Source organism: Allobosea sp. (genome assembly GCF_017308075.1).
Lineage (GTDB): Bacteria > Pseudomonadota > Alphaproteobacteria > Rhizobiales > Beijerinckiaceae > Allobosea.
In genome coordinates, this window is the sequence record NZ_JAFKFX010000027.1 from 1 (window position 1) to 56,707 (window position 56,707).

Consider the following 56,707-nt stretch of genomic DNA (forward strand, 5'->3'; position numbering starts at 1 on the left):
CCAGATTGAACGGTGCCTCGCGATGAAAGCGAACCTCATATCGCTTCCCTCGCGAAGTAGGCTGCGGCCTTTTTTAGGATGTCGCGCTCCGCCTTGAGCTTGGCTACCTCCCGCCGCAGCTTCTCGATCTCAAGCTGCTCCGGCTTCATAGGGGGCTGATCGGCTGGCGCGATCGCGGTGAGATCGGTGCGGCAGCGCATTCGGAAGAGGCTCGACCGCCGTCCAAGGCCGCGCGAAGCCTTGCATGGCACAGCCCGCCGCCGTGGCCAGCCGGGCGCCGTCGGCCCCGCGCCTTCCGATGCCCCCGAGGCAGGCTCCAGAACGCGTGATCACGGCCGAACCGAGACGCGCCGCACCGCCACACATTGCTTGACAAGGCGAGGTTTGAACAAATATGCATTTAAAAATAAAAATGTTCACGGGAGGAGTCACGATGAAATTGAATCGCCGACAGTTTGCGGGCGGCCTGCTGGGCGCGTCGCTCATGCCTTCCTTGCCCGCACAGGCGCAGGCCAAGAAGCTGACGGCCTATATGGGCCCGCCGGAGCCGACTTGCGCCGCGCTGGTGAAGGATTTCGAGCAGAAGTCCGGGGTCGCGACGACGTTCCTGCGCCTCTCCGCCGGCGAGGCGGTGAACCGGATCCGGGCCGAGCGCGCCCGCCCCCAGGCCAGCGTGCTCTACGGCATCGGCCTGCCCTCGATGATGACGCTGAAGAGCGAAGGGCTGCTGCAGCCCTACAAGCCCAAGGGCGTCGAGGACATCCCGGCCAAATATGTCGATCCCGAGGGCTACTGGACCGGCATCGACGTCGATTTCATCGGCATCGCCTCGAACAAGACCTTCCTCAAGGAGAAGGGGCTGAAGGCGCCGACGAGCTGGGAGGACCTGACCAAGCCGGAATTCGCCGGCCAGATCTGCATCGGCAGCCCCGCCACCTCCGGAACCGGCTATGTCTTCCTCGCCACCATCCTGCAGGTGATGGGCGAGGAGAAGGGCTGGGACTGGCTCAAGCGCTTCAACGCCAATGTCTCGCAATACACCCGCTCCGGCATCGGTCCGACGCAGCTCGTCGGGCGCGGCGAAGTCGGCGTCGGCATCCTCTTCGCCCATGACATCCTCGGCAGCATGCACAAGGGCTTCCCGCTCGAAATGACGCTGCCTTCCGAGGGCACGGGCTACGACCTGTTTTGCGCGGTGATGCTCAAGGACGCACCGGAGCCGGAAGCCGCCAAGGCCTTCCTCGACTGGGCGGTGACTCCGGCCTCGCAGGAGACCCTCGCCGCATCGGACTATTTCGACGTGCCGACCAACAAGAACGCCAAGGTCCACGACCTCGTGAAGCCGTTCGCGAACGCGAAGCTGATCGATTTCGACTTCGCCTGGGCCGGTGCTTCCGCCACGCGCCAGAAGATCATCACGCGCTTCCAGAACGAAATTCTGGCCGGAAGAAAGTGAGTCTATGAGCTCCGTTGCGCCCGTGGGCCTGACGGAGGGCAAGCAGGGCCGGGACTGGACCATCTATCTGGTCTATCCCGGCGTTGCCGCCTTCGTCCTGATCTTCACCGCCTATCCGATGCTCGACCTGCTCGCCCGCGCGTTCTCGGTCGATGGTCGGTTCTCGCTCGAGGCGCTGGCCGGCACGGTCGCCGCCCCCTACAACCGCGCCGTCTTCTGGAACACATTGCTGCTCGGCGCCACCGTCGCGGTGCTCGGCACCATCCTGGCGACGCTCTATGCCTATGCGATCGCCCGCGTCGCCATCCCCGGCAAGCGGTTCTGGCACTTCTTCGCCCTGCTGCCGACGATCTCGCCGCCGATCCTGATGGCGCTCGGCCTGATCATGCTTTATGGCCGCCGCGGCCTGATCACGCATGAGCTGCTCGGCCTGCAGAGCACCGGTCTCTACGGCTTCACCGGCCTCGTGGTCGCGCAGCTGATCTCCTATTTCCCCTTCGCCTATCTCCTGATGCTGAACCTGTTCCGCGGGCTCGACGCCTCGCTGGAGGAGGCGGCCTCGACCATGGGCGCCAATGGCTGGAACGTGCTGCGCACGATCAGCCTGCCGCTGCTCGTGCCGGGCCTCGCCGGCTCGATGCTGCTGATGTTCAGCTATTCCTTCGCCGATCTCGGCAATCCGCTGCTGCTCGGCGGCGACTTCCCGGTGCTCTCTTCGCAGATCTACCAGACGATCATCGGCATGTACGACATCCCGAAGGGCGCGGCCCTGGCGGTGCTGCTGCTGATCCCGGCGCTCTTGATGTTCTTCGCCCACAAGGCGCTGAGCGCCCGCATGTCCTTCGCCTCGGTCGGCGCCAAGGGTTCGAGCCGGCATCGCGAGGTGCGCCATCGCGGCGTGCAGATCGCGGCGCTGATCTTCGTCGGCGCGATCACCCTGGTGATCTGCCTGCAATATGCGACGATCCTGGCCGGTGCCTCGACGCAGCTCTTCGGCATCAATTACGGCTTCACCACCAAGCATTTCGTCGCGGCCCTGACCAAGTCGCGCGGCGCGCTGCTCGATACGTTGATCCTCGGCGTCGTCGCCTCCTTCCTCTCGGTGATGCTCGGCGTGCTGATCGCCTGGGTCGTGGCCCGCACGAGGGTGCGCGGCGGCTCGCTGCTCGATTTCACCGCCAACCTGCCGCTCGCCATTCCCGGCACGGTGATCGGCCTCGCCTTCGGCCTGGCCTTCAACAGCCCGCCGCTGCTGCTGACCGGCACGGCTGCGATCATCGTCGCCGCCTTCGTCGTCCGCTCGCTGCCCTACGGCATCCGCTCGGGCGTCGCGGCACTCAACCAGATCAACCGGACGCTCGACGAAGCCTCGACCACCATGGGGGCGACCTCCGGGCAGACGCTCTGGCGCGTGCTGCTGCCGATCATCCAGCCCGCCCTGCTCGCCGGCATGATCTTCTCGTTCACGCGCAGCGTCACGACACTCAGCGCCGTCATCTTCGTGGTCTCGCCGCACTGGTCCCTCGTCACCCCGACCATCCTTTCGCAGATGGACCGCGGCGATGTCGGCGAGGCGGCGGCCCTCAGCGTCATCGTGGTGGTGATGGTTCTGGCCGTCATCCATGGCGTGCCGCGGCTGCTCGGCGGCGACTGGCGCGAGACCCGCTAGAGCATGTTCGAGCGAAGTGGACACCGGTTCGCGTCAAGACAACGCGATAAAGCAAACAAGTAGAGCATCGACATGCAGAAGACATCCGCGAAGGCTCTCGCCATCCGCAATCTCGACAAGTCCTATTCGCTCGGCGGCGGACGCCGCCTGCCGGTGGTGACCGATTTCAATCTCGACCTCGCACCCGGCGAATTCGTCACCCTGCTCGGCCCCTCCGGCTGCGGCAAGACGACGGTGCTGCGCACCCTCGCCGGCCTCGAGGATTTCGAGACCGGCGAGATCCTGCTCGACCAGCGCTCGATCGCCCGGCTGCCGGCGCATCATCGCCGCATCGGCCTGGTCTTCCAGAACTACGCGCTCTTCCCGCACATGACCGTCTTCGAGAACGTCGCCTATTCGCTGCGGCTGCGGCGGGTGGCGCAGGAGACGGTGCGCAGCGAGGTCGCGACCGCGCTCGCGGCGGTCGGACTCGAGGATTACGGCCCGCGCCTGCCGGGCCAGCTCTCCGGCGGCCAGCAGCAGCGCGTCGCGGTCGCCCGCGCGCTGGTGATGCATCCGGACCTGCTGCTCTTCGACGAGCCGCTCTCCAATCTCGACGCCAAGCTCAGGGTCCAGGTCCGCTCGGAGCTGCGGCGCCTGCAGCGGCGCCTCGGCACCACCGCGCTCTTCGTCACCCATGATCAGGACGAGGCGATGAGCCTCTCCGACCGGATCGCTGTGATGAAGAGCGGGCGCATCGAGCAGATCGGCCCGCCGGAGGAGATCTATGCCCGCCCGGCGACGCTGTTCGTGGCGCAGTTCGTCGGCCGGGTGAACGCCCTGCCGGCGACGATCACCAGCGCCGCGAACGGGCAGGCACAGATCGAGACGCTCGGCATGGCGGCGCGCGTACCCCTGCCCGCGCCCGACCTTCCGAAGGAGGTGCTGGCGCTGGTGCGGCCGGAGGCGGTGACGCTCCAGCAGCCGGGACAGGGCCTCGCCGGCAAGGTCGAGGAGGTCGAGTATCTCGGCGACCAGACCGAGTACCGCGTGCGCGTCGGCGATACGCTGGTCACCGCGACGCGCTCCGCCCTCGGCGAGCCCTGGAAGATCCGCGAGGGCGACGCGGTCGGCATCGGCTTCAAGCAAGACACCATCCACCTGCTCGCGCGCAGCGCCGAAGCCGCCTGAACGAAAGCCGGAAAGACAACCGCCATGACGAACAGCCAGGCGCCCTTCGACAGGGTCATCATCCTCGTCCTCGACGCGCTCGGCCTCGGCGCGCTGCCGGACGTGCATCTCGTGCGTCCGAACGATGTCGGCTCGAACACGCTGAAGCATGTCGTGCAGGCGGCGGGCGGGCTCTCCCTCCCCAATCTCGAGCGCCTCGGCCTCGGCACGGTCGCGCCCGATTCCGGGCTGCGCATCGAGCCGAACCCGATCGCCGTCCATGGCGTCTGCAATCTCGGCTACAAGGGCGCAGACACCTATCTCGGCCATCAGGTGATCATGGGCTCGCGCGTGCCGGATGTGCCGGAGGAGCTGTTCGAGGTGGTGCGCGACGACGTCGCCGCTGCCCTGCGCCGGGCCGGACACCATGTCGAGCCGGCGGGCGAAGGCCTCGCCGCGCTGTTCGTCGACGGCAAGATGATCTGCGGCGACAATCTCGAAAGCGATCCGCTGCAGACCTATCACTGCGTCGGCTCGATCGACGACATGCCCTATGAGGAGATCGTCAAGGTCGGCGAGATCCTGCGCTCGGTCGCCCGGGTGCGTCGCATCGTGGCGATGGGCGGCTACGGCTTCGGGGCCGCCGATATCCGGCGCTGCACCGAGCGGCGGTCGACCGGCCAGTGCGGCGTCAACAATGTCGCGCTCGGGCTCTACACCAGCAATTACGTGGTGCGGCATCTGACACGCGGCACCAAGCCCGATGTCCAGGTGCCGACGATCCTGAAGAAAGCCGGCTACGAGGTCGAGCTGCTCGGCAAGGTCGCCGACGTCATCACCTGCGAGGGCGCCCATAAGGAGCCGCATGTCCTGACCCGGCCGGTGCTGGATGCGACCTATGCATCGATGGCGCGCGTCCATTCCGGGCTGATCGCAATCAACATCCAGGAGACCGATCTCGCCGGCCATGACGAGAGCGCCGAGCGCTATGCCGCCTGCCTGCGCCTCGCCGACGAGGGCATCGGCAAGATGATGGCGATGATGGGCTCAAGGGACCTGCTGATCGTCACCGGCGATCATGGCAACGACCCGACCATCGGCCATGACAAGCACACGCGCGAGTTCACGCCGCTGCTGGTCTGGACGCCGGGCATCAAGCCGAAGGGCATCTTCATGCGCGACAGCCTGTCCGACATCGCCGCGACGGTGGCCGAGATCTTCTCGGTCGAGCCGACGGAAATCGGGACGAGCTTCCTGGACGACATCGCCGTCGCCTGAGCGGCGGCTGGCGCTGGCAAGCGCGACGCCCGGCCCGACCGGACCGGCGGACAAGGCCGGCCTGCTAAACTCTGAACATATCGCCTTTAATTGTAACAAATGTGCATTGACCGTTTTGGCCGTTGACCGGCCGGACGCTCGCAACGGGAGAAACTGGATGGGCATCAACGTCGCACCGACCGGCTTGGCACGCGATCTCCTGGCCCGCGCCGATAGTGGCCGCCCGGTCCGCATCGGGCTCATCGGTTCTGGGGAGATGGGCACCGACATCGTCACCCGCGTCGCCCATATGTCGGGCGTGACGGTCGGCGCGATCTGCGACCTCAACTTGCCAGCGGCGCGCAAGGCCGTCGACATCGCCTATCAGGAGGAGGGTCATTATCGCGACGCCTCCGGCCAGTCCGAGCTCAATGCGGCGATGGAGGCCGGCAAGGTCGCTGTCACCGGCGATTCCAACCTGATCCTCAACAGCGGCCTGATCGACGTCGTGATCGACGCGACCGGTGTTCCCTCCGTCGGCGCCGAGATCGGCCTCGCCGCGATGGAGCACGGCAAGCATCTGGTGATGATGAATGTCGAGGCCGACGTCACCATCGGCGCCTATCTGAAGAGCGAGGCCGACCGGCTCGGCGTCACCTATTCGCTCGGCGCCGGCGACGAGCCCTCTTCCTGCATGGAGCTGATCGAGTTCGTCACGGCGATGGGGCACCCGATCGTCGCGGCCGGCAAGGGCAAGAACAACCCGCTCAATTTCGACGCCGTGCCCGACGACTATGCCGAGGAGGCCGCGCGTCGGAACATGAACGTGCGCATGCTCGTCGAGTTCGTCGACGGCTCGAAGACCATGGTCGAGATGGCGGCGATCGCCAACGCGACCGGCCTCGTTCCGGACAAGCCCGGCATGCACGGCCCCGCGGCGACGCTCGACCAGCTCTCCTCGACCCTGATCCCGCAGAAGGATGGCGGCGTGCTCTCGCGTGTCGGCGTCGTCGATTATTCGATCGGCAAAGGTGTGGCGCCCGGCGTCTTCGTCGTCGCCGACATGTCGCATCCCAGGATCTCGGAGCGCATGGAAGATCTGAAGATGGGCAAGGGCCCGTACTTCACCTTCCACCGGCCCTATCACCTGACCTCGCTGGAAGTGCCGCTGACCTGCGCCCGCGTCGTGCTCTATGGCAAGCCGGACATGGTGCCGCTCGCCCGGCCGGTTGCCGAGGTCTGCGCCGTCGCCAAGAAGGACCTGAAGCCCGGCGACCGGCTCGATGCCATCGGCGAGTATTGCTACCGCGCCTGGATCATGACGGCCGAAGAGGCACGCACCGCGCGCGCCATTCCCTGCGGCATGCTGCAGGGCGGCACGGTCACCGCGCCGATCCGCAAGGGCGAGATGCTGACCTATGCGAACGCCGCCGTCGCGCCCGGCTCGAAGCTCGCCATCCTGCGCGCCCGGCAGGACGCCCTCGTCCACGGCAAGGAAGCCTGATCCATGACCGCTCCGGCAACCACCTCCGCGACGGCAGACTCGACCAACCTGCCCTTCCTCTACCGGCATTATCCGCGCGAGGACCTGCTCGGCGCGCTCAGGCGCATGCACCTGATCCGCCGCTTCGAGGAAGCGGCCGAGGAAAGCTATATGCGCGGGCTGATCCACGGCACCATGCATCTCTCGATCGGCCAGGAAGCAAGCGCCGTCGGCATCTGCCTGCCGCTGGTACGCGAAGACCAGATCACCTCGACCCATCGCGGCCATGGCCATTGCATCGCCAAGGGCGCCGATGTCAGCCGGATGTTCGCCGAATTCTTCGGCAAGACCACCGGCTATTGCGGCGGTCGCGGCGGCTCGATGCATATCGCCGACGTCTCGACCGGCAATCTCGGCGCCAACGGCATCGTCGGCGGCGGCATCCCGATCGCAGTCGGAGCGGCGCTGACCGCCAAGCGGCTGCGGACCGGCAAGGTCGCGGTCTCGTTCTTCGGAGACGGTGCCAACAATGAGGGCGCCTTCCACGAGGCGCTGAACATGGCCTCGATCTGGAAGCTGCCGGTCGTCTTCGTCTGCGAGAACAATGGCTACGGCATGTCGACCTCGACAGAGCGCTCGACCGCGGTTCCGAACATCGCCGACCGTGCCGCCGCCTATGCGATGCCCGGCGTCATCGTCGACGGCAATGATCTCTCCGCCGTTGCGCAGGCTTCCCACGAAGCCGTTGAGCGGGCCCGCCGCGGCGAGGGGCCGAGCCTGATCGAGTGCAAGACCTACCGCCATCGTGGCCACTCGAAGAGCGACCGCAACCGCTATCGCACCAAGGACGAGATCGACGACTGGATGGCCAATCGCGACCCGATCGCACGCTTCGAGGCGCAGCTGACCGAGCTCGGCATCGCCGGCCCCGCCGAGATCGAGGCGGTGCGCCAGGCCGTGCGCGCCGAGATCGACGCGGGAATCGAATTCGCCAAGGCCAGCCCGGCACCCGCAACCGCCGACCTCGCCGACTACGTCTACACGGAACAGCAGTGATGAGCACCGAGGTCAGGGAACTCAGCTATTCGCAGGCGATCCAGGAAGCGATGGCCATCGCGCTGGAAGCCGATGAGCGCGTCGTCCTGATGGGCGAGGATATCGGCGTCTATGGCGGCGCCTTCCAGGTCACCGGCGACCTGATCGAGCGCTTCGGGCCCGAGCGCGTGATGGACACGCCGATCTCGGAGCTCGGCGGCGCCGGCGTCGCGGTCGGCGCAGCCGTCACCGGCCTGCGGCCGATCTTCGAATTCCAGTTCTCGGATTTCGCCACGCTCGCCATGGAGCAGATCGTCAACCAGGCGGCGAAGATGCGCTACATGCTCGGCGGCGCCGTTTCGGTGCCGGTCGTGATGCGCTTCCCGGCCGGCTCGGGGACCGGGGCTGCCGCGCAGCACAGCCAGAGCCTCGAAGCCTGGCTCGGCCATGTGCCGGGGCTCAAGGTCATCCAGCCGGCAACGCCGCACGACGCCAAGGGCATGCTGCTCGCGGCCGTCGCCGACCCCGACCCGGTGATGATCTTCGAACACAAGCTGCTCTACAAGATGAAGGGGCCGGTTCCGGAGGGGCACTACACCGTGCCGATCGGCAAGGCCGCGATCCGCCGCAGCGGCACGGACCTGACCATCGTCGCCACCTCGATCATGGTCCACAAGGCTCTGGAAGCGGCCGAGACCCTGGCCGCCGAGGGCATCGATGTCGAGGTCGTCGATCTGCGCAGCATCCGGCCGATGGACAATGCGACGATCATCGCCAGCGTCATCAAGACCCACCGGCTGCTCTGCGTCTATGAGGGCGTGAAGACCCTCGGCATCGGCGCCGAGATCAGCGCGATGATCGCCGAGAGCGAGGCCTTCGACCGGCTCGACGCGCCGATCGTGCGGCTCGGCGGCGCCGAGACGCCGATTCCCTACAACCCCGAGCTCGAGAAGGCCGCGGTGCCGCAGGTGCCGGGCATCGTCGCCGCGGCGCGCGACCTCGTGCGCGGAGTGCGCTGATCATGCCGGTCGAGGTCATCCTCCCCAAGGTCGACATGGACATGGCGACCGGGCGCATCTCGAAATGGTTCTTCGCGGAGGGTGCGAAGGTCGAGAAGGGCGACGTGCTCTTCGAGATCGAGACCGACAAGGCGGCGATGGAGATCGACGCGCCGGCGAGCGGCGTGCTGCGCGACATCACCGGCAAGGAAGGCGTCGACATCGCGGTCGGCGCCGCCGTCGCCTGGATCTATCGGGAGGGCGAGGCCCATGGCACGGCGGGGGCACCGGCCTTGGCCGAGATCGCCCAGCCGGCTCAGGCAGCACCGACGGAGGCGGAGCCTGCGGACGCCTTGCCGGGCGCGCCGCCGGCGTCGGCGGCGACCGTCCCGGCCTGTTGCGGCGATGTGCGCGCGACCCCGCTCGCGCGCCGTATCGCGCGCGAAGCCGGTCTCGACCTGGCCTCGATCGCGGGCTCCGGCCCGCATGGCCGCATCCTCGAAAGGGACGTCACGGCAGCGAAGCTCGCCAGTGCACTTGTCCCCCAGACAAGTGTCCCAACGCCGGCCGCGCCCGCTGCGGCGAAGCCCGCTTCCGCGCCGCTCGCCGCCGGCCCCTCGGATGAGCAGGTCAAGAAACTGTTCGCGCCGGGCTCCTACGAGGAGATCCGGCATGACGGGATGCGCAAGACGATTGCGCGCCGCCTGACCGAGGCCAAGCAGACCATCCCGCATTTCTACGTGACGCTGGATTGCGAGCTCGACGCGCTCCTGGAGCTGCGGGCCGAGCTCAATGCGGCGGCGCCGGAGAAGGACGGCAAGCCGGCCTACAAGCTCTCGGTCAACGACATGGTGATCAAGGCGCTCGCCCTGGCGCTGCGGGCCGTGCCGGACGCCAATGTCTCCTGGACCGATGGCGCGATGCTGAAGCACAAGCATGCCGATGTCGGCGTCGCGGTCTCGATCCCCGGCGGGCTGATTACCCCGATCGTGCGCGACGCCTGCCACAAGACGCTGAGCCAGATCTCCAACGAGATGAAGGATTTCGCGGCCCGCGCCAAGGCGCGCAAGCTGAAGCCCGAAGAATACCAGGGCGGTACCACCGCGGTCTCCAATCTCGGCATGTTCGGGATCAAGGATTTCGCCGCGGTGATCAACCCGCCGCATGCGACGATCCTGGCGGTCGGCGCCGGCGAGCAGCGCGCCGTGGTCAAGGGCGGCCAGCTCGCGGTCGCGACGGTGATGTCGGTGACGCTCTCGACCGACCACCGCGCTGTCGACGGCGCGCTCGGCGCCGAGCTGCTCCAGGCCTTCAAGGGCTATATCGAGAAGCCGATGGCGATGCTGGTGTGAACTCGGAGGGCTCGCGGCTCCTGGCGAGCCGCCGATGCCCGGAGCGATCGGCCCCGGTGAAGCGAGAAGCGCCCGCTACAGGGGCTCGAGATCGAGCAGCGCTCCTGCTGCTGAAGTGTCGGTGATCAGGACCGACGCTTCGGTCGCCGCGATGCCGGCCCGGATCGCCTGCGCCTTGCGCTCCCCTCCGGAGGAGATCACGACGGTGCCGACGCCGTGCAGGTCAGCCGGGCTGACGGCCATGACGCGCCGGTTGACCGGGTGATCGACGAGCCGCCCCTCGGCGTCGACGAAATGACAGAGTACGTCGCCGACGGCCCCGGCCGCCGCCAGGCTCTTCAGCTCGGCCTTGTCGAGGATGCCGCGCCGGAAGATCGAGGCTTCCTCGCCGAGGCTGCCGACGCTGATCAGCGCGATATCGCTGCGCTGCGCCCTTTCGCGCAGTTCCTGGAACCCGGCGATCGCCCAGAGCTCTCTGGCAAGCTCGGAGCTCGGCACGAAAACCGGCGCAGCGATTTGATAGAGCTTGGTCTTGTAGAAATCGGCGAGCCGCCAGGACACTGCGGACGGGTTGTCGGCGGTGGCGTTGGTCAGTCCGCCGAGCAGCGACACGACCGTCATCTCCTCGATCTCGCGCCAGGCGAGCGCCTGCATGCAGATTTTCAGCGTCGCGCCCCAGCCGACAGCGACCGTGGCACCGGCGAAGAGCTGCTGCGAGATGTATTGCCCGGTCGCATGACCGACGACGGCGGCGATGCTGGCCTCGCTCTGGGCGCTGGCCGGGACCACCACAACCTGGGTCAGTTTGAGATGGCGTTCGAGCTGACGCTGCAGCGCGAAGATCGATTCGGCCTGCGAATTGATCGAGATATTGACCGTGCCGTCCTCGCGCGCCGCGGCGAGCAGGCGCAGGGCCTTGATCCGGCTCGTGCCGATCTGCTCGGCGACCTGCTCCTGCGTGTGCCCTTCGACGAAATAGAGCCAGGCGGCCTTGAGCTTGAGCTCGTTCTGGTCGGCCTGGAACTTGGTGAGCTTGGGACGCGCGTTCCTGGCCATGGTTTCTCCATTCATGCCGAGCTCGGCTCCTGCCGATTTCGGCGGTTGTCAGTCGGCCCCGTTCCGCTCCGCGATGCGGCCAAACGGACCTGTCTCATTCTTCCCCCGCAGTGCCGGAGATGGCGCCGCGGTATCAGATCCGACACGTCTCCGGCCTCGCGCCGCAGGCCGGAACGACCTGCTGGAGCAGCACAATTCCGCCTCGTATACATTTGAACATATGATCTTCATATGACATAAAAGTCCGCAACAATCCGCCCGATACGTCGGGGCGGCGGGCAGGAACGGCCATGCGGATTTCGACCTCCAATGACGGCATCGCCGCTGCTCGCCTTGCCGAGGGCGCCTATGCGGCCCAGCCTCGCAGTGACGCCCCCTCGATCGCGGCAGCGGATGGCGGCCGATGAAGTACGATTACGCCTCGATCGGCTTCTACACTTTCGATTGTCTCGGCTGGCCATTCGATGCGGTCCCCGATGGCGGCGGCACCTTCTTCCTCGACGAGCTGACGCTTGCCGTGTCGGGTGCTGCCGGCACCGCGGCGATCGCGGCCGCGAAGATGGGATTGTCCTGCCTCGCGGTCGGCGGCGTCGGCGATGATCTGATGGGGCATTGGGTGCTGGAGCGCTTGGGCGCGTTCGGCGTCGATATCTCCGGCATGCAGCAGATCGCCGGTGCCAGGACTTCGTCCTCGATCGTCACGACGCGCAGGGACGGCTCGCGCCCCGCTCTGCATATGAAGGGGGCGACGGGCGACTTCTACGTCGCGGATGCAGCGTTCGGGACGGTCTGCGAGGCGCGCATCGTCCATCTCGGCGGCGTCGGCCTGATGGACAAAATGGATCCGGCCCAGAATGCCCGGCTGCTGCAGCGCGCCAAGCAGGCCGGCGCGGTGACCACGGTCGATGTCTTCGCCGGCTCGCCCGAGGATCTGCCGGCGGTCGCACGCGTCCTGCCCCATACCGACTATTTCATGCCCTCGGTCGAGGAGGCCATGGCGCTGACCGGCCGTCGGGACCTGTCCGACATGGCCAGCCAGTTCTTCGACTATGGCACGCGATGCTGCATCTTCACGCTGGGGGCAGAAGGCGCTTCCTATCACCATGCCGATGGGACGAGCTTCCGCGTTCCGGCCTTCGACATTGCGGTCAAATGCACCTGCGGCTGCGGCGATGCGTTCAATGCCGGCATGGCGGTGGCGCTCTGCCGCGAGATGGAGCCGGAGGTCGCGGTGCGCTTCGCCCAGGCAACCTCGGCCCTCAACGCGACCGGGCTCGGCTCGCAGGCGGGCGTCCGTTCCTTCGACCATACCTGGGAGTTCATGAGCACGACGCCTTCGCGCCGATAGCGCGCCTTACGCCCGTTCGCAGCCGGTCGAACGGAGCGACTGCGCGAGCCCGAAGGGCAATTTCGTCGGTTCGCCGCCGCCCCGGTCAGGCGATGTCGAATTCGACCCATAGGCCAGGCTTGCAGCGTGCTGCCCGCAGGGAGCCGCTGCCGGCCAATGCCGCGGGGATCGCGCCACTCGCCAGCCAGGGTTCGTCCGCACGCACCACGCGACCGCCCGCGCGGCGCTTGAGCGCGTCGATGATCTCGGCGAACGGCATTTCCGTCCAGCCGATATCCTTGGCGTCGGCCTCGTTCACCGGGATGAAGGCCGAGAAGTCGGGATCGTTCATCAACTCCAGCCCCTTGGCCTTCAAGGTCGCGTTGTGGCTGCCATGGTGCCCGACCTTCAGATAGACGGTGCGCTTCAGCAGGTCCGGCCCAGTGACGGCCCCGTCCTGCCATTCCAGACCCTGCCAGGAAAGCCAGTTGCCGACCTGGGCGTCGCCGACGAACAGCGCGACCCGGCGATCGCCGAACTCGAATGCCAGCACCAGACTGGTATTGTTCACGCCGCGATCCAGCTGCAATGCCAGATCGGCCGAGACGCCGAGCCAGTCGCCGTCGATCCGCCGCCAGGACTGGTCGGCGGCGGGCGCCTGCTTCCCCCGGCCCTGCGCCGCCGGCCCGGCATAATGGGCGTGGAGCAGATCGACCAGCGCAGCGGCTCGGCGATCCGGCAGCTCGGCGGGTTTCGGCGGCTTGGCGCCTCCCGCCAGCGGTAGGATCTCGGCGAGCGGCCAGCCGATTTCAGGATCGAAGGGCGAGCCATCGTCCTCGGCAACGCCGTCGCCGCCGGCCGAGCAGCCCAGCAGGGCCTGCGCCATGCCGATACCGCCGGCCAGACCGTAGAGCTCGCTGGCGCGCTCCTCCACCCGGATCAGGGCAGGCTCGCGCGGCGGCCCCAGAACATAGACCTTGATACCGGCGACGCCCGGAAGGGCCAGCGGCCCTTCCCCCGGCTGCCGATAGCTGACCTTGCCCTTCGCCAGGTCGCGCGCGGCGTTGCGGGCCCTGCGGACATTGTCGCCCGCCGCGCCGAAATAGAAGCCCATGACCTGGGCGAGGCATTTGCCGAGTGCGTCGAGATGGGCGCTGGGCCGGCTCAGCCCCGCCAATCTTGCGCCCGCGACCTGCAGGGCCGCCATCGCCCGGCCCTTATATCGGTCGAGCTCGCGCGCCATCGGATCGTTCGGATCCTCCGTCCAGGCGAACCAGACATCCTCGACATGGATGCCCTTGAAAGCCTCGGCCGCGCTGACGAACCCCGACACATGATCCATGTGCTCATGGGTCACCACCAGGAGATCGATGCGCCTGGTCGTCCGAGCGATATCGGCGACCACCTCGCGCATTGTGTCGGCGCCGCCCTTGACGAGGAAATGGACGCCGCAATCGATCAGCACGAAATAGCGTCCGCCATCCTCCCGCGGGAAGCTCAGAAGATGGCAATCGCCAATGCCCTGGCAATAATGCCTGACGGTAAAGCCGTGCGCCGCCGAAGCGGCAGCGGCCCCGGAAGCCGAGCCATGGCCCGGCTCGCTTGCTGCGGCCTTTCGCTGCGCCCTAGCCATGGTCGTGCTCCCCGCGTTCGGCGTGCATCATGGCGAAGGGCTCGCGGTCCAAGCCGCCGAAATAGAGCGACCGCAGCGATGCCGGCCCGCCCCCGGTTTCCATGCGCATCTGCTCTTCGAGGCGGCGCTGACTGTCGGCGTTCTTGACCACGGCATAGCGAATGACCGGCTTGCCGCCATTGGCATCGAGGATCAGCGTCGCGCCGCTGCGGAACCAGAAGAAGCCGTTCGCCACGTCCTTACCATCGAAGGGCACGGGGCGACGTTGATGCACGACGGCGACGATGGTGCGCTGCAAAGTGCCATCCGGTCCGATCCGCTGCGCCGGGCGAACGCTGAAGACCTCGAACGTGGTCGCGCTCTTGGCCGGGCTCGCGATCCTGCCATGCGCGTCGAAGCGCGGAAGCTTCGGCTCGAGCCCGAGATCACGACAGGCCTCCGGATCGGCGGCGAAGGCCTGATCCAGCATACGCCAGAGCGTCCAGCGATTATCCTCGTTGGCGAGGACGAGCTCGTGATGGCTCGCGCGCCGCTCCAGGTCGAAATCGATCCCGGCGAACGCCTTCGCCACCCAGGGCGGATCGTTGATCTCGGGCGTGTTCCAGGTCAGGCTCTCCGTGGACACGGTCCGCACGCTGCGCATCGGGATGCCACGCGCGCGGAAGGCCTCCATGAAGGCGACACGGTATCCGAAGGGATCGTCAGGAACGAGGTCGACATCCGCGGTGATAATCGCGCGCAGATATTCCTCGAAGGTGATGTCGACGGCCGGGCAGTAGTCGAGCGCGCGAATGCACATGCGCAGGACCTGATCGGCCGCCTTGCAGGTCTCGTCGCCGAGCCGATCGACCAGATCCGGATGCAATGCGCCGGAGGGCAGGATTCCCGAGCCGCCCGTAGCGAGCCGGATGAGATCGGCGGTGCGGCGCTGCACGATCGCGAGGAAGGCGTCGTAGACCGCCAGAACCAGGATCTCGCCGCGGTCGTGCGGCTCCGTCGTCGTGGCGTAGCGCCGTGACCTGGTCTCCTCGCCGAGATAGTTCCGCAAGGCGCCGCCGATGCCGCGCCCCTCGCCGAACTGGGCGGCGAGACCGGCCAGCATGGTCGCCGCATTCAGACGACCGCGCGCCCTTCCGATCTCGAAACGCACGAGCTCGGGAATGGTGAAATGCTGAAAGATCGCGACGATGTCGGCAAAGCCCTCATGGAAGGCCGCGACGTCGGGATTGGAATTCTCCTGGAAGCGGCGATGCAGTCCGTCGAGCAAGGCATGCGACATCTCATGCGAAATGATGTCGCTGGACAGGCAGCTGAAGATCATGCTGCCGGGCGCGGTGGCATCGCCCTGTTTCGACGCGGCCGGGAAATAGCCGAAGAGCAGCGCCACCTTGTCCGGGCTGTAATAGGCGTTCGCCGCACGCAGCGCATGGGGATAGATGCGCAGCCGGCGCACCGGCAATTCGCCGACATAGCTGCCATCGGCCTTGCGCCGGCGCAGAGGCGCCCAGAGCGCCCGGCGCCCGAGCGCCTTCTCGAAGGCGCCGATGGTCTTCATGGCAACCGCATAGACCATCTGCTGGTGGAACTTCGGATTGCCCTCGGAAGGGGCCACGCCGTTCTGCGCGAGCAGCCAAGGATGGTTGAGATCGATCGGATCATAGGCCTTGCCGGAAGCCGGATCGATATCGACGACCTCGAGATACTCCCCGACCGGGCCGGGCCGGAGCGGACCGGGCGCATCTGCGCCGGCCTCGGGATGATCGTCCCAGGGCAGCGTGAGCACGGTCTCGTTGACTGGCAGCGTGTCGAGCCGCTTGGCCATGCTGGGGTCGAGCGCGAAGACGCGAAGCCGGCGCGGCGGCGCGCCCGGTTCGACGATCTTGCGGCGAATGCGGTGGACGCGTGCCGGCGCGGCAGCGGGAGCCGCAGCCGCCTGCCGTCCGAGATGCTGCTCCAGCTCGGCCCGCAGGGCCTTGGAGGGATTGCCGGCGTCGAGCGCCGCTTCGAGATAGCGGTTCCGTTCGGCCGGACCGATCGCGTCCACGGGGCGTTCCGGCGAGGGCAGCGCCTGCTCGACCGCCGCGACACGCTGGGCCATCTGCGTCAGCTCCAGAGCAAACATGGCCCGGCGCCTCTGATCCGCCCCGGCCGCGAGTTCGACGCCGCCCTGACCGAAGAGCAGGCTGAGCCAGGGCCAGCTCGGATCGGAGGGCGGCAGCTTGGTCAGATCGCCGGCGCGCGCCGGCGCGATCGCGAGCGCCGCTTCGGCATTCAGTACGCCCTGGCCGATCTTTTCGAAGGTCTCGGCCACATCCATGCGCGCAGTGCTCTTGGCGGCCGCTTCGAACAGCGCCTTGCGCGTGGCCTCGATCCGCATCCAGGCCTTCGGATAGGCTTTGACGACCGCCCAATGATACGCCAGCCAGAGGGCCGCTGCCGCCGCGACCTGCGGCGTCGCCGCCGAAGTGCCGGCGCCGTTCATGTCGACGATCCCGCCGCAATGGATCTGGGCCCAGGGGACGTTCGGCGTGTAGGCGCCGATCGCGGTGTCCATCTTCTCGCGCGGCCCGAAATTGCCCTGCATGGTGAAGGGAGAGAGCCCTGTATAGGCGCGCCCGTCCCCCATCACGCCGCAGGCGGCGATGACGCGCTTGTAGCGTGCGGGATAGACGATGGTTTTCGGGCTCGGCGCCCCGGAAATATTGTTGCCGCCGGCAGTGACGAGCAGCAGACCCTCGTCATAGGCGAGATTCACCGCATCGGTCAGCGCCTGGGAGGTCACCCCGCCCATGCTCATCGACAGCACATGCGCGCCGTTGCGGCGGGCATGCTCGATGCCCTGCACGATCGTGCCCGTGGTGAAGCGTACGACCCAGTCGGCAATCCGGATCGGGATGATCTCCGCGAGCGGGGCGCCACCGAGAAAATCCTCAAAACCCGGGAAACCCGGCGGCTTGTTGATCCGATTGCCGGCCAGGAGCGAAAGCGTGCCGGTCCCGTGGCCGGGATTGGCGAAGGGCGACCCACCGGGCGGAATCCGGTCGACCGCGTCCTTGGGGTCCTCGCCGGCGACGAAATTCGCCTGCAAGGCCGTCAGCAGATGGCGGGGCAAGGTGACGTGATCGGGATCGTAGCCCGTGTCGAGATGGGCGATGCGGATCTTCTGCTGCGCCGTCCCGACCTTGTCGCGGGCCCGGCTGAGCCGGCTGAAATCATCGTCGAGGTTCCAGGCGACGCGGCGCGGGACAACGGCTTTGCCGCCGCCGCCGTCCTGGTCGTCGAATGCGCAGAGATTGGCCGCTGCGCCGCGCAGGGCTCCGGCTCGCGCCGCGTCGCCGGGACTCTCGGCAAGCCATTTCTGCTCGATTTCGGGCTCGACGGCCTCGATCTGCGCCGAGTCCGAGGCGCCGAACCCTGCGGCATTGCCCAATATGGCATGCGCATCGTCCCAGGCGTTTTCCGCCGAAATGCCTGCGCCGATCTTGAACCAGGTCGATTGGCCGCTCGCGGCGACGCCTCGCCCCGTGGCCGCCGCCGGCACCGTCAGGATCAGCTCGACCACAGGCCCGGCGGCGGCGGCCTGTTTCTGGAAAGCCTTTGCGTCGCCGCGCACCTTGACCAGCAAACCAGCCATGTCGCCCCCCGCGCACAGTGGATTGACCGATAGCAAGCCGATACAGCCGGGACGCGTGACGAGCCTGCCATGTCGAGGCAAGGCGTCCCCGAAGTCCGGGCCAAGTCACCGCAGATACAATTTTACGCTTGTTTCGCGCCTTTAATGCAACTCGAAATTGTACACCTTGTCAATCGGCAAAGCGCGTCCCGGCAGGTCGGGATGCAAGCAAGGCGATCGGCCCGCATCGCCGTATGAGGGTCGGGGACCGGGGCCCTGCCGATCGACACTTCGTACGGCAGCGCGGCCTACTGCCGCCGGCGGAACCTGGCCAATGCAAACGGCGCCCTGCTTCGCCAGGCGGCAGATTCTTGGGCGAGGTGCAAGGCGCCCCCGCCCTACTCCAGGTGTGCTCGGCCTCAGCCGATGGCGAGCGAGCCGTTCGGCACGTCGGTGACCAGCATATGGCCCGGCGCATGGGTGATGCAGAAATCCGGGCGGATGCTGGCGATCACCGCCTGGGGAGTGACGCCGCAAGCCCAGAAGACCGGGATCTCGCCCGGCCGGATCTCGACCGCGTCGCCGTAATCGGGCTTGGCGATGTCGGCGATGCCGATCTGGGCGGGATCGCCGAGATGGACCGGCGCACCGTGGACCGAGGGGAAGCGCGAGGTGATCTGGACCGCGCGGATCGCATCGGCCGGCTTCAGCGGCCGCATTGAGACGACCAGCGGCCCGGAGAAGCGCCCCGCCGGATTGGTCGGGATCGAGGTGCGGTACATCGGGACATTGCTGCCCTGCTCGATATGCCGGACCGACAGGCCCGCCGCCAGCATCGCCTCCTCGAAGGAGAAGGAGCAGCCGATCAGGAAGGAGACGAGATCATCGCGCCAGATGTCGCGGATATCGGTCGGCTCGTCGACGAGCTCGCCCTTCTTCCAGACGCGGTAGCGCGACAGGTCGCTGCGGATGTCGAGGTCGTGCCCGAGCACCGGCAGGAACGGGTCGCCGACTTCGGAGACGCCGACCAGCGGACAGGGCTTCGGGTTGCGCTGGCAGAACAGCAGGAAATCATAGGCGAGCTCGCGCGGCAGGATGGCGAGATTGGCCTGGACGCAGCCGGGGGCGAGGTTGGCCGTCGGGCCGGTGAAGGCGCCGGAACGCGCCGCCAGCCTAGCCTGCAAGGAAGCGGAAACAACGGATTGGGTCATCTGAAAAGTCCTTGGGAAAACGCTCAGGCGCGCGCCGCGGCGAGCGCCTGTTCGACGGCCTGTCCAATGGCGAGGACCCGCTGGTCCTGGCCGCCCGCGGCCGCGAGCATCAGCCCGACGGGCGCCTCGCCCCGGCGATGGCAGGGCAGCGAGAGGGCGCAGCCGTCGAGGAAGTTGATCAGGGTCGCATTGCGCAGCACGAGCAGGTTGGTCGTGGCGAAGTGGGCATCGTCGGCCTCGAGCTCGGCGAGCTTCGGCGCGATCACCGGCACGGTCGGCATGATCAGCGCGTCGAAGGGCGCGATCCGGGCCTCGACCGCGGTAATCCAGGCGGCGCGGGTCTCGAGCAGGTCGATATAATCGGCTGCCGAAAGCTCCTTGCCGCGCCGGATGCGAACGGAAACGCGCGGATCGTAGCGATCCCCTTCGCGTTCGATCAATTCGCGATGCCAGTGCCAGGCCTCGGCGGCGGTGAAGCCGCCTCGGGCGTTGATACCGGCGAGCGCGGCGAACTCGGGCACCGCGATCTCGCTGATCCGGACACCCGCCTGCGAAAGGCTGGCGAGTGCGGCCTTGAAGGCGGCCGCGACGGTCGCGTCCATGGCGTCGAGCGCCAGTGTCGTCGGCACGGCGAGACGCAGGCCCTCCAGGCTCGCCGGTGCGGGGACGTCCGCGCCACTGCCCGACAGGATCGCGTCGAGCGTGGCGCAGCAGGCCACGGTGGGCGCGATCGGCCCGACCGAGTCGAGGCTGGTGGAAAGCGGCACGGCGCCCTGGCGCGAAACCCGGCGCGCCGTCGGCTTGAAGCCGGTCAGGCCGCAAAAGGCGGCGGGGATGCGGACCGAGCCGCCGGTATCGGTGCCGAGCGCGGCGGCCGCCATGCCATCCGTCACCGAGACGGCGGCGCCTGACGAGGAGCCGCCAGGGATGCGGCCGGTCGAACGGTCGAACGGGTTGAGCGGCGTGCCGTAATGCGGGTTGAGACCGAGGCCGGGGAAGGCGAACTCGGTCATGTTGGTGCGGCCGATGAGGATCGCCCCGGCGGCGACGAGACGCTGCACCGCCGGCGCGTCCTGCTGCGCCGGCGCGGCGCCGTCGAGGGCGACGCTGCCGGCGCGCGTCGTCTCGCCCTTGATGTCGAACAGGTCCTTGACCGAGACCGGCAGCCCTTCGATGGGCGAGCGCGGATAGCCCGCCTGCCGCAGCACGTCCGAGGCGCGGGCGGCGGCGCGCGCCTGCTCCTCATGGAGCGCGGTGAAGACGCGCGCACCCTCCCCTTCCGGCGCCTTCGCGCGCGACAGGGCTCCCTCGACGAGGGCGAGGGAAGTCGTGCGGCCCTCGTCGAGGGCGGCACGCAGCTCGGCCAGGGACCCGATCATCGGCTCAGGCCACCTCAGGCAGGATTTCGGTGCGGTAGGCGTGCCGGATGGTGCGGCCCAGCACCGGGTCGAACAGTTCCATGCTGAAGCTCGGCGACGGGCGGATGCCGCCGATCGCGCCAACGGTACCGCAGATCATGCCGATGCCTTCAGGCAGCAGCCGGGCACCGCCGGTGAAGCCGGCGATCAGCTCCAGCGGCGGACGCAGTGCCGCGAGCGGACCTTCCTGATAGAGAACGCGTGCCCCACCTTCCTCGATGAAGGCGCGGATGATCATCTCGTCCCAATGCCCGGAGACATCAGCGAAGCGCCAGGCATTGCGGGCGATCGGCTTGGCGCAGATCTGCTTGGAAAGCGCGACGCCGATCGTCTCAAGCTTGCGGTCGGTATGGTCGGAGGCAAGGCTGACATACATCTCGCCGCCGGCGCTGAAGACGAAGGTCTCGACCTCGCCGGAGCTCTCGGTCGCGACGACCTGGATACGGTCGGCCTGCGTCATCAGGTTTTCGGCGACGCGGTAATAGAGCGGTACGGAGCTCGGTCGCGGCACGCCGATGGCGGCGAGTTCCTCGATATGATGCTCGATGGCGGCCTGGTCGCGTCCCGCCCAGCCGGCGACCACGAGCTCGGTCAGATTGACCGTCAGCGGCTGCGAGGCACCGCTGGATTCGATGGCGAAATTCAGTTCCATGATGACCTGTGGAATGGTTCTCGGGGGAAAATGTCCGCGCCTAGCCGAAGACGCGGGGCAGGAAGAGGGCGAGGTCGGGGAAGAGCGCCAGCAGCACGAGCAGCACCGCCATGGCGGCGACGAAGGGCAGGCTGCCGACGATGACCGCGCCCATCGAGCCGCTCTTGCGCAGGCTCTGCACGACGAACAGGTTCAGCCCGACCGGAGGCGTGATCAGCGCGGCCTCGACCAGCACGATGATCAGAATGCCGAGCCAGATCGGATCATAGCCGAGCGCGATCATGATCGGCGCGACGATCGGGATCGTCGTGATCATCATGGAGAGCGTCTCCATGAAGCAGCCGAGGATCAGGTAGAAGACCACGATCACGAGGAGCATCTGCACCGGCGAGAAGCCGAGGCCGGAGATCGAGCTGGTGATCGCATCGGTGATCCCGGTCGCCGACATCACGAAGTTGAGAAAGGCTGCCGCGACGATGATCAGCATGATCATCGCACTCGCCTTCATCGTGCCCTCGACCGCGTCGCGCAGCATGGTGAGCGTCAGGCGCCGCGACCAGGCCGCGAGGATGAGCGCTCCGAGCACGCCGAGCGCCGCAGCCTCGGTCGGCGTGGCGAGTCCGGCATAGATCGAGCCGACGACGAGGAAGAAGATGCCGAGCGGCGGCGCGAGATGGACGAGGCTGGCGAAGCGCTCGCCCCAGGTCGCGGTGATCCGGCGCCCGCCCCATTCCGGCTTCGCTACGCAGCCCATGACGACGGTCAGCATGAACAGCCCAGCCAGGAGCAGGCCCGGAATGATGCCCGCGAGATAGAGCTTGGGCACCGACGAATTGGTCAGCACGCCATAGATGACGAGGTTGATCGAAGGCGGGATCAGAATGCCGAGCGTGCCGCCCGCGGCCAGGCTGCCGAGGAAGAGCGGCTCATTGTAGCCGTAGCGCTTGATCTGCGGCAGCGCCACCGTGCCGACCGTCGCGGCGGTCGCGACGCTCGAACCGGAGGTGGCCGCGAACAGAGCGGAGGCGCCGATATTGGCGTGCATCAGCCCGCCCGGCAGCCAGGAGAGCCAGAGGCTCATGGCGCCGTACATGCGCTCGGCGAAACCGGCGCGCAACAGCACCTCGCCGAGGAGGATGAAGAGCGGGATCGCGACGAGCAGGAACTCGTTGTTGGTGCTCCAGGCAATCTCGCCGATACCGCGCGTCAGCGGCAGCATCGAGAAGGCGGGATCGAGGATCAGGCCGAGCAGACCAAGCGCCGCACCGACCGGAATGGAAAGGCCGATCAGGACGAGAAGCAGAATGAGGGTGGTCGAGATCATGCCGCGTCCCCCTTGACCATGCGCTCGCCGGCAGCCGCCTCTTCGTCGGCTTCCTCCTGGGCTGAACGCACACCGCCTATGGCCTTGACCGTGGCGATGTCGCCGGTGACGAGCGCGACCGAGGAGCGCAGCAGCATCAGGGCGAGCACCACGCACATCGCGACGAGGCCCAGGAACCAGAGCCCCTGCGGAATGGCGAGCGGGGTAGCCAGCGGGGTGTTCGCCCGCGAGCCCTGCGCCAGCGAGGCGCCGACCACGTCATAGGCGTAGAAGGTCAGCACGGCCATGAAGACGCCGAGCGCGACCAGCGAAAGCCAGTCGAGCACCGCGGAAAGCCGGACGGGCAGATACTGGTAGAGAACGTCGACCCGGACATTCGCACGCTGCAGCGTCGCGAAGGCGAAGGACCAGGAGGTCGCGATGGCGAAGGCGTAGCTCGAGAGCTCGTCCGCACCGCCCACGGTCCAGCCGAGGAATTTGCGGATCAGCACATCCACCGAGATCAGGAGAACGCTGGCGATGGTGAGCGCGCCGCCGAACCATACCGCAACGCGCGATATGGTCTCGGCATAGCCGCTCAGGCGCGCCAGTAGGCCAATTGTGGGGGATGGGGTCATGATCTTGCGTTCCACTGGACCTGATCGGATGGAGGCCGGCAGAACGCCGGCCTCCCCGGATCGGCGTTACTTCTTGGCGGCGGCCAGGCCGAGTTCCTTGCCGACGGTGGCATTGAAGCTCGTCACGCAGTCGGCCGAGCAGCGCGCGGCCCATTTGGGCAGGACCTGATCCGCAAGGACCTTCTTGAGCAGCGCCTTGTCGGCATCGCTCGGCGTGACCAGCACCATCTTGCCCTTGACCGGCAGGGTGCAGGCGGCGGCACCGGTGTTGCAGTCATAGCCGAGCTGGGTCTGCTTGGCCGCGGCATCCCAGATGTCGTTCACCAGCGTGTCGATATTGGTGGTGATGAAAGCCTGGACCTTGGGGTCGAGCTTTTCCCAGGCCTTCTGGTTCACGGCATGGATCTGCTGGTTCCAGTTGATCGGCAGGGCCAGCAGATGCGTGGCGACCTCGTACCACTTGGCCGAGTAGCCGGAGAGCGAGCCGGTGATGGCGCAATCCACGACCTTGTTCTGCAGGGCCGGGACGACCTCGCCGAAGGCCATGGTGACGCTGGAGCCGCCGAAGGCCTCGACGAACTCGGCCTGGGTACGGCTGGAAGTGCGGACCTTCTTGCCCTTGAGGTCGGCGAGACCCTTCATATCGGCGTTGCAGAACAGCACTTGCGCCGGATAGGGCGAGATGCCGAGCAGGCGGACCTTTGAGCCCTCGCCATAGAACTTGGCATAGGCGGGCTCGAAGGCCTTGGTGATGGCGCGGGCGGTCTTCACGTCGGGAGCGAGACCGGCGAGGTCGATCGCCTCGTTGATCGGGTTGTCGCTGGCGAAATAGGACAGCGTCGCGGTGCCGAATTCGACGACGCCCTGCGACATCAGGCGCAGGAGCTCAGGCCCCTTCAGGCCCATCTCGTTGAAGCCCTTGATCTCGGCCGTCACCTGGCCCTTGGACTTTTCGGGGATCGTCTTGGTCCAGAAGGGCTGCTCATAGTCCTGATAGGCGGTCAGGTTGCTGAGGCCGCCGACGATCTTGAGATTGGTCTTCGGCAGGTCCTGGGCGCTGGCGGCCGTGGCGGCGAGCAGAGCCGCGGCAATCATGACTGGTTTCATCGGTCGTTCCCCTTGCTTAGGTTGGTGGACGGGTGAAGCGAGAAATTCACGGCCAGACCGCGCAAGCGCGCGGAAAACGCAGCAGGCATTCGGGCCCTTCGGGCGTGACGAGAACCATCTCGCCGAGCGCCGCGCCGCCCAGGCCGGGCAGGAAGATGTTCGGATGGAGTTCGAACAGCATGCCGCCGGCGAGCTCGATCCCATGATCCGTCGCCGGAGGAGCTCCGCGGTCGAAATGCTGGCGGAAGGCCTCGGTCAGGAGCGGTTCCTCATAGGAGAAGCCGAGACCGTGGCCGCCGCGGAAGCGGACCATGTCCGGATGGGCCGCCAGCAGAGCGCCGTCGCGCAGGCGCGCTTCCATGGCGGCCTCGACACCGGCCAGCGGCAGGCCGGGGCGCAGCGCCGCCATCCCGGCGACGAGCATCGCCTCGACCTGCGCCGCGAGAGCGGCGTGCTCCGGCTTCTGCGGGCCGATGCTGCCCATCCTGATGCCGTGCCCCCAATGTCCGTCGAGGGTCAACGCGACCCCGAGCAGAACCTGGTCGCCGGGCTCGGGAATGCGCTCGGTCTCCTCGCGCCAGTAGCGACAATAATCCGCTTCCGGCGCGATGGTGAGCCAGGTGCGGCAGTATTCGGCGCCATTGCGGCGCGCCTGTGTCTCGAGGTCGAGCTGGATCTGCCAAGCCGGACGGCGATTGGAAAGCTCCTTGCCGAGCGCCGCGAAGAGCTCGTCGCAGAGCGCGGCGGCGGCCCGGTGCCGGCGCAGTTGCACCTCGTCCTTGACCAGCCGCAGGCGCGAAAGCTCCAGATCGAGCGAAGGATCGCGCCCGGGACGCACGCCGACCATCGCGTCATGGATACGCAGCGGCATTTCGGCGAAGCCGATCGTGCCCATGCCCTCGCCCGGCGGCAGCAGCGTCGCCAGCACGGCCCCCCAGCCATCGGGGCGGACATCGTGGATGACGAGATCCCGCCGAAGCTGACGGGCGAGCGGCAGCATGAACGGGCTGCCGACGAGAAGATGCGTCCGGTCCGGGGCTATAACGAGAAGTGATGGGCTCTCGCGGCTATCCCAGCCGCTGAGGAAGCGCAGCGCGCCATGCGAGGCCGTTCCCGCCCCGAGAGCGCTGCCATGGCCGAAAACCACGACCGCCCCGAGGGCGCGCTGCCGCGCCAGGGCAAATAACGCGTCGCGTCGGGCGGCAAACAACTCAGCGCCTGTCGTTGGGGAAGGAACGATCATTGGATGAGTGTCAAACCGGCATCGCAGGCAGGGCCCGCGCATAATGCGTCGCCGGCCGGAATCTGGCCTTTCGATGGATCATGACGACTTCCCCTCTGCCGCGGCTTTACAGCCGTCTTGCCGCATCATTGCAGGACATCGGGGCGGTTTCTGTCCAATTGTATGTTTGGAAGGGGGGTATAAAGCAGATTTATACCTGGCTGCGCGCAATGCGGTCGCGTGCTGCGACCTGCTGCGCCATCCGGGCGATGATGCGCGCCGGATAGCTGTCGGGACCGTCGATCCAGCTCGCCATGAAGATCAGGTCGGGCAGCGGATCGGCCTCGACGTCGAGCAGGCGCAGTTCGCCGCTTTCCAGCTCCTTGCCCAGGAAAACCGGCGTGATCACGGCGGAGCCGATACCGTCGAGCACCATGCGCACCACCATCGAGAGCGAGGCGCTGCCATACATGCGCGGCGTCGAGATGCCGACGCGCATCAGCATGTCGCGCACCTGCCGATAAGGCGCGCTGTTCGAGGCATAGGTGATGATCGGCAGGGTCGCGACCTCGGCGAGCGGCACCGGGCCGGGACCGAGATCGACCGAGGATTTCACCACCCAGGCGAGCGGATAGGTGCAGAGCGGCAAATTCTCCACCCGCGCCTCGAGCACGGGCCCGAGCAGGAAGGCGAGGTCGATCTGCCGCGCCATCAGATGGGATTGCAGGATATGCGAGCTGTCGACCTCGATCTCGAGCACGATCGCGGGATAGGCGACATGTACCTCCTCGATCAGCTTCGGCAGCCAGGTCTGGACGATCGTCTCGGCGACGCCGATGCGCAGCATGCCGCTCATCGTGGTCTGGTCACGTGCGGCCTGCATCATGTCGCGCCGGACCTGCATCATCCGCTCGGCATGGGTGAGCAGTTCATGCCCCTTGGCCGTCAACGTCACCCCGCGCGCATCGCGCTCGAACAGGCGCACGCCGAGCGCCGCCTCCAGCGACGCTATGCGCTGCGAGACGGCGGGCTGGGTGGTGCCGAGCTTTTCCGAGGCGGCGCGCAAGCTGCCAAGCGCCGCCGCCCAGAAGAAGGTCTCGATATTGCGCAGGTCGATCATGCCGCGATGATGGACGCGGCGCTGCCGCAATCCAACCGAAAACCCGGGCTTTTCCGCGCCGAAGAGCCCGCGGTTGCAGCCTTGGCTTCGGAGCCGGCGCCGTCCGGGCCGGCAAGGCTACGACCTCAGCCGCCGATCTGCCGCAGGGGCCGGCCGGCGAGCACCGCCGCCTCGATCTCCTCGAGCCGGACTCCGCGCGTCTCCGGCGTGAAGGCGAGGCAGAAGCCGAGCGAGAGCAGGCAGACCACCAGGAACAGCCCGATCGCCCCCGAGAGGCCGATCGCGGCCACGAGCGACAGGAAGGTGAAGGCGATCAGCGCGTTGAACAGCCAGCTCGTCGCCGAGGCCATGGCGATGCCGGCTTCGCGGATCGCCGTCGGGAACAGCTCCGACATCAGCACATAGGGCAGCGGGCCGAGGCTGAGGGCGAAGGCCGCGATGAAGACGGCGAGCCCGGCCAGGCCGATCCAGGGCCAGCCGAGCTGGGAGGCGACGATGACCGCGGCGAGTCCGATCGACATCGCGGCCGAGCCGAAGATCAGCAGCGGCCGGCGGCCCAATCTGTCGACCATGGCGATGGCGGCGATCGTCGCCAGCACGTTGACCAGGCCAAGGCCGAAGGTCGCGGCCAGGGCAGCGGTTCCGGCCGAGAAGCCGAGCTCCTGGAAAATGCGAGGCGCATAATAGAGGATGCCGTCGATGCCGCTCAGATTCTGCAGCACGAAGAGGGTGCTGCAGAGCACGAGCACCGCAGCGGTGCTGCCGCGCCGGAACGGGGCACCGCCGCCGGCCCCGGCAGTGGCGACCGGCATGTCCTGCCACTCATCGGAGAGGCCGAGCGTATGCGTCGCCCGCTGCACCGCAGCCGGATCGCCGCGCGCCGCCAGCCAGCGCGGACTTTCCGGCAGGGCCAGGATCGCCAGCAGAACGAGGCCCAGGGGGAGGATACCGGCGCCGAGCAGGAGCTGCCAGGGCACGGACGCGGCAAAGGCGAGCGTGGCCCCGTAGGCGCCGAGGATGCCGAGCGTGATGGCGAGCTGGAACATCGAGACCACGGCGCCGCGCCGCTGCGCCGGCGTCGTCTCGGCCGCGTACATCGGCACCACCATCGAGATCAGGCCGATGCAAAGCCCGGCAAGGCTGCGCCCGAGCAGCAATCCGGCGAGTCCGAGCCCGGCCAGGATCAGCGTATAGCCGAGCCCGCCGAGCGCGGCCGCCAGCATGATCGTCCGCTTCCGGCCCCAGCCTGCCGAGATCGGGCCGGCACCGGCGGCACCCAGAAAGCAGCCCAGCACCAGGACACCAACGACGAATTGCTCTCCGCTTTCGGAAAGTTCAAATTTGCTCTTTATAATATCCAGAACACCCGCAACAGACGCTATTCCGAATCCGAACGTGAATCCGCCCGATACAATTAGAGTCAAAATCAATACAATTGGCTCAATAGACCTATCGGTCCAAAATTTTCTAATCATTTCCGATTTTTTCCAAACATAAATGACAGTCTTGCCGGTCCAATTCATGTTACAAACTGTATCGGCCAGATCAACATTTGCGGAACGCAATGCTCAGGCCACCCGAAGCTGATGAGTTTCTGACAGGAGAACCGCATGACCGATCTGGCCGAAACGGGATCGCGGATTGGTCAGGAGCGGGCCAATCGGCTCGCCATCGACGGCGGTGCCCCGGTCCGACGCGAGCCGCTCCCCTGGGAGCTGCCGGGCGTGCACTGGATCGGCGAAGAAGAGCGCGAGCTGGTCGACCGCGTCGTACGGGCGCGCAGCCCGTTCCGCTTCTACGGCCCCGACCCGCAGCACATGGTCGAGACGCTGGAACGGGAATGGTGCGAGGCCTTCGGGCATCGCAACGCCCTCGGCGTGTCGTCGGGTACGGCTGCCCTGACGATCGCGCTGTCGGCGCTCGGAGTCGGCCCCGGCGACGAAGTCTTCGTCCCCGGCTATCTTTGGGTGAGCTGCCTCTCGGCGGTGGTGCGGACCGGCGCCATTCCCCGCCTGGTCGACATCGATGAGACCTTCTGCATCGATCCCGAAGATCTCAAGCGCAAGATCGGGCCCCATAGCCGCGCCGTGCTGTGCGTCCATATGAGCGGCGCGCCGGGCCGGATCGCCGAGATCGCCGAGATCTGCCGCGCCTATGGGCTCGGCCTGGTCGAGGATTGCGCCCAGGCGGCGGGGGCCTCGGTCGGCGGGCGAGCGGTGGGACGCTTCGGCGATATCGGCATCTTCAGCTTCCAGCTGAACAAGAACATGACCTCGGGCGATGGCGGAATGCTCGTCGCCGAGGATGACGCGCTGTTCCGGCGCATCGTGGCGCTGCACGATCTCGGCTATCCCCGCAACGAGAAGGGCCGGCTCGACTCCTCCGATGAGAACTGCCAGCTCTGGGGCATGGGCGCGCGCATGTCGGAGCTCGCCGGCGCGATGGCGCTGGCACAGATGCGCAAGCTGCCGCGGATCACCGGCGCGATGCGGGCCTCGAAATGGCGCATCCGCGCGCAGCTGGCCGATCTGCCCGGCCTCGACTTCCGCCATATCCCGGATCCGGCCGGCGATACCGGGCCGTTCCTGCTGATGCTGCTGCCCGATGCCGCCCTGGCGCGGCGCTTCGTCGAGGCGCTGCGCGCCGAGGGCATCGCCGGTCCGCCGGGCAGCCTCGCCTGCATCACCATGCAGGAATGGGGCATGCACTGGTACTTCAACGTTCCGAGCCTGGTGCAGCGCCGCTCCAACAGCCGCGACGGCTTCCCCTGGACGCATCCCGCCAACGCCTTCGCGAAGGATTATGACTACGGCATGGGGGCCTTGCCGCGCTGCGACGAGTTCCAGGCGCGCGGCGCCCTGCTCGCTATCGGCTCGACCCTGACCGAGGCCGATGAAAGCGACATCGTCACCGCCTTCCGCAAGGTGGCGAACGGCCTGCTGCGCTGAGGCGCGCCAACTCACGTCACGCAAGGCGCAGATGATGATCTACTTCATAGCCGCTATCGCCGGCATCGCAGGGTTCCTGTTCGGCTTCGACGAGGGTGTCATCGCCGGCGCGCTGCATCTGCTGCGCGGGGAATTCACCATCAACCCGTTCGACGAGGGGTTGATGACGGCCGCCGTCCCGCTCGGGGCCCTGGGTGGGGCGCTTTTGGCGGGCCGGACCACCGAAACCTATGGCCGCCGCGCCCTGCTGCTGGTCGCCGGCGTGCTTTTCGCGGCAGGAGCGCTGCTCTCGGCCGCAGCCGGTGCGGTCTGGATCCTGACGGCCTCGCGCCTGCTGCTGGGTCTTGCTGTCGGCATCGCCGCGATGGTGGCGCCGCTCTACATTTCCGAAAGCGCGCCTGCCGAGAAGCGCGGCATGCTGGTCTCGATCTATCAGCTGGCGATCACGCTCGGCATTCTCGGCGCCTATCTCGTCGGCTTCGCGTTTTCCGAGTCCTGGCGGCTGATGTTCGTGATGGGCGTATTGCCGGCGCTCGCCTTGCTCGTCGGGATGTATCGCATGGGCGATACGCCGCGCTGGCTCGCCTTGCAGGGCCGCACCGAGGAGGCGCGCCTGGCGATCGCGCGGATTCGCGAGCTCGCGCCGCATGATCCGGCGGTCGATGCGGAGCTCGCGAGCATACGCCAGGCGGCGCAGCAACGGACCCGGCCCGGCACCTGGGGCGACCTGCTCAGCCCGACGGTACGGCCGGCGCTGGTCGTCGGCATGGGACTGTTCTTCCTGCAGCAGCTCAGCGGCATCAACGCCGTGATCTACTACGCGCCGACGGTGTTCAAGGAGGCCGGCTTCAACTCGACCTCGACCCAGATCCTGGCGACCGTCGGCATCGGCGTGGTCAATGTCGGGATGACCTTCGTCGGCATGTATCTGATCGACCGGATCGGCCGGCGGCGCCTGCTCTTCATCGGCTTCGCCGGAACCGCCCTCAGCCTCGGCATGATCGCGCTCGCTGCGGCCACCGCCTCGGAATCGCTGGATATCCTCGCGACCATCGGGATGGTGCTCTATATCGCCGCCTTCGCCGCCAGCATCGGCCCCCTGCCCTGGGTGATGATGTCAGAGATCTTCCCGCTCAAGGTGCGCAGCCTCGGCATGAGCGTGACCTCGCTCGCCAATTGGGGCTTCAACTTCCTGGTCGTGTTCTCCTTCCCGATATTGGTCAGCAGCATCGGGCTCGGCGGCGTCTTCGCGGTCTATGCGCTGGTCTGCGCCGCAGGGCTGGTCTTCACCTATCTGCTCGTGCCTGAAACCAGCGGTGTCTCGCTCGAGGAGATCGAGCGGCATCTGGAATCGGGGCAGCCGTTCCGGACGCTCGACGCCGCGCCGGTCCGGGTCGCGACGGCATGACCCAGATGCAACCCATTCTCGAAGCCGAACCGTCGGGAGCTCCGTCCGCCGGCGCCACGGCCATTCCACAGGACTGCGAGCGACTTGTCGCGGCGCTGATCGAACTCAGCCCCTATCGCACGGTGCTGCGGCCACTCCTGAGCGATATCGCGCGGATCGGCCGGGCCAACCGGCAGATCAGCGCAGCACTGACCATCGTCGAACTGCGCGCCGACTTCGCCCATACGGGCCGACTGCGCCGCGCCGATCTCGGCCCCGAGCGGACCGCGCTGCTCGGCTTCCTCGAATATATCCGCTTCGCCTCGCCGGATTTCTTGCGCTCAGTCGGGGAATGGCCCGTGGGAGGCATGCGTGACCGAGGCTGAATTCTGCGATGTCGTGGTCGTCGGCACCGGGGCCGGCGGCGGCATTCTCGCCCACAAACTCGCCAGATCAGGCCTGCGCACCATCTCGCTAGAACATGGCGCGATGCTGCCGGAGGATCATTTCCGGACGACGATACCACCCGGCGTGACCCGGGATTTCGGCATTGACCCAAGCACGACCTGGCCCAGCGATCCGCATGACAGCCTGTTCGTCCATCCGCTCTTCGCCGATGGCAAGGTCGGCTCGACGGCGCGTCCCAAGGACGGTTTCCGCCATTTCCAAGTGCTCGCCGTCAACGGATTGCAGAACCTCTGGAACGGCGTCAGCGTCCGCTTTTCGGCGGAGGATTTCAGATCCTGGCCGTTCTCCTATGCCGATCTGGCACCGCATTACGGCGCGGTCGAGCGTCTGATCGCCGTCTGCGGCACGAAAGAGGGGCTTCCGAACCTGCCGGACGGCGATTATCTGCCGCCGAAGCCGCTGCGCCCGGCCGACCGGTTGATCGTCGACGCCGTGAATTCGCTGAAGGACGGGCACTCCCACGCGATCCCGAACCGCAAGGCGATCAACACCAAGGCGGGAACACCAACATCCTGCATCTCGACGGGGATGTGCACCTCGGGCTGCCCGGTCGGTGCGGTCTACAAATTCTCGACACGGCTGCTGCCGCAGATCGCCGACCTGCCGAACTACGAGTTGCGGACGCAGGCGAAGGTGGTCCGCCTGCTTCGCGACGGCGACAGCCGGCGGATCGAGGGGGTCGAGTATATCGATCTCGCGACCGGAGACCGGAGACGCTTGCGCGCCGGCATCGTCGTGCTGGCCGCCGGAGCGCTCGAGACGCCGCGCATCCTGTTCAACTCAGCCGACGAGGCGGATCCCTCCGGCCTCGGCAACCGGCATGAGCGGGTCGGGGCGGGCCTGCAGGACAATCCCAAGGTCGTGCTCTCGACCTCGCTGCTGAAGCTCTGGGGCAAGCGGCGCGATTACGATCTCGGCTATGGCGACCTGCTGATCCTCTTGTCGCAGGGCAGGCTGTCCGATGGCGCGCCCTTCCCCTTCATCGGCCACGCCATCCACAGCGCGCCCGACGTGCCGCATTACCTGACCGGCATGCGCCACTTCCCGCCCTTCCTGAAGGAGCGGTTCGCCCGGATGATGTTCCATAGCTATGTCACGCTCGGCCTGTTCTGCCAGGGCGAGGCGATGCTGGGGAACCGGGTGCGCCCCGGCCGGAGCTTCGATGCCTATGGCGTCCGGCAGGTCGAGGTCGATTTCACGATTCCGGCCACGAGCCACCAGATGATGGACGCGATGACGGTCTGGGGCCGGCGCGTGCTTCGGCGGGCTTCCGCCACGATCATCTATGCCAGCCGCGACAACAGCGGCACCGGCATCCATTATGCCGGCACCACCGCCATCTCGCAGGCCCCCCGCCAGGGCGTCGTCGATGCCGACCTGAAATGCCACGAGTTCGACAATCTCTATGTCTGCGATGGCGGCGTCATTCCCAAGCTGCCCGACAAGCATCTGACCCTGACCATCATGGCGCTGGCCGACCGGCTCGGCGGTCATCTCGTCGAGACCGTGCGGCAGCAGGCGGTTGCGGCCTGACGGCGCGGCGACGTGGCAATTCAGAACGGGGGCGTGCGATGAGCGGGTTGATGAAAACGCTGCTCGCCCTGGCCGTTGGCTTCGCGCTCGGCTCGCCGCTGGGGCACGCACCGCGCGCCGAGACACCGGCAGCCCCTGCCGCCGTAAAGCCGACGGCGCTGGTCGGCGAGGTCCTGTTCCCGCCGAAGCCCGTGCTCGGCTCGGATGGTCTCCAGCACCTGGTCTACGAGCTGCAGCTCTCGAATGTGACGGCCGAGCGGGTGCAGCTGAAGCGGATCGGCATTTTCGGCGATGACGACAAGGAGCCGCTCGCGGTCCTCGACGGCGCGGAGATCGCGCAGCGTTTCTCGCCGGCGGGCCGGCGGGGCAACGAGTCGGCGGAGCTCGGCGGCTACCAATACGGCATCGGCTTCCTGCATGTCGCGCTGCCGGTCGGACGCACTGTTCCACAGCGCCTGCGGCACGAGGTCGAGGCATGGTTCGACCAGTTCAAGGCCGATGCCACGATGCAGTTCGGCCCGGTCGCCCTGGCCAGTTCGGCACCGCCAGTCCTCGGACCGCCGCTGCGCGGCGACGGCTATATCGCCGGGGATGGCTGCTGCGGCTCGACACGGCATGTTCGCGCCCTGCTGCCGCTCAATGGCGGCTTTCGCCTGGCGCAGCGCTTCGCCATCGACTGGGAGAAGCTCGGGGCGGACGGACGCCTAGTCAAGGGCGGCCGGAAGCAGGTCGGCAATTATCACATCTATGGTGAGCCCATTCTGGCGGTGGCCGACGGCACCATCGTCGATACGCGGAACGATCTTCCCGACCAGGTTCCCGGAGCGCTGCCCGACGGGCTGCCGATCAGCGAGGCCGACGGGAATTTCGCCGTGCTCGACATCGGCGGCGGCGCCTTCGTGCTCTACGCCCATATGAAGCCGGGCAGCGTCCGGGTCAAAACCGGAGACAAGGTCAAGCGCGGCGACGTGATCGGCGAGGTCGGCAATACCGGCAACAGCTCGGAGCCGCATCTGCACCTGCATGTCATGGACGGGCCCTCTCCGCTGCTCGCCGACGGCCTGCCCTATGTCTTCGACGCCTTCACGGTGAAGGCGATCGATCGCGCCGGCACCGCCGATTTCGACCGGGCCGCCGAGACGGGTTCGCCGGTCAGCCTGACACCGCTCTTCCCGCCGCTCGCGATCCGGAACGCGCTGCCGCTCGACCTCAGCGTCGTCGAATGGGGACAGTGAGGCAGCGCCGGCGCTTTTGTCGGCCGCCAGCCTTGCCTGCGACCTATAGCATCGGCAACCGGCATCGACTGAAAGGCCCGGACGGCCGGGCAACCCGGCGCATCCCGCGCGCCTCTCAATGCCAGGACGGCAGCGTCTGCAGAGCCTCGGCAGGAGCGAGCCGGTCGAGCATCAGTTCGAGCGATGCGAGATCCTTGTGACTCGCCTCGCAGAGGCTCGTGGAAGACGAGCCGCCGAGGAAATCGACGATGCCGCTCCCGAGCACCGCCCTTTCGGCCTCGTCACGATAGCCAAGTGCCGCCAGTTCGTTTTCGACCTGCCCTCCCTCGGCGGCGATGTAGCCGGTACGCGCGACCAGATCCGCGGCCCGGCTCGCCGGCGCCCGCAACAGAAGGATGCGGGAGGCGGTGGCGCGGGCATCGGGATCGTGCACGGCCGCGCCGCTGAGAACACCGCCGATGAGATTGGCCGGCGGGGTGGGCACGTTCAGGGCCAGAAAGAACAGCCGGTGTGTGTAGGAGCAGGTCAGCGCGCTCTGCGCGGCGCGGCCATCGCTGAGCAATTGCCCGCTCATCAGAACCTGGCGATTGAACAGGTTCTCGCTGTAATTGATCTGCAGTTGCCGCATTGAATCGGCGTGAACCGTCACCTGACCGACGATCAGCCGGCCGGCCTGAACACGTGACCAGGCCGGCGAGATCGCGAGATAGACGCCCTCCAGCCAATGCCCGCCGGGCTGCTGCCCGCTTCGCCGGGCCGAGGGCGCCGCACCGGCGGCCTGTACCGGCGCGGATGGCAGCCCGGCCTCGGCTCGCAGCTCCGTGAGCACGGTTTCCGGAATCGCGAAACGGGCGCTGAGCGCGTCCTGAAACTCGTCGAAAGAGGATGAGGCGAGAAATGGCGCGGCCAGCATGCCGCCGAGCACGCGCGCCCAATCCTCATAGACGCTGGAGGCGCGCGGCATCGCCTTGCCACTGAGCCACTTATAGGCGTTCTGCGGCACGAACACTGTCGCCCGGTTGCTCGCGGCGAAGCGGGCGCAGAGCTCCTTGCTGGTCGAGCAGCCCAGCACCACGGAGGTCAGCCGCAGCTTCAGAGCGAGGTGCAGCGAAGCCTCGGCAAGCGGGGGCTGGCGATCATTGTCGGCCCGCAGCGGCACGCCATCCAGTCTCGATTGCTTCACCGCGCCCCCCGCCCCCTGACATTGCTCTCCTGAAAGACCGCTGTGGCGGCCCCGGCCAGCACTGCGATGCCCGAGCGGATCTCGCCAAGAAATCCTTCGCGGCGATGCCGGAGGCGCTACGATGCGGCACGGCGTGGCCCTTTGCCACCAGGAATTCGCAGGGAGCATCCTTCTTCGACCCAGGCGCCTTGCGATCCGCCCCGGAGATCACCGAAACCGGCCGCCAGCCGGAGGCGTTCGCCGCCCGCGACCCGGGCAGAAGGCTCGTACGCGAGCCGGATAAAGCGGCCTGGACAGGGCGGGCCGCAATAATTCGGCACATAAGTATTGACCGAGAGACATTTGTCCAGGAATTCTGATTCTGACGCCGGCAAAGAATCCGGCCAGAAGCCGCGGCGGCAGAATGGTCGCGCCGCATTGTCTCGGGAGGTTCAAGATGAAATTCGCCAATCCAGCCAGAGCCGCCATTCTCGGCTCCGTCGCCGCCATCGCCTTGACCTCGTTCGGCGCTCAGGCCCAGGACGCCTGTCCCAAACGTGGACAGCTCGACGACCAGTATTGCGACGCCAACAATGACCTCGTCGCCGACACCCCGACCGACCCTGCCAAGCAGAAGGACCCTTCGACCCTGGTCTTCGCCTATACGCCGGTCGAGGATCCCGCGATCTATGCCAACCTGCTCAAGCCGTTCGTGACGCATCTCAACACCTGCATCGGCCGCAAGGTGGTGTATTTCTCGGTCCAGTCGAACACCTCGCAGATCGAGGCCATGCGCTCAGGCCGGCTGCATGTCGCCGGCTTCTCGACCGGTCCGACCGCCTTCGCCGTCAACATGGCGGGCGCGGTGCCCTTCGCCGCCGGCGGCTCGGAAGCCGGGCCGCGCGGCTACAAGCTGGTCGCGCTGGTCAAGGCGAGCAGCCCCTACAAATCGATGGCGGATCTCAAGGGCAAGAAGGTCGCGCATACCTCGCCCTCCTCGAATTCGGGCAATCTCGCGCCACGCGTGCTGTTCCCGCCGCTCGGCCTGACCCCGGACAATGACTACAAGCCGCTGATGTCGGGCGGGCACGACAAGTCGATCCTCGGCGTCAACCATGGCGACTACGACATGGCGGCAGTCGCCGACGATGTCTTCGAGCGGATGGTCGCGCGCGGCACGATCAAGCGCGATGATTTCCGCGTGCTCTACACCAGCGAGGTCTTCCCGACGAACGGCTATGTCCACGCCCATGACCTGAAGCCGGAACTGGCGGCGAAGATCCGCGAATGCTTCTTCAGCTACAAGTTCACGGATGAGGAGAAGAAGGAGTTCAACGGCGAGGACCGCTACGTCCCGATCACCTATAAGGAGAAATGGGGCGTGGTGCGCGAGGTCGCCGAGAAGTCGGGCACGCCGTTCAACAAGCGCAGTTACGAGGCGGAAGCCAAGCGCGAGGCCGAGGCGCTGGAACGCAAGAAGGCCCAGCAGCCCAAGAACTGATCGCTGGCTCAGCGCTGAAATAAAGGAAGAGGGCCCCGGCACATACCGGGGCCCTCTTTGCGTTCAGGCCGACATGGCTGAAAGTGCGCCGCCCTTACTTTGAGGGCAGATCTGCGAGATAGGCCCGCATCTCGCGCTCGGGTCCATGATAGGAGCTCGTGGTCTTGCCCTGAAGCTCCGGCTTGTCCTTCCAGCCGGGCTCGATGCCTGTCATGTCGGGAAGCAGATGCGCGATGCCCTTGTGGCAGTCGATGCAGGTCTTCTCGCCCGTGGTCAGGAAGCGGCTATGGATATCGGCCGCCCGGCGTGTCTGCTTGGTGAAGTCCATCGCCACCGAGGAGTGGCAGTTGCGGCATTCCAGGGAGTCGTTGGCCTTGAGGCGCGACCATTCGTGCTTGGCGAGCTCGAGGCGCATGTTGAGGAACTTCTCGCGCGTCGAGATCGTCCCGAAGATCTTGCCCCAGACCTCCTTCGAGGCCTGCATCTTGCGGGCGATCTTGTCGGTCCAGTTATGCGGAACATGGCAGTCCGGGCAGCTGGCGCGCACGCCCGACCGGTTGGAGAAGTGCACCGTCTGGGTCAGCTCCTGATAGACGTTGTCGCGCATCTCGTGACAGGAGATGCAGAACTTCTCGGTGTTGGTGACCTCGAGCGCGGTGTTGAAGCCGCCCCAGAACAGCACCCCGCAGATGAAGCCGCCGACCGTCAGGAAGCCGAGGCTGAGATAGGCGCTGGGCCGGCTGATGATGCGCCAGAACCAGAGCACCCGGTTCCAGCACCAGAGAAACAGAGCCTTGAGCTTTGCCATCACGCCGCCCCGTTATCGCTTGCGGCCAATGTCTTTGGCGTCCTGGAAGGTATTCTGGACCAAAGGCGGCACATCGGTCTGCTGGACATGGCAGGCGGTACAGAAATAGCGCCGCGGCGTCACGTCGGAGAGCACCTGGCCATCGCGATCCTGAAAATGCGTGACGCTGATCATCGGGGCGCCGGAGCCCTCGGTGAACTCGCGCTTATGGCAATCCATGCAGCGATTGGTGTTGAGCGTCAGCTGGTAGCCGTCGATCGCATGCGGAATCACCGGCGGCTGCTCCGGATAGTTCCGCATCCGCCTGACGTCGTCGACGACCGGGCGCCCCAGCGCCGGAACCCTGTCCAGCTCCATGGGCTGGGCCGTGCCGGTCAGCCGCGGAACGATCTTCACCGGCGCCCCCTCCTGCGAGAAGGCTGCCCCGAAGACCAGGACGATGCAGGCCGCCAGCGCGGCCCCGAGGACGGTCCGCGCGCGCATCAGGCGGTGACCGGAACGATCTTGACCGCGCATTTCTTGAAATCCGTCTGCTTGGAGATGGGATCGGTGGCGTCCAGCGTCGTCTTGTTGATCAGCTGGCTGGCGTCGAACCAGGGCACGAAGACGACGCCGGGCGGCATGCGGTTGCGCCCGCGCGTCTCGACGCGGGTGCGCATCTCGCCGCGCCGCGAGATCAGCCTGATCTCGGCGCCCTGGTTGAGCCCGCGCTTGCGGGCGTCCTCGGGATGCATGAAGCAGCGGGCCCCGGGGAAAGCCTTGTAGAGCTCGGGCACGCGCATGGTCATCGAGCCGGAATGCCAGTGCTCGAGCACACGGCCGGTGACCAGCCAGAGATCGTATTCACCATCCGGCGATTCCGCCGGCGGCTCGTAGGGCACCGCGATGATGCGGGCCTTGCCGTCCTTGTTGCCGTAGAACTCGAAGCCCTTGCCCGGCTTCACATAGGGGTCGAGCCCCTCGCGATAGCGCCAGAGCGTCTCCTTGCCGTCGACCACCGGCCAGCGCAGGCCGCGGACCTCGTGATAGAGCTCGTAAGGCCCGAGATCATGGCCATGGCCGCGGCCGAAGCTGGCATATTCCTCGAACAGGCCCTTGTGGACGTAGAAGCCGAAATCCTTGGATTCCTGGTTCTCGTAGTCGGGGCTGGTCTCCGACAGCGCGAACTTGTCGACATTGCCGTTGCGGAACAGCACGTCGAACAGGGTCTTGCCGCGATAGTTCGGGTTGGCGTCGAGAATCTCCGGCGGCCAGACCTCGTCGGTGGTGAAGCGCTTGGAGAATTCCATGAGCTGCCAGAGATCGGAGCGAGCCTGGCCCGGCGCGTTGACGAGCTGGTGCCAGACATGGGTGCGCCGCTCGGCATTGCCGTAGGCGCCCTCCTTCTCGACCCACATCGCCGCCGGCAAGATCAGGTCGGCCGCCAGCGCGGTCACGGTCGGATAGGCGTCGGAGACGACGATGAAGTTCTCGGGATTGCGATAGCCCGGATAGGTCTCGCCGGAACTATTGGGCGCCGCCTGGAGGTTGTTGTTGACCTGGATCCAGTAGAAATTCAGCTTGCCGTCCTTGAGCATGCGGTCCTGCTCGACGGCGTGGTAGCCCGGCTTCTCCGGGATGATGCCGGGCGGGACGCGCCAGATCTCCTCGGTGTGCTTGCGATGCTCGGGATTGGTCACCGTCATGTCCGCCGGCAGGCGGTGGGCGAAGGTGCCGACCTCCCGAGCGGTGCCGCAGGCCGAAGGCTGGCCGGTCAGCGAGAACGGGCTGTTGCCGGGCTCGGAGATCTTACCTGTCAGGAGATGCAGGTTGTAGACGAGCTGGTTGGCCCAGACGCCGCGCACATGCTGGTTGAAGCCCATGGTCCAGAGCGAGACGACCTTGCGCTTGGGATCGGCATAGAGCTCGGCGAGCTGCTGCAGGAAGCCGGGCTCGACGCCGGTGAGCGCCGAGACCTTCTCCAGCGTGTAGTCCTTGACGAAGTCGGCATAGGCCTGGAAGTCGCTCGGCGTGGTCGCGGCCGGATCGGCCGCCTTCCTGGCCTTGACCTCGCGCGGATCGTCCGGCCGCAGGCCATAGCCGATCTCGGTCGCGCCCTTGACGAAGGTGGTGTGCTTCTCGACGAACTCCTTGTTCACCCGGCCGGTCGAGATGATGTGGTTGGCGATGTAGTTCAGGATCGCCAGGTCGGTGCCCGGCTTGAACACGATCGGGATGTCGGCGAGGTCGGAGCTGCGATGGGTGAAGGTCGAGAGCACCGCGACCTTGACATGCGGCTGGCCGAGCCGACGATCCGTCACCCTGGTCCAGAGGATCGGGTGCATCTCCGCCATGTTCGAGCCCCAGAGCACGAAGGCGTCGGCATGCTCGAAATCATCGTAGCAGCCCATCGGCTCGTCCATGCCGAAGGTGCGCATGAAGGCGTAGGCGGCCGAGGCCATGCAGTGGCGCGCATTGGGGTCGAGGTTGTTGGAGCGGAAGCCGGCCCGCATCAGCTTGGTCGCGGCATAGCCCTCGAAGATCGTCCACTGGCCCGAGCCGAACATGCCGAGCGCGGTCGGTCCCTTGGCCTTCAGCGTCGCCTTGGCCTTGGCGGCCATGGTGTCGAAGGCCTCCTCCCAGGAAACCGGGGTGAACTCGCCATCCTTGGCGTAGACGCCGTTCTTCTTGCGCAGCAGCGGCTGGGTCAGCCGGTCGCTGCCATACATGATCTTCGAGAGGAAATAGCCCTTGATGCAGTTGAGGCCGCGATTGACGTCGGCCTTCATGTCGCCATGGGTGGCGATGACCTTGCCTTCCTTGACGCCGACCATGACGCCGCAGCCGGTGCCGCAGAAGCGGCAGGGCGCCTTGGACCATTTGATCTGAAGGCTGTCGACGCCGCCGGTGACCGGCTGCGCCTCGGCCGGAACGCTCATATTGGCAGCGAGAGCGGCGACGCCGGCCGCCTGCGCCTTCAGCATCTCGCGACGGGACAGGGTCATGAGTTCACTCCGATGTCGTCGAGTTCTTCGATCTGCTCGAAGACCATGTTTGCTGACAGTACGCCGTCGAAAAGCGCGATCTCGGTTAGGCGCCCACCGATCTCGCCGGTGCTCGCGCCTTCCATCACGATCACGATCTTGCCGCCCTCGACCCGATGCACCTCGGTGTCGGGGATGGCTTCGATCCGGGCTACGACCTCGGCGCAGCGTTCCGGGAAGGCCGAGACGACAGCGCTCGATATGTGGACGAGGCGGGGCTGAGCACGATCAGACATGGACGGCCTCCGCTATCGGCACGGCGATGGCGATCGCGTCCGCGGGGCAGGTCGAGATGCAGGCGCCGCAACTGGTGCAGCGATCGGCCGCGAGCTCCGGCAAGGCCGGGCCGCCGAGCCGGGGACGAAAACGGATCGCGCCTTCCGGGCAGGCATCCCCGCAGCTCTGGCAGACGACGCCGCGCGCAGCGAAGCAGGCCTCACCGATCGCGACGACATGCGGGAAGGCCGGCAAGGTACGGTCGAACACCGGCTCGGGGCAGGCTTCGGCGCATTTGCCACAGAAGGTGCATTCATTGCGGCTGAAATCGATCTGTGGCCAGCGCCCCGGCCCCATCCGGACGATCGCCTGCGGGCACGCGTCGATGCAGGCGCCGCAGCCGGTGCAGGCGGCGACGAGCTTCTCGAAGCGGGTCCAGGGTGGTTGGACAGCGTCGCGCGCTGGGGCAAGGCGGCCCGTCAGGAAGCCGCGTCTGCCGAGATCCGGAGTTCCCGTAGCCATGACCCGCACCTCACGCCGGAGGCCCGGGCGGTCCAAGGACCAGTTGCGACATCCAGATGAGGAAGCCATAGCCGCCGACGATACCGACGGCGATGAGCGGCCAGATCACGACGGCAAGGATGATGAAGGCCAGAATTTCATCACGCCGAGTGCGAGCCTCACCGGTTCCGGTACTGACATTCTCGGACATCGCCATAGCTCCCCGATCGCAGGCCATACGCCTCGCTAACTGGGTCTCAAACTATATCTTTTCTAATGAGACTATGTGATCGGCAGACGACACTGTCTAGCCTCCCCGGCACAAATTTTCTACGGAAAAACCCCGATCAAAGCGGCAAGCAGAAGGCGAACCAACTCAGTCGACAAATTATACATCGACAATACTGATTTTCGGCATTTTCACGCTTCGGGCGCGACGTGGTTCGGCGTCGCGCCCTTGATCGTCCGGCGAAAGCCGAAACGGCAATCGAGGAGGCGGATCTCCTGCCGTCAGGGGCAGAGATAGCCGCTGCGGCCCTGCGGCACGCAGCGCGCGCCGTTAGGCAAATTCAAGGCACCCGAGGCGTCACGCCGGACATAGGCGCCGTTGGGCAGGGTGAACCCGCCGGCGGGGTCGACCTCGACGCGCGTGCCGTCGGGCAGGACATAGCCGCCGGCACCATCGGCGACGATGCGCTTAGCTTGCGGAGAAACCTGCGGAGCGACCTGCCGCGACTGCGAAACGCAGCCCGCAACCAGCGTGACCAGGGCCGCTGCGGCGGCAAATCGGATAGCGCGTGTCATCATCACCTCTCGAACGGTTGTCGTCTCCAACCGGCCTGCGGTCTGCATGTTCCGCGGGCCTCGTGCGGCGCGGCCAGGGCACCCCCAGGCAAATCCGCCCGGCGCACAGCGACATCTCGCTGCGCCCTGCCGAATCGGCGAAACACCACTGCCGAGGCGCCAATCTGGCGCCTGCTCCGGCAATCCGCAAACCAGCCTGCGCAGTTGCACCGCAATCCGCAGCCGAGACCTGTTGCTGGCTGGCGGCGAAAGCCGGCAGGCGCTTGACAGGGGCAGCGACGATGGGGCCTTTGCGCTATCGTTAGCATTGAACATGCGACGTCAAGGCGCCGCCCTTGACTGCAAGCAAGCGAGGCTCGACTTGGCGCAGGCTCCAGCAGAGATCAGCCGCTTCCTGAGCGATGCGGAATTGGTCGAAGACGTCGCAAAGGCGCGGATGACACCGCTCACCGGTGGTGTCGCCTCCGACATCTGGAAGGTCGAGAGCGACGGGCGGGTCTTCGTCGTCAAGAAGGCGCTGGCACAGATGCGCGTCGCCCAGACCTGGCTGGCGCCGGTCTCGCGCAATGCCAGCGAGGTCGACTGGCTGCGCGAAGCCGGCCGGATCGCACCGGGCGCCGTTCCCGGGATCCTCGCCAGCGACGCTAAGGCCGGCATCTTCGCGATGAATTATCTCGACCCCGCCGACCATCCGGTCTGGAAGCAGGAATTGCATGCTGGCCGCGCCGACCCGGCCTTCGCGGCCAGGCTCGGAGCGGTGATCGCGGCGATCCATGCGGGCACGCAGGGCTCGGCAGAAATCGCCCGGCGTTTCGCCAATGACGCAACCTTCCACTCGATCCGGATCGAGCCCTATCTGGAAGCGACGGCGCGCGTCCATACCGACCTAGCCGCGCCGCTGCTCGCCCTGGCCGCCGAGACGCTCGCCGCCAAGGTGGCCCTGGTCCATGGCGACGTCAGTCCGAAGAACATCCTGGTCGGCCCGCACGGCCCCGTGATCCTCGATGCCGAATGCGCCTGGAATGGTGAGCCGGCTTTCGATCTCGCCTTCTGCCTCAATCACCTCCTGCTGAAATGCCTATGGACGCCAGGCGCAAGCGTCGGCTTCCTCGCCTGCTTCGATGCTCTGGCCGAGAGCTATCTCGCGGGAGTCGACTGGGAGCCGCGCGCGTCAATCGAGGCGCGCGTCGCGCGACTGCTCCCCGCCCTGTTCCTGGCCCGTGTCGATGGCAAATCACCGGCCGAATATATCAGCGCCGACGCCGACAAGGACCGTGTCCGGCGCGTCGCCCGCCAGCTGATCGCGACGCCGCTGGCGCGCCTTTCGACCATTCGCCAGCTCTGGAGCGAGGAGATTTCCCGATGACCGATACGAGGATCGCTGCCGTCCGTGGCCGCCGGGTCTGGGATTCCAGGGGACGGCCGACCGTCGAGGCCGATGTCGTGCTGAAGAGCGGCGTTCGGGGACGGGCCATCGCCCCGGCCGGCGCCTCGACCGGCAGCGGCGAGGCTCTCGACCGGCGCGATGGCGGCGCGGCCTTTGGCGGGCTCGACGTCACCGGCGCGGTCGCCGCGGTCAATGGCGAGATCGCCGCCGCCCTGACCGGCCGGGATGCCGGCGATCAGGGCGGCATCGACGCCGCCCTGATCGCGCTCGACGGCTCGGTGAATCTCGGCCGGCTCGGCGGCAACGCCGTGGTCGCGACCTCGATGGCAGTGCTCCACGCCGCGGCAAATGCGAGTGGCCAGCCGCTCTGGCGCCATTTGTCGGCCGGCCGGCCGGTACGCATCCCGCTGCCCGAGATCCAGATCTTTGGCGGCGGCGCCCATGCGGCACGGCGCGTCGACGTTCAGGACTTCATGGTGATGTGCCCGGCGGCGAATTCGTTCGCGCAGGCACTGGACTGGACCGCCGAGGTCTACCGCGCCGCCGGCGCGCTGATGAAACAGGCCGGCAAGCTGCAGGGCGTCGCCGACGAGGGCGGCTTCTGGCCGGCCTTCGCCTCGAATGAGGAGGCGCTGGACACGCTGATGCGCGCCATCGAGAACGCCGGCTTCAAGGCGGGCGCAGAGGTCGCGATCTCGCTCGACATCGCCGCCTCGGAATTCGGCCGCAACGGCGCCTACAAGCTGGCGCTGGAACAGCGGGAACTCGATTCCGCCGGGATGATCGCGCTGCTCGGAAGCTGGCTCGAGAGCTATCCGATCATTTCGATCGAGGACCCGCTGGCCGAGGACGATGCCGAGGGCTTCAAGGCCTTCACCGCCCTTTACGGCGAGCGCTGCCAGATCATCGGCGACGATTTCCTCGTCACCAATGCAGCCCGCGTCGAAGCCGCGGCGGCGAGCAAGGCGCTGAACGCCGTGCTGATCAAGCCGAACCAGTCCGGCACCGTGACCGGCACCCGCGCGGCGCTCGACGCCGGCAAGGTGGCCGGCTTCGGCACCATCGTCTCGGCCCGCTCAGGCGAAACCGAGGACGTCACCATCGCGCATCTTGCCGTCGGCTGGGATGCCGGCCAGTTCAAGGTCGGCTCCTTCACCCGCTCCGAGCGCATGGCGAAATGGAACGAGATGCTGCGCATCGAGGAAGAGCTGGGCAGCGAGGCGCGCTTTGCCGGCTGGGACGCCCTGCCCTTCGCCCACGGCCGGAGCTGAGCCGATGAAGGCGCTGTTCCACTTCTCGCCCGGCGCAGCCCTGCAAGCGCGGCTCGCTGCGATCGCCTCGCCGCGGATCGCCGTCGTCGACCAGCGCGACGAGGCCGGATTCGCCCGCGAAATCGCCGATTGCGAGGTGCTGCTGCATGTCCTGACGCCGGTGACGGCAGCGATGATCGCGATGGCGCCGAAACTGCGGCTGATCCAGAAGGTCGGCGTCGGCGTCAACACGATCGACCGCGCTGCCGCGGAAAAGGCTGGCATCGCAGTCGCCAACATGCCGGGAACCAATACGGCCGCGGTCGCCGAGCACACGCTGACACTGATGCTCGCGACATTGCGCCGGGTCGCGGCCTTCGACGCCGCGACCCGCGCCGGACGGGGCTGGCAGATCGGCGTCGAGGATGCGATCGGCCTCGGCGAGATCGGCGGCAGCCGGATCGGCTTCGCCGGCTATGGCGGCGTGCCGCAGCGCCTGACGCCGGCCTTGCAGGCGCTCGGCGCCGAAGTCTGCTTCTGGAACCGCAGCCCCAGACCAGACGCCATCGCCACCGCCCTGCCATTCGACGAATTGCTCGCGACCAGCGACATCCTCTCGCTGCATCTGCCGCTGACCGCCGAGACGAGACAGATGTTCGATCGGGCGCGCATCGCCCAGCTGAAGAAGGGCGCGATCCTGATCAACACCGCCCGCGGCGAACTGGTCGATCAGGCCGCCCTCGCCGAGGCGCTGCTGAGCGGCCACCTCGCCGGCGCCGGGCTCGACGTGTTCGCGCGCGAGCCGATGACCGAGCCCGGCCCCCTCGCCGCCTGCCCGACCCTGGTCGCGACGCCGCATGTCGCCTGGCTGACGCCGCAGACCTTCGAGCGCAGCCTCGCCGTGGCGCTGGAGAACTGCCGGCGTCTCGAAACCGGCGAGCCTCTGCTGCACCAGATCGCACCCGAAGCCGCGGCCTGAGGCCATGGCGGCGCGCGGGACCGGCATGGTGACGGCCCGACAGGTGGCGGAGAGCCTCGGCGTCGCCGTCTCGACGGTCGGCCGGGCGCTCGCCGATGATCCGCGCATCAGCCAGCGCATGAAGCTCTTGGTGCGCGAAGCGGCGCAGCGCCTGGGCTATGTCGAGAACCTGCCAGCGCAGATGATGCGCGGCGGATCGAGCCGGCTGATCGGGCTGATGCTGCCGGACATCCGCAACAGCTTCTATGCCACCATCGCCGACGCGCTGTCGGCCTGCTGCGATGCCGCCGGCTACCAGCTCGTCATCTCGATCGCCGACAGCCCCGAAACCGAGGCCCGCCATGTCCGGCAGCTGGCGAGCGCGCGGGCGGCCGGCATCGTCATCGTTCCGACCCCTGCCCCGCAGCCCGAGACCTGCGCGATGCTGGCGCGCATCCCGCATGTCCAGCTGCTGCGGCGCGTCTCCGTCCTCTCGCCGGCCTGGTTCGGCATCGACGACGAGGAGAGCCTGCGCGCCGGGACGGCCCATCTCATCGCGCACGGTCATCGCCGAATCGCCTATATCGGCGGGACCAGCGATTATTCGACCGGCGCCGCGCGGCTCGCCGGCTTCCGCCGCGCTTTCGAGGAGGCCGGGCTCGACCCTGCTTTGGGAAGCGAGCATCTCGGGCCGCCCGCCGATCCGGGGTTCGGTGCCGCCGCCACCGCCGCCGTGCTCGCGGAGGCCGAGCCGCCGAGCGCGATCATCACCGGAGCCGTTCAGCTGACGGGAGCTGTGCTGCAAGCCATCGCCCGGCGCGAGGGTCGCGGGCCCGCGATCGTCGGCTTCGGCGACGAACCTTCCTTCTCCTGGTGGCAGGGCGAACTGACCGCGATCGCCATGCCGATCCAGGAACTGGCGCTGGCCTGCGGCGGCTTTCTGATCGAGCGCCTGCGGACGGGCGCTGCGATCGAAGCACATGCCAGCATCGCCAGCGCGCGGCTCGTCGAATATCGGCGTGGCTAGTCGGTCTCGGCGCGTTCCTCATATTGGAGCGTCATCCCGGGCCTGCCCCCGGGACGACGGAAACCCGTCCGCCGAGAAATCATCCGGCTTCAAGGCTCGTCTCAGCGCAGCATCTTCGGCAGCCAGAGCGTCAGCTCGGGGAAAAGCGTGATGATGACGAGCGTGCCGACCAGCGGGATGTAGAACGGGATCATCTCCTTCAGCACGGCCCGCATCGAAACCTTGGCGATGTCCGAGATCAGGAAAAGCGCCAGCCCCATGGGCGGAGTCAGCAGCCCGAGCATCAGATTGAAGATCGCGACGATGCCGAGATGGACGGGATCGACGCCCGCCATGTGCAGCGGCCCGGCGATGATCGGGATCACCAGCAGCGTCGCCGTCGTCGAGTCCAGGAACATGCCGACGACCAGCAGCAGGAGGTTGACGATCAAGAGCAGCATCAGCGGGTCGCGGCTGAGCGAGAGCAGTTCGCGCGCCACGGTCTGCGGGATCTGCTCGATCGCCATGATCCAGCCGAACAGGGCCGCGGCCGAGACGATGATCAGGATCGCCGCGGTGCTCTTCAGCGTTTCATAGGCCGAGACGAGCAGATGATGCCAGGTCAGCGTCCGGTAGATCACCGCGCTGATGAAGATCACATAGGCGACGGTGACCGAGGCCGCCTCGGTCGGCGTGAACCAGCCGACCAGCATGCCGCAGATCAGCAGCACCGGCGTCAGCAGCGCCGGCAGGGCCGGCAGGAAAGAGTCCCAGAGCTCACGCAAGGTCGGCCAGCGCGCAGCCCGCGGAAAATTGCGGAACCAGGCCAGGATGGCGACGGTGATCATCAACATCGCGACGCAGATCAGGGCCGGGACGATGCCGGCGATCAGCAATTGCACGATCGAGACATTGGTGACCGAGCCATAGATGATCAGCGGGATGCTCGGCGGGAAGATCGGTCCGACGATCGCCGAAGCGCAGGTCAGCGCGCCCGCAAACTCGCGCTTGAAGCCATGGCTGGTCATCGCCTTGACCTCGATGCGGCCGAGCCCGCCGACATCGGCGAGCGCCGCCCCGCTCATCCCGGAGAAGACGAGGCTGGCGAAGATGTTGACCTGCGCCAGCCCGCCATGGATGCGCGCCACCAGCGTCGAGGAGAAGCGGTAGATGCGCTCGGTGATGCCGGCCTGGTTCATCAGATTGCCGACGAAGATGAAGATCGGCACCGCGACCAGCGGGAAGGAATCGAGCGCATAGACCATACGCTGCCCGACGAGTTCGAGCGGAAAGCCGTTCCAGAGCACATAGGCGATCGCCGGCAGCATCACCGCGAGCACCACCGGCCAACCGAAGAGAAAAAGCAGCGTGAAGGAGCCGAGGAGAAGGAGCGTCATCGTGCCGTCGCGTTCCTGCGTCGCGGGAAGGGTGAGGCGGCCGGCCCGGCCTCAGGCGATATGCGGCTCGGGCTCGTCGCTGATCTCGTCGGAGAAGCGGACATAGGGCGGGTGGCCCTTCAGCGCCTTCCAGAGCTGGACGGCAGATTCGATGGCCGCGAGGACGAAGCCGAACAGAGCAGCGGAGAAGAAAATCCAGTATGGGATGCCGAGTGTCGGCGTCGCATTGTCGAGATTGGCGAGGGTTGCGACCATCACCGCCAGGCCGGCGATGCCGAAGCCGAGCATGGCGGTGAGCGAGATCACCGCGGCAAAAAGGGAGCGCGTCCGCTCCGACAACATGATCAGAACCTCCTCCATGCGGATATTGGTGCCGGAGGCGACGACATAGGGCAGCGCGGTGAAGACGACGCCGATCAGCATGAAGCGGGTCAGTTCCTCCGAGCCGATGAATGGCGCCTGGAAGATCTGCCGCAGCACCACCTGAAGCGCCGGCAGGGCGAGCATCAGGACCAGCATGGCGACGGCGGCATAGCGGAAGACGTTGCGGATCGGCCGCAGGAGCCGGTCGATCGCGAGGGGCGCGCCGACATCCTGCGGCTGGACATGCTGATCGGTCATGGAACTCGCCGGCTGGAGCAGGGAGGCCGGGCGGCTTGCCGCCCGGCGGCATGGCGAAGCGTCACTTCACCGCGGCGATGCGCTCGATATAGGGCTTCCAGCTCGGGAAGTCCTTGTTGACCTCGGCAATCACCCGCTCGCGGAACTCGGCCAGCTTGAGCCCGTCCTGCTCGGTGACGAAGGTCATGCCCTTCTTCTTGAGCTCGCCGATCAGGTCTTGCTCGGCCTTGTTGGCCTGCTGCAACGTCTCCTGCGCCAGGGTCTCGAAGATCCCGTAGACAGCCTTGCGATCGTCGGGGCCGATGCCCTGCCAGACGCGCTCATTGATGAAGACCGGCAGCACGTTCTGCATATGCCCGGTCAGCATGACATGGGTCTGCACCTCGTAGAGCTTGTTGGCGTTGATCATGGTCAGCGGATTTTCCTGACCGACAACCATGCCGGTCATCAGCGCGGTCGGCAGCTCGGCCACCTCGACCGGAGTCGGGATCGCGCCGAAGCCCTTGATCATCGTCGTCCAGAGCTGCAGCGGCACGCCGCGAAAGGGCTTGCCCTGCAGATCGGCCGGTGAGCGCACGGCCATCTTCGCGGTCATCTGGCGTGCGCCGCGGAAGACGCGTCCGACGATGCGCATGCCGCCATCCTTGGCGAGCTTGTCGTTGAACTCGATCAGGACTTCCGACTTCTGCGGGTCGGTCGCCGCCAGCGCATGGGCGCCGTCACGATAGATGAAAGGCGCGTTGAAGACGGCGATATCCTTGGAGAGACGGGCCAGCGAGGCGAATTCGTGATGGCCCATCGAGATCGCACCCGAGCGCACGCCGTCGATCAGCTCCTGCACGCCGCCGAGCTGCGAATTCGGGAAGACCTGAACCTGGACGCGGTCGCCGGTCGCCTTGGGAATGCGCTTGCCGGCCTCGTCGCCATACCAGTACTGGATGTCGCCTTCCGAACCGACATGGGCGTAGCGCAGCTTGACCTGCTGCGCCGACGCGCCACCGAGGCCTACGAAATGGGCACTTGCGAGCGCTCCCGCGCCCACTAAGACTTCGCGCCGACGCAGCATGACAACTCCTCCCGTTCTCGCCTGGCTTTTTCCGCTATGATTGTCGCGATATCCGGTCGTCGTTCCGGCAGAGATCTCCGCCGCTGGCGGCCGGGATCGGCGCGTGAGCGGGCGCGTGGCCCGATGCGGCGCGGAGCGACGGCGTGCGATGGCGGATCTGCTGCGGCATGGCGGCCCGGACGCTTCTCTCCCCTGCGCCGCTTTGCGCGGTCCTTGTTGAGCCCGGTCATTTTGCATACAAGCCTGACCAAGCGTCAAGCGGGAGCGGCGATCGGGATCCGTTCCGCCGGGGGAGCGCGCAGATGAGCGTCACGGTCACCGAAGGCGCGGAAGGGGCGGGCGAGGCGCCGCGCCGCAAGGGCCGGCTGCATGTCGCGACCGTAGAGGCCTTGCGCCGGATGATCGTCAGCGGCGCGCTGCCGCCCGGGCAGAAGCTGCGCGAGCAGGAGCTCTGCGACCGGCTCGGCGTATCGCGCACGCCCCTGCGCGAGGCGTTGCGGACACTGGCGGCGCAGGGCCTGGTCGCGCTCTCGCAGAATCGCGGGGCCGAGGTCGCGGCCTTGAGTCTCGACGACATCGTCGCGCTGTTCGACGTCGTCTCGACGCTGGAGGCGCTCGCCGCGCGCCTCGCCTGCAGGGCCCTCACCGATGAGGAAATCGCCGGGATCGGCCTGCTGCACGCGCAGATGGGACGGCATCATGCGCGCGGCGAGCTGCCCGAATATTTCGCGCTGAACCAGCAGATCCACCGGGCGATCATCGAGGCGGCACGCAATCCCGTCCTGCTCGACATCTGGGAGCGGATGGCGCCGCGGGTCGAGCGCGCGAAATATCTGCCCAACCTCCAGGGCGGGCGTTGGCACGCCGCCATGCGCGAGCATGACGCGATGTTCGCGGCGCTCGGTGCCCGCGATGGCGAGCGCCTCGCCGCCCTGATGCGCCAGCATTTCGCCAATGGGCTGGCTGTCGTGCAGTCGGCGGAAGCAGATCGCGGCTCCGCCGACTGAGACGCGCCTCAGGCAGCCGGCGGAGCCACCTCCGGCAGGACCTTGACCACGGCGATGCCGTCGAGCTCGCTATGCCCCTGGCCGATCAGCATGCGGAAGAGCGTCGTCGCCTGCGCCACCATCGGCATGGCGAGATGGTGCTCGCGGCCGGCCTCGGTCAGCATTTCCAGATCCTTGAGCACCTGGCGGGCATAGCCGCGCGGCGCGAAATCCTGGGCGATCATGCGCGGCATCATCACCTGCAGCACCGCCGAATTGCCGAGGCCGGGCGCCAGGGCGGCCGGGATCCGGCTGGCGTCGACGCCATAGGCCTCGGCGAGGCGCAAGCCCTCGGCGACGATGCAGTAATTGGTCAGGCACAGCGCCTGATTGACCAGCTTGGTCGCTTGGCCGGCACCGACATCGCCCATATGGGTGAAGAGCCCGAGGCACTCGGCCAGCGGGCGCGCCGCCTCGATGGCCTCTTTGGTTCCACCGGCCATGATGGCGAGCGTGCCCGCCTCCGCTGCCGGCGGCCCGCCGGAGACCGGCGCATCGATGAAGGCGACGCCCTTCGCCGCCAGCGCGGCGGCGAGCTTCTTGGTGACGGCGATCTCGGTGGTCGAGAAATCGATGACGATCGTGCCCGCCGAAGCGGCGCCGAGCACGCCATCGACGCCCGAAACCACCGCATCGACGGCCTTGGTCGTGGTGACGGCGATGCCGATCAGCCGGGTCCGACGCGCGACCTCGGCCGGTGAGGCGACGATCTCCACGCCCAGTGCCTGCGCCTCGCTGCGCCTTGCCGGGTCGAGATCGAAGCCCACAACCTTCCGGCCGCTCGCGAGGAGACGCTTGCAGAAGCCCGCCCCCATCAATCCCAGCCCGATGAAACCGACCGCTTCGCTCATCCCGATGTCTCCGATCCCTTGCGGCAAGCGCCGCCTCTTGTTCTTGCGCTGCACGACCGGCGCGGCCAGGCCGCAGCTGGAAGCAACGCTGCATTCTTGCATACAAAGATGTCAGACGCGAAGCGCCACGACCCAATGAGATCGTCTGGCCCTGCCGCTGACGCATGACTGCGCGATTGCGCCCGGGCTGTCGTTGCGCTGAAAATCCGGGCGGGCTTCGCTCCGGAGCCGGCAGGAGGAACGGGATGCTCGACTGGAGCGGCGCGCGCAGCGAGGCGACGACCATCGCCGAAGCCTGGACGCGCGAGGGCGGGCCGGGCGGCGCGATCGTGCTGTTCGACCGCGACGGCATCCGCGAGGTCGCGAGCGGCGGCTTCGCCGCAATCGAGCACCGTTTGCCCTTCACGCCGGACACGCCGAACCGGCTCGCCTCGATCAGCAAGCATATCTGCGCTGCATTGCTGCTGCGCGCCGGCGTGCCGTTGGAGGAGCCGCTCGGCAGGCTGCTGACTGGGGCGCCGCCGGCGCTCGCCGCCGTGCCGCTGGCACGGGCGCTCGACATGACCGGCGCCCTGCCCGACACGATGGAAGCCTTCTGGCAACAGGGCGTGCCATTCACCGCCAGCCTCGGCTCTGACGAGATCCTGGCGCGGGCTCGGGCCTTTCCGGCGCTCAACGCCGAGCCCGGCACCGAGATGGCCTATTCCAACACCGGCTGGCGCCTCGCCCAGGCGGTGCTCGAGCAGCACAGCGGCGAAAGCTATGCCCGGCTGGTCGAAAGCCTGATGGCGCCGCTCGGCCTGCCCATCCGCTTCGTTCGCGACGAGAGCGAGGTCGTCGACGGGCTGGCGACCGGCTATTGGCGCGAAGGCGATGCCTGGCGGCGCGGGCGCTACGGCTTCAACTTCTCGGCCTCGGGCGGCATGGCGGGCAGCGCCGCCGCGCTGGCGCGCTGGGCTTCGGCCCTTCTCGCCGGCCGCGAAGCCTTCGCCGGCCTGCTCGATCGGCTGGCGGCGCCGCGCACCTTCGCCGATGGCAGCGCCAGCCTCTACCGGCTCGGCCTCGTCGCGAGCTCGCTCGGCGATGTCCACCTGCTCGGCCATGGCGGCTCGCTGCCGGGCTATCGCAACCATGTCCTGATGGCCCCCGAACAAGGGGTCGGCGTCGTCCTGCTCGGCAATCGCGAGGAGGAGGCGCTGTGGCCGACGCTGCGCGTGCTGGCCGCCCTGCTCGGGCAGTCCCTGCCGGAACCGGCAGAGCAGATGCCGAACGGGCTGTTCGCGGCGGAGGATGGGCCGTTCTGGGCTGAGTTCGGCGCGGATGCGATCAGCTTCATGGGTGGTTACGAGAAGCTCGTCTGCGACGGCTCCGGCGGAATGCGCAGCCTGCCGGCCTATCTCGACGTCCGGCTGACGCGCAGCGGCGCGGATGCGATCGAGGGCCTGATCGGCGGCATGCCGCGCCGGCTCCAGCGCGTGCCGGGTGCAACCCCGCTCGATCCGCGCCTCCCAGGGCATTGGCGCGACAAGAATCTCGGTACCGAGATCCTGATCCGCGGCGATGGCAGCGCTCGCCTGCCCTGGGCGGGTTCCAGCATCGAGACGGTGCTGACGCCGCTGCCCGGTGGGCGGGCGCTCGCCGACCTCGCGCACGGCCCCTGGCGGCATCGGCCTTGCTTCTGGCTGCAGCCGGACGGAAGCTTGCGCCTCGCCGGCCACCGTTCGCGCATCCTGCATTTCGACCGCCTCATTGACGGAGCCACGCCATGATCGCTTCCCGCTTCGCCGCCATGATCGGCACGGCCGCGCTGCTCCTAGCTGCGCCGGCCCTGGCCCAGCCGGCGCCGAAGAACGTGCTGCGCGTCGCGCCGCATGCCGATCTTAAGACGCTCGACCCCGTCGCCGCCTCGATCGTGATCACCCGCATGCATGGGCTGATGATCTACGAGACCCTGTTCGCCTGGGACGCCAGCCTCCAGCCGAAGCCGCAAATGGTCGAGAGCTTCTCGACCGCGCCGGACGGGCTGTCCTGGACCTTTACGCTGCGCCCCGGCCTGAAGTTCCATGACGGCCAGCCGGTGACGACGCGCGACGTCATCGCCTCGCTGAGCCGCTGGATGAAACGCGACACGATCGGCGGCAAGCTCGGCGAATACACCGAAGGCATGGAGGCGAAGGACGACAAGACCTTCGTGCTCAAGCTGAAGAAGCCGATGGCGCTGGTGCCCTTCGCGCTCGGCTCAGCGGTTGGCCAGATCCCGGTGATCATGCGCGAGGCCGATGCCGCGACCGACCCGATGAAGCCGGTGACCGAGACGATCGGCTCCGGCCCGTTCAAATTCAACCGCGCCGAATGGCGCAGCGGCGCCAAGGTCGTCTACGACAGGAATCCCGATTATGTGCCGCGTTCCGAGCCGGCCGACGGGCTCGCCGGCGGGCGGGTCGTCAAGGTCGACCGGGTCGAATGGGTGATCATGCCGGACGCGGCGACGGCTGCGGCTGCCCTGCAGACCGGCGAGATCGACATCTGGGAGCAGCCGAGCCAGGATCTGATCCCGGTCGTCTCCGGCGCGAAGGATGTCAAGGTCGAGCGCTATTCCAACCTCGCCAACCAGGTGATGCTGCGCCCGAACAGCCTGCACCCGCCCTTCGACAATCCGAAGGCGCGCCTCGCCCTCGCCTACGCCACCGACCAGGCCGAGTTCCTGGCCGGCGGCTTCGGCGACGAGGAATGGTGGAAGCGCTGCAACGCCTATTTCATCTGCGGTGGCCCCAACGGCACGCAGGCCGGCACGGAAGGCTACGCCAAGCCCGACCTCGACAAGGCGAAGCAGCTTCTGGCCGAGGCCGGCTACAAGGGCGAGAAGCTGGTGCTGACCACCAGCAACGACATCGCCGCCATCGGCCGGATGGCCGAGGTCGCGGCGTCCCAGCTGAAGAAAGCGGGGGTCAATGTCGAGGTACAGTTCTCGGACTGGGGCACCGTCACCACCCGCCAGCAGAACAAGAGCCCGCCGGATCAGGGCGGCTGGAACCTGTTCGTGACCTACGCCTCGGGCGCGACCATGCAGTCGCCGATGACCAATATCGGCACCAACATGGGTTGCGAGAAGGCCTGGGCCGGCTGGCCTTGCGATGCGGAGGCCGAGAAGCTGCGCGGCGCCGTGGTCGACGCGCCGGACGATACCGCTCGCAAGGCGGCCGTCGAGGCGCTGCACAAAAGGCTCGCCGAGATGCAGCCCTACCGGGTACTCGGCCAGTTCGACCAACCTTATGCCAGGCGCGGCAATGTCTCCGGCGTGCTGGCAGCACCGGTGATGCTGTTCTGGAACGTGCAGAAGAACTGAGGCACGGAACGCGCGTTAACTGGCGCCGGGCGCCGCGTTAACCAGTTCATGACCCATGCCGGACGAGACTGTTGCGAGCGATTCGCTACAGTTCGTGAGAGCGTTATGGGTCAGGTCCTGCAGTTTCGTCCGTTGAAGCCGGTCGTCGCCGAAAGCGATGGCGATGCGCTCGACCTGTTGTCGGCGATCGATTTCGCCCTGCGCGACCTCAGGGACATCGCGCCGCACATCCTGCACGAAGGGGCGCGCGAGCAGGCGAGGCAGTGCCAGCAGATGCTGCAGGATGCTTTCGACGCCGCTTTGCTGGTCGGCTGAAGACGGTCAGGCCGATGGCCGCCGGGGCACAAATGCTCCGTTCAGGCCACCCTGCCCCGACCGGCTCAGCTCCGAAAGTCCCGAGCGTCCTATCGCATCGGTCTGACCCGAAGAGCGGCTTCCCCTTCTCGGCGGAGCTCTAGTCGCGGCGGATGTCGAGGACCTCGCCATCGTCACCGATGACGATGCGCATGTCGTCGCCATAGCCGTCCGTGCCGGTGACGATCCAGACATCGCGCCCGCGGCGCACGCGCTCGACCTCGACCATGCCTCGGCGCCGGGCGATCCGTACCGCCTGGCGCTCGCTGATCCCCTCCTCCTCCTCGATTTCGAGGCGCGGCGGCCGGGGCGGTCGCGGCGCGATGCCGCCCGGTGGCATCGGAGCGGCCCCGCCGGGCCCGGGCAGCGGCGGAGGCGGCCCGCCGGGCACGATCGGCGCGGGAGCTCCGAGCGGCTGCGCGAAGGCGCCGGGCACAACCGCGAGGCCGAAGCAAGCGGCGAGGGCAAGACGGCGTGTGAGCATGGATGGCCTCCGGCGGGCGACATGACCAACTAATGCGCCGATTAGGTCAGGATTGCGAAGGAATCGCGGCAGAACAACCTGCTGCTGGCGCCGATCCGCCGCTTATGCGAACCATCGCGCCGGACAGATTCGCAGGAGATTGCCGGATGCAACCGCCCTGGGCGATCGGGTTGATGACCGGCACGGTTCTCGACGGGAACATCGACATCGCCGCGATCCGCAGCGATGGCGAGACGATCGCGGAATTCGGCCCCTGGCGGCTCGCGCCCTACGCCGCCAGCGTGCGCGAGTTGCTGGCCCAGGCCGTCGAGGCGGCACTTGCCTGGCGCTTCGAAGGACCCGAACCTGCGATCTTCGCCGAGGCGACGCGTGCCCTGACCCTGGCCCAGGCCGATGCCGTCGCCGAATTCCTGGCGGCCGAGGGGATCGCGGCCTCGGAGGTTTGCGCGATCGGCTTCCACGGCCAGACCGTGCTGCACCGCGCCCCGACACCGCAGCGCAAGGGCGATACCCGCCAGCTCGGCGACGGCGCGCTGATGGCGCAGCGGCTCGGCATCGACGTGGTCTACGACCTGCGCAGCGCCGATGTCCGGGCCGGCGGCCAGGGCGCGCCCCTGGCCGCGAGCTATCATGCGGCCCTGTTGCGCGGCCTCGAT

At 67.3% G+C, this 56,707-nt stretch carries 49 protein-coding genes and 1 pseudogene (1 of these 50 cut by a window edge); 24 read left to right on the forward strand and 26 right to left on the reverse strand.

Annotation, left to right across the window (positions count from 1 at the left end):
* Nucleotides 1-149: pseudogene (locus J0J10_RS08155) on the reverse strand (IS3 family transposase); the annotation flags it as partial.
* Between the two features lie 335 nt (nucleotides 150-484).
* Between J0J10_RS08155 and J0J10_RS08160 the strand changes: the two are divergent.
* The 8 genes from J0J10_RS08160 (at nucleotide 485) to J0J10_RS08195 (ending at nucleotide 10,399) form a co-directional block, all read left to right on the forward strand.
* Entirely contained in the window at nucleotides 485-1,456 is a 972-nt protein-coding gene (locus J0J10_RS08160) for an ABC transporter substrate-binding protein (RefSeq protein ID WP_291646034.1), read from the forward strand.
* 4 nt (nucleotides 1,457-1,460) lie between these two features.
* The gene (locus tag J0J10_RS08165; protein ID WP_291646035.1) at nucleotides 1,461-3,125 is read left to right on the forward strand and encodes an ABC transporter permease; all 1,665 of its coding nucleotides are present in this window, start codon (nucleotides 1,461-1,463) and stop codon (nucleotides 3,123-3,125) included.
* A gap of 72 nt (nucleotides 3,126-3,197) precedes the next feature.
* The gene (locus tag J0J10_RS08170) at nucleotides 3,198-4,295 is read left to right on the forward strand and encodes an ABC transporter ATP-binding protein (RefSeq protein WP_291642638.1); all 1,098 of its coding nucleotides are present in this window, start codon (nucleotides 3,198-3,200) and stop codon (nucleotides 4,293-4,295) included.
* 24 nt (nucleotides 4,296-4,319) lie between these two features.
* A complete protein-coding gene (locus tag J0J10_RS08175; protein ID WP_291642640.1) occupies nucleotides 4,320-5,552 on the forward strand; it encodes a phosphopentomutase in 1,233 nt (410 codons plus the stop codon).
* Nucleotides 5,553-5,709: 157 nt separating this feature from the next.
* Nucleotides 5,710-7,035, forward strand: coding sequence for an NAD(P)H-dependent oxidoreductase (locus J0J10_RS08180; RefSeq protein WP_291646036.1), 1,326 nt, complete (start codon nucleotides 5,710-5,712; stop codon nucleotides 7,033-7,035).
* 3 nt (nucleotides 7,036-7,038) lie between these two features.
* Nucleotides 7,039-8,070, forward strand: coding sequence for a thiamine pyrophosphate-dependent dehydrogenase E1 component subunit alpha (locus tag J0J10_RS08185; protein ID WP_291646037.1), 1,032 nt, complete (start codon nucleotides 7,039-7,041; stop codon nucleotides 8,068-8,070).
* Nucleotides 8,070-9,068 (forward strand): alpha-ketoacid dehydrogenase subunit beta, encoded by a 999-nt coding sequence (locus tag J0J10_RS08190; protein WP_291642647.1) that lies wholly within the window; start codon nucleotides 8,070-8,072, stop codon nucleotides 9,066-9,068. The genes J0J10_RS08185 and J0J10_RS08190 overlap by 1 nt, the downstream gene beginning before the upstream one ends.
* Before the next feature lie 2 nt (nucleotides 9,069-9,070).
* Nucleotides 9,071-10,399, forward strand: coding sequence for a pyruvate dehydrogenase complex dihydrolipoamide acetyltransferase (locus tag J0J10_RS08195; protein WP_291646038.1), 1,329 nt, complete (start codon nucleotides 9,071-9,073; stop codon nucleotides 10,397-10,399).
* A gap of 75 nt (nucleotides 10,400-10,474) precedes the next feature.
* On the opposite strand, the gene J0J10_RS08200 is transcribed toward J0J10_RS08195, so the two are convergent.
* Nucleotides 10,475-11,455: a sugar-binding transcriptional regulator gene (locus J0J10_RS08200; protein WP_291646039.1), complete on the reverse strand. Its 981-nt coding sequence runs from the start codon at nucleotides 11,453-11,455 to the stop codon at nucleotides 10,475-10,477.
* 403 nt (nucleotides 11,456-11,858) lie between these two features.
* On the opposite strand from J0J10_RS08200, the gene J0J10_RS08205 reads away from it, so the two are divergent.
* Nucleotides 11,859-12,803 carry a carbohydrate kinase family protein gene (locus J0J10_RS08205; protein ID WP_291646040.1) on the forward strand — a complete coding sequence of 315 codons (945 nt, stop codon included), beginning with the start codon at nucleotides 11,859-11,861 and terminating at the stop codon, nucleotides 12,801-12,803.
* A gap of 85 nt (nucleotides 12,804-12,888) precedes the next feature.
* Here the strand turns inward: J0J10_RS08205 and J0J10_RS08210 are convergent, their stop codons facing one another.
* From J0J10_RS08210 to J0J10_RS08260, 11 genes are all read right to left on the reverse strand, one after another.
* Complete coding sequence (locus J0J10_RS08210) at nucleotides 12,889-14,415, reverse strand: MBL fold metallo-hydrolase (RefSeq protein WP_291646041.1); 1,527 nt, start codon at nucleotides 14,413-14,415, stop codon at nucleotides 12,889-12,891.
* Nucleotides 14,408-18,049 carry a S8 family serine peptidase gene (locus tag J0J10_RS08215; RefSeq protein WP_291646042.1) on the reverse strand — a complete coding sequence of 1,214 codons (3,642 nt, stop codon included), beginning with the start codon at nucleotides 18,047-18,049 and terminating at the stop codon, nucleotides 14,408-14,410. Before J0J10_RS08215 ends, J0J10_RS08210 begins: the two co-directional genes overlap by 8 nt.
* Nucleotides 18,050-18,447: 398 nt before the next feature.
* Nucleotides 18,448-19,239 carry a putative hydro-lyase gene (locus J0J10_RS08220; RefSeq protein WP_291646043.1) on the reverse strand — a complete coding sequence of 264 codons (792 nt, stop codon included), beginning with the start codon at nucleotides 19,237-19,239 and terminating at the stop codon, nucleotides 18,448-18,450.
* Nucleotides 19,240-19,262: 23 nt separating this feature from the next.
* Nucleotides 19,263-20,618: an amidase gene (locus tag J0J10_RS08225; protein WP_291646044.1), complete on the reverse strand. Its 1,356-nt coding sequence runs from the start codon at nucleotides 20,616-20,618 to the stop codon at nucleotides 19,263-19,265.
* Between the two features lie 4 nt (nucleotides 20,619-20,622).
* The gene (locus J0J10_RS08230; RefSeq protein ID WP_291646045.1) at nucleotides 20,623-21,309 is read right to left on the reverse strand and encodes a DUF2848 domain-containing protein; all 687 of its coding nucleotides are present in this window, start codon (nucleotides 21,307-21,309) and stop codon (nucleotides 20,623-20,625) included.
* Nucleotides 21,310-21,349: 40 nt separating this feature from the next.
* A complete protein-coding gene (locus J0J10_RS08235) occupies nucleotides 21,350-22,633 on the reverse strand; it encodes a TRAP transporter large permease (RefSeq protein ID WP_291646046.1) in 1,284 nt (427 codons plus the stop codon).
* Complete coding sequence (locus J0J10_RS08240; RefSeq protein ID WP_291639698.1) at nucleotides 22,630-23,250, reverse strand: TRAP transporter small permease subunit; 621 nt, start codon at nucleotides 23,248-23,250, stop codon at nucleotides 22,630-22,632. The genes J0J10_RS08235 and J0J10_RS08240 overlap by 4 nt, the downstream gene beginning before the upstream one ends.
* Before the next feature lie 66 nt (nucleotides 23,251-23,316).
* Nucleotides 23,317-24,357 (reverse strand): TRAP transporter substrate-binding protein, encoded by a 1,041-nt coding sequence (locus tag J0J10_RS08245; RefSeq protein ID WP_291646047.1) that lies wholly within the window; start codon nucleotides 24,355-24,357, stop codon nucleotides 23,317-23,319.
* 46 nt (nucleotides 24,358-24,403) lie between these two features.
* Complete coding sequence (locus J0J10_RS08250) at nucleotides 24,404-25,567, reverse strand: M24 family metallopeptidase (protein ID WP_291646048.1); 1,164 nt, start codon at nucleotides 25,565-25,567, stop codon at nucleotides 24,404-24,406.
* A 223-nt stretch (nucleotides 25,568-25,790) separates the two neighbouring features.
* Nucleotides 25,791-26,699: a LysR family transcriptional regulator gene (locus tag J0J10_RS08255; protein WP_291646049.1), complete on the reverse strand. Its 909-nt coding sequence runs from the start codon at nucleotides 26,697-26,699 to the stop codon at nucleotides 25,791-25,793.
* A 125-nt stretch (nucleotides 26,700-26,824) separates the two neighbouring features.
* A complete protein-coding gene (locus tag J0J10_RS08260; protein WP_291646050.1) occupies nucleotides 26,825-28,174 on the reverse strand; it encodes a sugar porter family MFS transporter in 1,350 nt (449 codons plus the stop codon).
* Nucleotides 28,175-28,309: 135 nt separating this feature from the next.
* On the opposite strand from J0J10_RS08260, the gene J0J10_RS08265 reads away from it, so the two are divergent.
* From J0J10_RS08265 to J0J10_RS08285, 5 genes are read left to right on the forward strand one after another with little or no spacing between them, the layout of a single operon-like run.
* Nucleotides 28,310-29,647, forward strand: a complete 1,338-nt coding sequence (locus tag J0J10_RS08265; protein ID WP_291646051.1) for a DegT/DnrJ/EryC1/StrS family aminotransferase — start codon at nucleotides 28,310-28,312, stop codon at nucleotides 29,645-29,647.
* Nucleotides 29,592-31,055, forward strand: coding sequence for a sugar porter family MFS transporter (locus J0J10_RS08270; RefSeq protein WP_291646052.1), 1,464 nt, complete (start codon nucleotides 29,592-29,594; stop codon nucleotides 31,053-31,055). The genes J0J10_RS08265 and J0J10_RS08270 overlap by 56 nt, the downstream gene beginning before the upstream one ends.
* A complete protein-coding gene (locus J0J10_RS08275; RefSeq protein ID WP_291646053.1) occupies nucleotides 31,052-31,420 on the forward strand; it encodes a hypothetical protein in 369 nt (122 codons plus the stop codon). The genes J0J10_RS08270 and J0J10_RS08275 overlap by 4 nt, the downstream gene beginning before the upstream one ends.
* The gene (locus tag J0J10_RS08280; protein ID WP_291646054.1) at nucleotides 31,407-33,035 is read left to right on the forward strand and encodes a GMC oxidoreductase; all 1,629 of its coding nucleotides are present in this window, start codon (nucleotides 31,407-31,409) and stop codon (nucleotides 33,033-33,035) included. The genes J0J10_RS08275 and J0J10_RS08280 overlap by 14 nt, the downstream gene beginning before the upstream one ends.
* A 50-nt stretch (nucleotides 33,036-33,085) precedes the next feature.
* A complete protein-coding gene (locus tag J0J10_RS08285) occupies nucleotides 33,086-34,270 on the forward strand; it encodes a M23 family metallopeptidase (RefSeq protein ID WP_291646055.1) in 1,185 nt (394 codons plus the stop codon).
* Nucleotides 34,271-34,385: 115 nt separating this feature from the next.
* Here J0J10_RS08285 and J0J10_RS08290 read toward each other — a convergent pair whose 3' ends face one another.
* Nucleotides 34,386-35,453, reverse strand: a complete 1,068-nt coding sequence (locus tag J0J10_RS08290; protein ID WP_291646056.1) for a hypothetical protein — start codon at nucleotides 35,451-35,453, stop codon at nucleotides 34,386-34,388.
* Between the two features lie 436 nt (nucleotides 35,454-35,889).
* On the opposite strand from J0J10_RS08290, the gene phnD reads away from it, so the two are divergent.
* Nucleotides 35,890-36,933 (forward strand): phosphate/phosphite/phosphonate ABC transporter substrate-binding protein, encoded by a 1,044-nt coding sequence (phnD, locus tag J0J10_RS08295; protein ID WP_291646057.1) that lies wholly within the window; start codon nucleotides 35,890-35,892, stop codon nucleotides 36,931-36,933.
* 94 nt (nucleotides 36,934-37,027) lie between these two features.
* Here the strand turns inward: phnD and J0J10_RS08300 are convergent, their stop codons facing one another.
* From J0J10_RS08300 to J0J10_RS08330, 7 genes are all read right to left on the reverse strand, one after another.
* On the reverse strand, nucleotides 37,028-37,741 hold the full coding sequence (locus J0J10_RS08300; RefSeq protein WP_291646058.1) for a cytochrome c3 family protein: 714 nt from the start codon (nucleotides 37,739-37,741) through the stop codon (nucleotides 37,028-37,030).
* A 12-nt stretch (nucleotides 37,742-37,753) separates the two neighbouring features.
* Nucleotides 37,754-38,257: a nitrate reductase cytochrome c-type subunit gene (locus J0J10_RS08305; protein WP_291646059.1), complete on the reverse strand. Its 504-nt coding sequence runs from the start codon at nucleotides 38,255-38,257 to the stop codon at nucleotides 37,754-37,756.
* Nucleotides 38,224-40,725, reverse strand: a complete 2,502-nt coding sequence (napA, locus tag J0J10_RS08310) for a periplasmic nitrate reductase subunit alpha (RefSeq protein WP_291646060.1) — start codon at nucleotides 40,723-40,725, stop codon at nucleotides 38,224-38,226. Before napA ends, J0J10_RS08305 begins: the two co-directional genes overlap by 34 nt.
* The gene (locus J0J10_RS08315) at nucleotides 40,722-41,000 is read right to left on the reverse strand and encodes a chaperone NapD (RefSeq protein WP_291646061.1); all 279 of its coding nucleotides are present in this window, start codon (nucleotides 40,998-41,000) and stop codon (nucleotides 40,722-40,724) included. The genes napA and J0J10_RS08315 overlap by 4 nt, the downstream gene beginning before the upstream one ends.
* Nucleotides 40,993-41,502: a ferredoxin-type protein NapF gene (napF, locus tag J0J10_RS08320; RefSeq protein WP_291646062.1), complete on the reverse strand. Its 510-nt coding sequence runs from the start codon at nucleotides 41,500-41,502 to the stop codon at nucleotides 40,993-40,995. Before napF ends, J0J10_RS08315 begins: the two co-directional genes overlap by 8 nt.
* A gap of 10 nt (nucleotides 41,503-41,512) precedes the next feature.
* Nucleotides 41,513-41,692, reverse strand: coding sequence for a periplasmic nitrate reductase, NapE protein (napE, locus tag J0J10_RS08325; RefSeq protein WP_291639715.1), 180 nt, complete (start codon nucleotides 41,690-41,692; stop codon nucleotides 41,513-41,515).
* A 299-nt stretch (nucleotides 41,693-41,991) separates the two neighbouring features.
* The gene (locus J0J10_RS08330) at nucleotides 41,992-42,285 is read right to left on the reverse strand and encodes a hypothetical protein (protein WP_291646063.1); all 294 of its coding nucleotides are present in this window, start codon (nucleotides 42,283-42,285) and stop codon (nucleotides 41,992-41,994) included.
* A gap of 361 nt (nucleotides 42,286-42,646) precedes the next feature.
* Here J0J10_RS08330 and J0J10_RS08335 point away from each other — a divergent pair, with 361 nt between their 5' ends.
* The 4 genes from J0J10_RS08335 to J0J10_RS08350 are packed head-to-tail and all read left to right on the forward strand — an operon-like array spanning nucleotide 42,647 to nucleotide 46,907.
* Nucleotides 42,647-43,651, forward strand: coding sequence for a phosphotransferase (locus J0J10_RS08335; protein WP_291646064.1), 1,005 nt, complete (start codon nucleotides 42,647-42,649; stop codon nucleotides 43,649-43,651).
* Nucleotides 43,648-44,943: a phosphopyruvate hydratase gene (gene eno, locus J0J10_RS08340; RefSeq protein WP_291646065.1), complete on the forward strand. Its 1,296-nt coding sequence runs from the start codon at nucleotides 43,648-43,650 to the stop codon at nucleotides 44,941-44,943. The genes J0J10_RS08335 and eno overlap by 4 nt, the downstream gene beginning before the upstream one ends.
* 4 nt (nucleotides 44,944-44,947) lie before the next feature.
* The gene (locus J0J10_RS08345; RefSeq protein WP_291646066.1) at nucleotides 44,948-45,901 is read left to right on the forward strand and encodes an NAD(P)-dependent oxidoreductase; all 954 of its coding nucleotides are present in this window, start codon (nucleotides 44,948-44,950) and stop codon (nucleotides 45,899-45,901) included.
* A gap of 4 nt (nucleotides 45,902-45,905) precedes the next feature.
* On the forward strand, nucleotides 45,906-46,907 hold the full coding sequence (locus J0J10_RS08350; RefSeq protein ID WP_291646067.1) for a LacI family DNA-binding transcriptional regulator: 1,002 nt from the start codon (nucleotides 45,906-45,908) through the stop codon (nucleotides 46,905-46,907).
* Nucleotides 46,908-47,008: 101 nt separating this feature from the next.
* Here the strand turns inward: J0J10_RS08350 and J0J10_RS08355 are convergent, their stop codons facing one another.
* The 3 genes from J0J10_RS08355 to J0J10_RS08365 form a co-directional block, all read right to left on the reverse strand.
* Nucleotides 47,009-48,283, reverse strand: a complete 1,275-nt coding sequence (locus J0J10_RS08355; RefSeq protein ID WP_291646068.1) for a TRAP transporter large permease — start codon at nucleotides 48,281-48,283, stop codon at nucleotides 47,009-47,011.
* 51 nt (nucleotides 48,284-48,334) lie between these two features.
* A complete protein-coding gene (locus J0J10_RS08360) occupies nucleotides 48,335-48,904 on the reverse strand; it encodes a TRAP transporter small permease (RefSeq protein ID WP_291646069.1) in 570 nt (189 codons plus the stop codon).
* Between the two features lie 61 nt (nucleotides 48,905-48,965).
* A complete protein-coding gene (locus J0J10_RS08365) occupies nucleotides 48,966-49,970 on the reverse strand; it encodes a TRAP transporter substrate-binding protein (RefSeq protein ID WP_291646070.1) in 1,005 nt (334 codons plus the stop codon).
* A 302-nt stretch (nucleotides 49,971-50,272) separates the two neighbouring features.
* Here J0J10_RS08365 and J0J10_RS08370 point away from each other — a divergent pair, with 302 nt between their 5' ends.
* Nucleotides 50,273-50,977 (forward strand): GntR family transcriptional regulator, encoded by a 705-nt coding sequence (locus J0J10_RS08370; RefSeq protein WP_291646071.1) that lies wholly within the window; start codon nucleotides 50,273-50,275, stop codon nucleotides 50,975-50,977.
* Between the two features lie 8 nt (nucleotides 50,978-50,985).
* On the opposite strand, the gene J0J10_RS08375 is transcribed toward J0J10_RS08370, so the two are convergent.
* The gene (locus J0J10_RS08375; protein ID WP_291646072.1) at nucleotides 50,986-51,867 is read right to left on the reverse strand and encodes an NAD(P)-dependent oxidoreductase; all 882 of its coding nucleotides are present in this window, start codon (nucleotides 51,865-51,867) and stop codon (nucleotides 50,986-50,988) included.
* Between the two features lie 245 nt (nucleotides 51,868-52,112).
* Here J0J10_RS08375 and J0J10_RS08380 point away from each other — a divergent pair, with 245 nt between their 5' ends.
* From J0J10_RS08380 to J0J10_RS08390, 3 genes are all read left to right on the forward strand, one after another.
* On the forward strand, nucleotides 52,113-53,636 hold the full coding sequence (locus tag J0J10_RS08380; RefSeq protein ID WP_291646073.1) for a serine hydrolase domain-containing protein: 1,524 nt from the start codon (nucleotides 52,113-52,115) through the stop codon (nucleotides 53,634-53,636).
* Complete coding sequence (locus J0J10_RS08385; protein ID WP_291646074.1) at nucleotides 53,633-55,213, forward strand: ABC transporter substrate-binding protein; 1,581 nt, start codon at nucleotides 53,633-53,635, stop codon at nucleotides 55,211-55,213. The genes J0J10_RS08380 and J0J10_RS08385 overlap by 4 nt, the downstream gene beginning before the upstream one ends.
* A gap of 105 nt (nucleotides 55,214-55,318) precedes the next feature.
* On the forward strand, nucleotides 55,319-55,528 hold the full coding sequence (locus tag J0J10_RS08390) for a hypothetical protein (protein WP_291646075.1): 210 nt from the start codon (nucleotides 55,319-55,321) through the stop codon (nucleotides 55,526-55,528).
* Nucleotides 55,529-55,667: 139 nt separating this feature from the next.
* Here J0J10_RS08390 and J0J10_RS08395 read toward each other — a convergent pair whose 3' ends face one another.
* Complete coding sequence (locus J0J10_RS08395) at nucleotides 55,668-56,051, reverse strand: hypothetical protein (RefSeq protein ID WP_291635699.1); 384 nt, start codon at nucleotides 56,049-56,051, stop codon at nucleotides 55,668-55,670.
* Between the two features lie 146 nt (nucleotides 56,052-56,197).
* On the opposite strand from J0J10_RS08395, the gene J0J10_RS08400 reads away from it, so the two are divergent.
* Nucleotides 56,198-56,707, forward strand: partial view of an anhydro-N-acetylmuramic acid kinase gene (locus J0J10_RS08400; protein ID WP_291646076.1) — the start only. It continues 612 nt past the right edge of the window; the window shows 510 of its 1,122 coding nt (coding positions 1-510); it begins with the start codon at nucleotides 56,198-56,200; the stop codon falls past the right edge of the window.

Coding starts and splice junctions, on each gene's coding strand:
- J0J10_RS08395 (WP_291635699.1), bottom strand. CDS start 56,051: ATGCTCACACGCCGTCTTGCCCTCGCCGCTTGCTTCGGCCTCGCGGTT.
- napE (WP_291639715.1), bottom strand. CDS start 41,692: ATGTCCGAGAATGTCAGTACCGGAACCGGTGAGGCTCGCACTCGGCGT.
- J0J10_RS08330 (WP_291646063.1), bottom strand. CDS start 42,285: ATGACACGCGCTATCCGATTTGCCGCCGCAGCGGCCCTGGTCACGCTG.
- J0J10_RS08270 (WP_291646052.1), top strand. CDS start 29,592: ATGAAAGCGACATCGTCACCGCCTTCCGCAAGGTGGCGAACGGCCTGC.
- J0J10_RS08220 (WP_291646043.1), bottom strand. CDS start 19,239: ATGACCCAATCCGTTGTTTCCGCTTCCTTGCAGGCTAGGCTGGCGGCG.
- J0J10_RS08200 (WP_291646039.1), bottom strand. CDS start 11,455: ATGGCCAGGAACGCGCGTCCCAAGCTCACCAAGTTCCAGGCCGACCAG.
- J0J10_RS08355 (WP_291646068.1), bottom strand. CDS start 48,283: ATGACGCTCCTTCTCCTCGGCTCCTTCACGCTGCTTTTTCTCTTCGGT.
- J0J10_RS08215 (WP_291646042.1), bottom strand. CDS start 18,049: ATGGCTGGTTTGCTGGTCAAGGTGCGCGGCGACGCAAAGGCTTTCCAG.
- eno (WP_291646065.1), top strand. CDS start 43,648: ATGACCGATACGAGGATCGCTGCCGTCCGTGGCCGCCGGGTCTGGGAT.
- J0J10_RS08205 (WP_291646040.1), top strand. CDS start 11,859: ATGAAGTACGATTACGCCTCGATCGGCTTCTACACTTTCGATTGTCTC.
- J0J10_RS08190 (WP_291642647.1), top strand. CDS start 8,070: ATGAGCACCGAGGTCAGGGAACTCAGCTATTCGCAGGCGATCCAGGAA.
- J0J10_RS08230 (WP_291646045.1), bottom strand. CDS start 21,309: ATGGAACTGAATTTCGCCATCGAATCCAGCGGTGCCTCGCAGCCGCTG.
- phnD (WP_291646057.1), top strand. CDS start 35,890: ATGAAATTCGCCAATCCAGCCAGAGCCGCCATTCTCGGCTCCGTCGCC.
- J0J10_RS08350 (WP_291646067.1), top strand. CDS start 45,906: ATGGCGGCGCGCGGGACCGGCATGGTGACGGCCCGACAGGTGGCGGAG.
- J0J10_RS08345 (WP_291646066.1), top strand. CDS start 44,948: ATGAAGGCGCTGTTCCACTTCTCGCCCGGCGCAGCCCTGCAAGCGCGG.
- J0J10_RS08175 (WP_291642640.1), top strand. CDS start 4,320: ATGACGAACAGCCAGGCGCCCTTCGACAGGGTCATCATCCTCGTCCTC.
- J0J10_RS08260 (WP_291646050.1), bottom strand. CDS start 28,174: ATGATTAGAAAATTTTGGACCGATAGGTCTATTGAGCCAATTGTATTG.
- J0J10_RS08195 (WP_291646038.1), top strand. CDS start 9,071: ATGCCGGTCGAGGTCATCCTCCCCAAGGTCGACATGGACATGGCGACC.
- J0J10_RS08390 (WP_291646075.1), top strand. CDS start 55,319: ATGGGTCAGGTCCTGCAGTTTCGTCCGTTGAAGCCGGTCGTCGCCGAA.
- napA (WP_291646060.1), bottom strand. CDS start 40,725: ATGACCCTGTCCCGTCGCGAGATGCTGAAGGCGCAGGCGGCCGGCGTC.
- J0J10_RS08185 (WP_291646037.1), top strand. CDS start 7,039: ATGACCGCTCCGGCAACCACCTCCGCGACGGCAGACTCGACCAACCTG.
- J0J10_RS08300 (WP_291646058.1), bottom strand. CDS start 37,741: ATGGCAAAGCTCAAGGCTCTGTTTCTCTGGTGCTGGAACCGGGTGCTC.
- J0J10_RS08170 (WP_291642638.1), top strand. CDS start 3,198: ATGCAGAAGACATCCGCGAAGGCTCTCGCCATCCGCAATCTCGACAAG.
- J0J10_RS08255 (WP_291646049.1), bottom strand. CDS start 26,699: ATGATCGACCTGCGCAATATCGAGACCTTCTTCTGGGCGGCGGCGCTT.
- J0J10_RS08225 (WP_291646044.1), bottom strand. CDS start 20,618: ATGATCGGGTCCCTGGCCGAGCTGCGTGCCGCCCTCGACGAGGGCCGC.
- J0J10_RS08210 (WP_291646041.1), bottom strand. CDS start 14,415: ATGGCTAGGGCGCAGCGAAAGGCCGCAGCAAGCGAGCCGGGCCATGGC.
- J0J10_RS08385 (WP_291646074.1), top strand. CDS start 53,633: ATGATCGCTTCCCGCTTCGCCGCCATGATCGGCACGGCCGCGCTGCTC.
- J0J10_RS08235 (WP_291646046.1), bottom strand. CDS start 22,633: ATGATCTCGACCACCCTCATTCTGCTTCTCGTCCTGATCGGCCTTTCC.
- J0J10_RS08380 (WP_291646073.1), top strand. CDS start 52,113: ATGCTCGACTGGAGCGGCGCGCGCAGCGAGGCGACGACCATCGCCGAA.
- J0J10_RS08305 (WP_291646059.1), bottom strand. CDS start 38,257: ATGCGCGGTCAAGATCGTTCCGGTCACCGCCTGATGCGCGCGCGGACC.
- J0J10_RS08375 (WP_291646072.1), bottom strand. CDS start 51,867: ATGAGCGAAGCGGTCGGTTTCATCGGGCTGGGATTGATGGGGGCGGGC.
- J0J10_RS08275 (WP_291646053.1), top strand. CDS start 31,052: ATGACCCAGATGCAACCCATTCTCGAAGCCGAACCGTCGGGAGCTCCG.
- J0J10_RS08165 (WP_291646035.1), top strand. CDS start 1,461: ATGAGCTCCGTTGCGCCCGTGGGCCTGACGGAGGGCAAGCAGGGCCGG.
- J0J10_RS08160 (WP_291646034.1), top strand. CDS start 485: ATGCCTTCCTTGCCCGCACAGGCGCAGGCCAAGAAGCTGACGGCCTAT.
- J0J10_RS08245 (WP_291646047.1), bottom strand. CDS start 24,357: ATGAAACCAGTCATGATTGCCGCGGCTCTGCTCGCCGCCACGGCCGCC.
- J0J10_RS08285 (WP_291646055.1), top strand. CDS start 33,086: ATGAAAACGCTGCTCGCCCTGGCCGTTGGCTTCGCGCTCGGCTCGCCG.
- J0J10_RS08360 (WP_291646069.1), bottom strand. CDS start 48,904: ATGACCGATCAGCATGTCCAGCCGCAGGATGTCGGCGCGCCCCTCGCG.
- J0J10_RS08365 (WP_291646070.1), bottom strand. CDS start 49,970: ATGCTGCGTCGGCGCGAAGTCTTAGTGGGCGCGGGAGCGCTCGCAAGT.
- napF (WP_291646062.1), bottom strand. CDS start 41,502: ATGGCTACGGGAACTCCGGATCTCGGCAGACGCGGCTTCCTGACGGGC.
- J0J10_RS08315 (WP_291646061.1), bottom strand. CDS start 41,000: ATGTCTGATCGTGCTCAGCCCCGCCTCGTCCACATATCGAGCGCTGTC.
- J0J10_RS08240 (WP_291639698.1), bottom strand. CDS start 23,250: ATGACCCCATCCCCCACAATTGGCCTACTGGCGCGCCTGAGCGGCTAT.
- J0J10_RS08370 (WP_291646071.1), top strand. CDS start 50,273: ATGAGCGTCACGGTCACCGAAGGCGCGGAAGGGGCGGGCGAGGCGCCG.
- J0J10_RS08180 (WP_291646036.1), top strand. CDS start 5,710: ATGGGCATCAACGTCGCACCGACCGGCTTGGCACGCGATCTCCTGGCC.
- J0J10_RS08265 (WP_291646051.1), top strand. CDS start 28,310: ATGACCGATCTGGCCGAAACGGGATCGCGGATTGGTCAGGAGCGGGCC.